The 57671-nt window shown below is 62.3% G+C and carries 49 protein-coding genes and 1 tRNA gene (2 of these 50 cut by a window edge); 14 read left to right on the top strand and 36 right to left on the bottom strand.

Annotated elements, in window-relative coordinates; all coding sequences use genetic code 11:
* The 4 genes from ABZN20_RS00800 to ABZN20_RS00785 form a co-directional block, all read left to right on the top strand.
* Positions 1 to 193: the 3' end of a cation-transporting ATPase gene (locus ABZN20_RS00800; RefSeq protein WP_367026475.1), read on the top strand. Its footprint begins 2168 nt before the window's first position; the window shows 193 of its 2361 coding nt (coding positions 2169–2361); its start codon lies off the left edge, out of view; it ends in the stop codon at positions 191 to 193.
* 59 nt (positions 194 to 252) lie between these two features.
* The gene (locus ABZN20_RS00795) at positions 253 to 1041 is read left to right on the top strand and encodes an EcsC family protein (RefSeq protein WP_367026474.1); all 789 of its coding nucleotides are present in this window, start codon (positions 253 to 255) and stop codon (positions 1039 to 1041) included.
* A gap of 66 nt (positions 1042 to 1107) precedes the next feature.
* Entirely contained in the window at positions 1108 to 1506 is a 399-nt protein-coding gene (locus ABZN20_RS00790) for a hypothetical protein (RefSeq protein ID WP_367026473.1), read from the top strand.
* 55 nt (positions 1507 to 1561) lie between these two features.
* On the top strand, positions 1562 to 2410 hold the full coding sequence (locus tag ABZN20_RS00785) for a 23S rRNA (adenine(2030)-N(6))-methyltransferase RlmJ (RefSeq protein WP_218806247.1): 849 nt from the start codon (positions 1562 to 1564) through the stop codon (positions 2408 to 2410).
* A 37-nt stretch (positions 2411 to 2447) separates the two neighbouring features.
* On the opposite strand, the gene ABZN20_RS00780 is transcribed toward ABZN20_RS00785, so the two are convergent.
* Positions 2448 to 3770, bottom strand: a complete 1323-nt coding sequence (locus ABZN20_RS00780; protein WP_218806246.1) for an NAD(P)/FAD-dependent oxidoreductase — start codon at positions 3768 to 3770, stop codon at positions 2448 to 2450.
* A gap of 37 nt (positions 3771 to 3807) precedes the next feature.
* Positions 3808 to 4803 (bottom strand): CHAD domain-containing protein, encoded by a 996-nt coding sequence (locus ABZN20_RS00775; RefSeq protein ID WP_218806245.1) that lies wholly within the window; start codon positions 4801 to 4803, stop codon positions 3808 to 3810.
* 174 nt (positions 4804 to 4977) lie between these two features.
* On the opposite strand from ABZN20_RS00775, the gene ABZN20_RS00770 reads away from it, so the two are divergent.
* Positions 4978 to 7140, top strand: a complete 2163-nt coding sequence (locus ABZN20_RS00770) for a RelA/SpoT family protein (RefSeq protein ID WP_218806244.1) — start codon at positions 4978 to 4980, stop codon at positions 7138 to 7140.
* Between the two features lie 40 nt (positions 7141 to 7180).
* On the opposite strand, the gene ABZN20_RS00765 is transcribed toward ABZN20_RS00770, so the two are convergent.
* The 4 genes from ABZN20_RS00765 to ABZN20_RS00750 all read right to left on the bottom strand — a co-directional run bounded on the left by ABZN20_RS00765 (position 7181) and on the right by ABZN20_RS00750 (position 14072).
* On the bottom strand, positions 7181 to 8920 hold the full coding sequence (locus tag ABZN20_RS00765) for a patatin-like phospholipase family protein (RefSeq protein ID WP_367026472.1): 1740 nt from the start codon (positions 8918 to 8920) through the stop codon (positions 7181 to 7183).
* Positions 8921 to 9013: 93 nt separating this feature from the next.
* Complete coding sequence (locus ABZN20_RS00760; protein ID WP_367026471.1) at positions 9014 to 11197, bottom strand: S8 family serine peptidase; 2184 nt, start codon at positions 11195 to 11197, stop codon at positions 9014 to 9016.
* Positions 11198 to 11741: 544 nt separating this feature from the next.
* Positions 11742 to 12998, bottom strand: a complete 1257-nt coding sequence (locus ABZN20_RS00755; RefSeq protein WP_255556344.1) for a glycerophosphodiester phosphodiesterase family protein — start codon at positions 12996 to 12998, stop codon at positions 11742 to 11744.
* A 258-nt stretch (positions 12999 to 13256) separates the two neighbouring features.
* Complete coding sequence (locus ABZN20_RS00750) at positions 13257 to 14072, bottom strand: carbohydrate ABC transporter permease (protein WP_367026470.1); 816 nt, start codon at positions 14070 to 14072, stop codon at positions 13257 to 13259.
* Between the two features lie 162 nt (positions 14073 to 14234).
* On the opposite strand from ABZN20_RS00750, the gene ABZN20_RS00745 reads away from it, so the two are divergent.
* Positions 14235 to 14963 (top strand): hypothetical protein, encoded by a 729-nt coding sequence (locus ABZN20_RS00745; RefSeq protein WP_367026469.1) that lies wholly within the window; start codon positions 14235 to 14237, stop codon positions 14961 to 14963.
* Positions 14964 to 15024: 61 nt separating this feature from the next.
* Here ABZN20_RS00745 and ABZN20_RS00740 read toward each other — a convergent pair whose 3' ends face one another.
* From ABZN20_RS00740 to ABZN20_RS00720, 5 genes are read right to left on the bottom strand one after another with little or no spacing between them, the layout of a single operon-like run.
* Entirely contained in the window at positions 15025 to 15492 is a 468-nt protein-coding gene (locus tag ABZN20_RS00740; RefSeq protein WP_367026468.1) for a low affinity iron permease family protein, read from the bottom strand.
* A gap of 17 nt (positions 15493 to 15509) precedes the next feature.
* The gene (locus tag ABZN20_RS00735; RefSeq protein ID WP_367026467.1) at positions 15510 to 16709 is read right to left on the bottom strand and encodes an MFS transporter; all 1200 of its coding nucleotides are present in this window, start codon (positions 16707 to 16709) and stop codon (positions 15510 to 15512) included.
* 11 nt (positions 16710 to 16720) lie between these two features.
* Positions 16721 to 17632 (bottom strand): carbohydrate ABC transporter permease, encoded by a 912-nt coding sequence (locus tag ABZN20_RS00730; RefSeq protein WP_255556342.1) that lies wholly within the window; start codon positions 17630 to 17632, stop codon positions 16721 to 16723.
* Positions 17629 to 18894, bottom strand: coding sequence for an extracellular solute-binding protein (locus ABZN20_RS00725; RefSeq protein WP_367026466.1), 1266 nt, complete (start codon positions 18892 to 18894; stop codon positions 17629 to 17631). The genes ABZN20_RS00730 and ABZN20_RS00725 overlap by 4 nt, the downstream gene beginning before the upstream one ends.
* Complete coding sequence (locus ABZN20_RS00720; RefSeq protein ID WP_367026465.1) at positions 18891 to 19637, bottom strand: response regulator; 747 nt, start codon at positions 19635 to 19637, stop codon at positions 18891 to 18893. The genes ABZN20_RS00725 and ABZN20_RS00720 overlap by 4 nt, the downstream gene beginning before the upstream one ends.
* Before the next feature lie 182 nt (positions 19638 to 19819).
* Between ABZN20_RS00720 and ABZN20_RS00715 the strand changes: the two genes are divergently transcribed.
* Complete coding sequence (locus ABZN20_RS00715) at positions 19820 to 20941, top strand: lactonase family protein (RefSeq protein WP_367026464.1); 1122 nt, start codon at positions 19820 to 19822, stop codon at positions 20939 to 20941.
* 210 nt (positions 20942 to 21151) lie between these two features.
* Here the strand turns inward: ABZN20_RS00715 and ABZN20_RS00710 are convergent, their stop codons facing one another.
* From ABZN20_RS00710 to ABZN20_RS00670, 9 genes are all read right to left on the bottom strand, one after another.
* Entirely contained in the window at positions 21152 to 24292 is a 3141-nt protein-coding gene (locus ABZN20_RS00710; protein WP_367026463.1) for an efflux RND transporter permease subunit, read from the bottom strand.
* Positions 24293 to 24333: 41 nt separating this feature from the next.
* Complete coding sequence (locus tag ABZN20_RS00705; protein WP_367026462.1) at positions 24334 to 24885, bottom strand: cation transporter; 552 nt, start codon at positions 24883 to 24885, stop codon at positions 24334 to 24336.
* 90 nt (positions 24886 to 24975) lie between these two features.
* Positions 24976 to 26211 (bottom strand): efflux RND transporter periplasmic adaptor subunit, encoded by a 1236-nt coding sequence (locus tag ABZN20_RS00700; protein WP_367026461.1) that lies wholly within the window; start codon positions 26209 to 26211, stop codon positions 24976 to 24978.
* The gene (locus ABZN20_RS00695) at positions 26208 to 26336 is read right to left on the bottom strand and encodes a hypothetical protein (protein WP_367026460.1); all 129 of its coding nucleotides are present in this window, start codon (positions 26334 to 26336) and stop codon (positions 26208 to 26210) included. Before ABZN20_RS00695 ends, ABZN20_RS00700 begins: the two co-directional genes overlap by 4 nt.
* Before the next feature lie 37 nt (positions 26337 to 26373).
* Positions 26374 to 27603, bottom strand: coding sequence for an ISAzo13 family transposase (locus ABZN20_RS00690; RefSeq protein WP_367025221.1), 1230 nt, complete (start codon positions 27601 to 27603; stop codon positions 26374 to 26376).
* Positions 27604 to 27648: 45 nt separating this feature from the next.
* On the bottom strand, positions 27649 to 28746 hold the full coding sequence (locus ABZN20_RS00685) for a TolC family protein (protein ID WP_367026459.1): 1098 nt from the start codon (positions 28744 to 28746) through the stop codon (positions 27649 to 27651).
* 108 nt (positions 28747 to 28854) lie between these two features.
* Complete coding sequence (locus ABZN20_RS00680) at positions 28855 to 29205, bottom strand: hypothetical protein (protein WP_367026458.1); 351 nt, start codon at positions 29203 to 29205, stop codon at positions 28855 to 28857.
* Between the two features lie 29 nt (positions 29206 to 29234).
* The gene (locus tag ABZN20_RS00675; protein WP_367025614.1) at positions 29235 to 29627 is read right to left on the bottom strand and encodes a transposase family protein; all 393 of its coding nucleotides are present in this window, start codon (positions 29625 to 29627) and stop codon (positions 29235 to 29237) included.
* Between the two features lie 26 nt (positions 29628 to 29653).
* Positions 29654 to 30169, bottom strand: a complete 516-nt coding sequence (locus tag ABZN20_RS00670; RefSeq protein ID WP_367025613.1) for a helix-turn-helix domain-containing protein — start codon at positions 30167 to 30169, stop codon at positions 29654 to 29656.
* Positions 30170 to 30635: 466 nt separating this feature from the next.
* On the opposite strand from ABZN20_RS00670, the gene ABZN20_RS00665 reads away from it, so the two are divergent.
* From ABZN20_RS00665 to ABZN20_RS00655, 3 genes are all read left to right on the top strand, one after another.
* Positions 30636 to 30941: a hypothetical protein gene (locus ABZN20_RS00665; RefSeq protein WP_367026457.1), complete on the top strand. Its 306-nt coding sequence runs from the start codon at positions 30636 to 30638 to the stop codon at positions 30939 to 30941.
* 234 nt (positions 30942 to 31175) lie between these two features.
* A complete protein-coding gene (locus ABZN20_RS00660; RefSeq protein WP_367026456.1) occupies positions 31176 to 32117 on the top strand; it encodes an FIST N-terminal domain-containing protein in 942 nt (313 codons plus the stop codon).
* Positions 32090 to 33160 (top strand): ABC transporter ATP-binding protein, encoded by a 1071-nt coding sequence (locus ABZN20_RS00655; RefSeq protein WP_367026455.1) that lies wholly within the window; start codon positions 32090 to 32092, stop codon positions 33158 to 33160. Before ABZN20_RS00660 ends, ABZN20_RS00655 begins: the two co-directional genes overlap by 28 nt.
* Here ABZN20_RS00655 and mobA read toward each other — a convergent pair.
* Positions 33145 to 33753: a molybdenum cofactor guanylyltransferase MobA gene (gene mobA, locus ABZN20_RS00650; RefSeq protein WP_367026454.1), complete on the bottom strand. Its 609-nt coding sequence runs from the start codon at positions 33751 to 33753 to the stop codon at positions 33145 to 33147. The genes ABZN20_RS00655 and mobA overlap by 16 nt on opposite strands.
* A 16-nt stretch (positions 33754 to 33769) precedes the next feature.
* On the opposite strand from mobA, the gene ABZN20_RS00645 reads away from it, so the two are divergent.
* Positions 33770 to 34234 (top strand): DUF302 domain-containing protein, encoded by a 465-nt coding sequence (locus tag ABZN20_RS00645; protein WP_423246423.1) that lies wholly within the window; start codon positions 33770 to 33772, stop codon positions 34232 to 34234.
* A gap of 246 nt (positions 34235 to 34480) precedes the next feature.
* Here ABZN20_RS00645 and ABZN20_RS00640 read toward each other — a convergent pair whose 3' ends face one another.
* The 6 genes from ABZN20_RS00640 to ABZN20_RS00615 form a co-directional block, all read right to left on the bottom strand.
* Positions 34481 to 36421, bottom strand: a complete 1941-nt coding sequence (locus ABZN20_RS00640; RefSeq protein WP_367026452.1) for a DUF6311 domain-containing protein — start codon at positions 36419 to 36421, stop codon at positions 34481 to 34483.
* A gap of 56 nt (positions 36422 to 36477) precedes the next feature.
* On the bottom strand, positions 36478 to 39051 hold the full coding sequence (locus ABZN20_RS00635; protein ID WP_367026451.1) for a CHASE2 domain-containing protein: 2574 nt from the start codon (positions 39049 to 39051) through the stop codon (positions 36478 to 36480).
* A 23-nt stretch (positions 39052 to 39074) separates the two neighbouring features.
* Positions 39075 to 39659 (bottom strand): OmpA family protein, encoded by a 585-nt coding sequence (locus ABZN20_RS00630; protein ID WP_367026450.1) that lies wholly within the window; start codon positions 39657 to 39659, stop codon positions 39075 to 39077.
* Positions 39660 to 39669: 10 nt separating this feature from the next.
* Positions 39670 to 40107 carry a FecR family protein gene (locus ABZN20_RS00625; RefSeq protein WP_367026449.1) on the bottom strand — a complete coding sequence of 146 codons (438 nt, stop codon included), beginning with the start codon at positions 40105 to 40107 and terminating at the stop codon, positions 39670 to 39672.
* A 76-nt stretch (positions 40108 to 40183) separates the two neighbouring features.
* Positions 40184 to 41467 carry a diguanylate cyclase domain-containing protein gene (locus tag ABZN20_RS00620; protein WP_367026448.1) on the bottom strand — a complete coding sequence of 428 codons (1284 nt, stop codon included), beginning with the start codon at positions 41465 to 41467 and terminating at the stop codon, positions 40184 to 40186.
* Positions 41464 to 42120, bottom strand: coding sequence for an Hpt domain-containing protein (locus ABZN20_RS00615; RefSeq protein WP_367026447.1), 657 nt, complete (start codon positions 42118 to 42120; stop codon positions 41464 to 41466). The genes ABZN20_RS00620 and ABZN20_RS00615 overlap by 4 nt, the downstream gene beginning before the upstream one ends.
* Positions 42121 to 42470: 350 nt before the next feature.
* On the opposite strand from ABZN20_RS00615, the gene ABZN20_RS00610 reads away from it, so the two are divergent.
* Entirely contained in the window at positions 42471 to 42872 is a 402-nt protein-coding gene (locus ABZN20_RS00610; protein ID WP_367026446.1) for a hypothetical protein, read from the top strand.
* A gap of 353 nt (positions 42873 to 43225) precedes the next feature.
* Here the strand turns inward: ABZN20_RS00610 and ABZN20_RS00605 are convergent, their stop codons facing one another.
* Entirely contained in the window at positions 43226 to 44296 is a 1071-nt protein-coding gene (locus ABZN20_RS00605) for an IS630 family transposase (protein WP_367026407.1), read from the bottom strand.
* A gap of 182 nt (positions 44297 to 44478) precedes the next feature.
* Between ABZN20_RS00605 and ABZN20_RS00600 the strand changes: the two genes are divergently transcribed.
* Entirely contained in the window at positions 44479 to 45831 is a 1353-nt protein-coding gene (locus ABZN20_RS00600) for an IS1182 family transposase (protein ID WP_218806980.1), read from the top strand.
* 682 nt (positions 45832 to 46513) lie between these two features.
* Here the strand turns inward: ABZN20_RS00600 and ABZN20_RS00595 are convergent.
* From ABZN20_RS00595 to ABZN20_RS00560, 8 genes are all read right to left on the bottom strand, one after another.
* Positions 46514 to 46723, bottom strand: a complete 210-nt coding sequence (locus ABZN20_RS00595; protein ID WP_218806224.1) for a type II toxin-antitoxin system HicB family antitoxin — start codon at positions 46721 to 46723, stop codon at positions 46514 to 46516.
* A gap of 36 nt (positions 46724 to 46759) precedes the next feature.
* Positions 46760 to 47020: a DUF2442 domain-containing protein gene (locus tag ABZN20_RS00590; RefSeq protein WP_367026445.1), complete on the bottom strand. Its 261-nt coding sequence runs from the start codon at positions 47018 to 47020 to the stop codon at positions 46760 to 46762.
* 476 nt (positions 47021 to 47496) lie between these two features.
* Positions 47497 to 47583 (bottom strand) — tRNA-Leu (locus ABZN20_RS00585).
* Positions 47584 to 47755: 172 nt separating this feature from the next.
* Positions 47756 to 50161 carry a PAS domain S-box protein gene (locus ABZN20_RS00580; protein WP_367026444.1) on the bottom strand — a complete coding sequence of 802 codons (2406 nt, stop codon included), beginning with the start codon at positions 50159 to 50161 and terminating at the stop codon, positions 47756 to 47758.
* 3 nt (positions 50162 to 50164) lie between these two features.
* The gene (locus ABZN20_RS00575; RefSeq protein WP_367026443.1) at positions 50165 to 50791 is read right to left on the bottom strand and encodes an MEDS domain-containing protein; all 627 of its coding nucleotides are present in this window, start codon (positions 50789 to 50791) and stop codon (positions 50165 to 50167) included.
* A 64-nt stretch (positions 50792 to 50855) separates the two neighbouring features.
* Entirely contained in the window at positions 50856 to 53090 is a 2235-nt protein-coding gene (locus ABZN20_RS00570; protein ID WP_367026442.1) for a heavy metal translocating P-type ATPase, read from the bottom strand.
* Between the two features lie 111 nt (positions 53091 to 53201).
* A complete protein-coding gene (locus ABZN20_RS00565; RefSeq protein WP_367026441.1) occupies positions 53202 to 54920 on the bottom strand; it encodes a DUF2207 domain-containing protein in 1719 nt (572 codons plus the stop codon).
* 8 nt (positions 54921 to 54928) lie between these two features.
* Positions 54929 to 55489 carry a LemA family protein gene (locus tag ABZN20_RS00560; protein ID WP_367026440.1) on the bottom strand — a complete coding sequence of 187 codons (561 nt, stop codon included), beginning with the start codon at positions 55487 to 55489 and terminating at the stop codon, positions 54929 to 54931.
* Between the two features lie 186 nt (positions 55490 to 55675).
* On the opposite strand from ABZN20_RS00560, the gene ABZN20_RS00555 reads away from it, so the two are divergent.
* Positions 55676 to 57671: the 5' portion of a TonB-dependent receptor gene (locus ABZN20_RS00555; protein WP_367026439.1), read on the top strand. The gene runs 356 nt beyond the window's last position; the window shows 1996 of its 2352 coding nt (coding positions 1–1996); its start codon is at positions 55676 to 55678; its stop codon lies beyond the right edge, outside the window.

Raw genomic sequence — 57671 nt, 5'->3', positions numbered from 1 at the left:
CGACGCCAACGTCGTTTCGGCCTGCCGCATGGCGGCGATCCCCAATCTGCTATGCATCGCCGGCGCCTTCGCCGGACTGCTCAACGGCATCACTTCCGGAATCCTCGCCAACATCGGCGTCATGAACGTCGACCGCCGCATACGGCGAGACCTGCAGGCGGCAAGGACCCGCCGCGTTCCGGTTCTGCGCTGACCCGTTTTCCGTCGGGGAGGAAGTAGCGGCCTCTTCCCCACTCAATCTCGCGGATACGCATGAAACCCCTCATTCCAGCCGCGCCGCCGAGCCGGTACGAGGCGGAACAGATCCGGGCCATCGCCGCCTGGAAACGGCGCAAGCCGCATCCGGCGAGCCCTCTCCTGAACCGCGCGCAGCGGCCTCTCATCCGGCTGAGCCGGAAGATCGTGCCCGCCCCGGCCTCGCGATTCGCATTCGATGCCCTCAACAGGGTGGCCGAACAACTGGTGCGGGACGACTGGATTCTGCGCCATAGCGGATTCCGCAGCCTGGAGGAAATCGGCGCGCAATCGCTGGAATTCAGCGACCGCCTGGCCGACAAGGTCATCGAAGAAGGACTCAAGCTCGCCACCGGGGTGGGAGCCGTGACCGGCACCGGCAGCCTGGGTACCGTCGTGGTGGGCGTGCCGGCCCTGCTGGGCGTGGCCCTGCGCCTGATCCACCGCGTGTCCCAGGCTTACGGTTATTCCGCCGAGCGCACGGGCGACCGCGGCTTCATGCTGCACATCCTGGCGCTGTCCACCGCCGGCACGCCCGAGGAACAATCGCGCGCCATGGAGAATTATCATCGGCAGTTGGAGCACCACCTCGTCGGCGACGCCGTGAACGAGGCGGCGCTGGCGGTGCTGCAGCGGATCGTGCTCGGCCGCAAACTGGCATCCTTCATTCCCGGCTTGTCCGTCGCCCTCAATGCCTACGCCAACCGCTCCTTCAGCCGGCGGGCCGGCCTTGCCGCCAAGCGCGTTTACCAGGAGCGCTGGCTGCTCGATCACGGCAGGATCGAAGGCTGGATCGCGCCTGCGTGAGTTCCGGTTGAGACGCACCGCCTGCTGGATGTAATATGCGCGGTCCAACCCTGAAGCAGCATGAACATGACCGAAAGTCCTCATTCCGGCCGCAAATCCCCAAGGCGGCGTGACAGGCCTGCCGCCGCCCCCGGCGGACAGGAAGCTGGCGAGGCGTCCCTCGAAAAAAGCCTCGAAACGCTGGACGCCCTGGCCATCGAACAGAAAACCGAACAGCGGATACGCCGCATGCCGCATGACGTCGCCTGGCTGCTGATCACCGCCGGCGTCGTCGGCCTGGTCACGCCCGGCGTGCTGGGCCTGCCTTTCCTTGCCATGGGGGGATTGGTATTGTGGCCCGGCAGCAGCGCGCGGCTCGAACATTGGCTGAACGGGCGACCGCCGCGGCTGCTGAAAGGCAGCATGAAACAGATCGGCCGTTTTCTCGACGACCTGGAACGGCGCTACCCGCCATCCACCCGCTAGCCTTCCCCGCCCCGGATTTTCCGGGTCCGGGTCCGGCTCCCCCTCGAATCGACCGATGCTGAGCTACCGTCACGGCTTCCATGCCGGCAATTTCGCCGACGTTCTCAAGCATGCCGTGCTGGCGCAGATCGTCCGCTCGCTGCTGCGCAAGCCGGCGCCGTTCTTTTACCTCGATACCCATGCCGGCGCCGGCCGTTACGACCTGGAGTCGGCCATGGCGAAGCAGAACCGGGAGCACCGGAGCGGAATCGAGCGCTTGTGGAAGCTGCCCTCGGTACCGCCCGAACTGGAGGACTACCTCGCCGCGGTGCGGGCGCTCAATCCTGGCGGCAGACTGCGGCTTTATCCGGGATCGCCGCTCATCGTCCGGCATTTTCTTCGCGGGGGGGACCGGATGGCCCTGTGCGAGCTGCACGGCACCGAAGTCCAGTCGCTGCGTTCCCTCTTCGGCGGCGAACGCCGGATCACGGTCAACCAGATCGACGGCTACCAGGGCCTCAAAGCCTTCCTGCCGCCCCCCGAGCGGCGCGGCCTGGTGCTTTGCGATCCGCCATTCGAGCTGCGCAACGAGCGCGAGCGGATGGTGGAAGCCGCGGCGGCGGCATGGAAACGCTGGCCCACCGGCATTTTCGCCTACTGGTACCCGATCCAGGACCGCCGCACCGCCGACTGGATGCGCCGGAAATTCCGCCAGACCGGCATCGACCGATTGCTTGCGATGGAGCTGTCGGTGCTGCCGGAGACCGGCGAAAAGGGGATGAGCGGCACCGGCATGATCGTAGTCAACCCACCGTGGCGCCTCGACGAGCACATGAAGACCCTCCTGCCCTGGCTGCACGCAACCCTGAGCCCCCAAGGGGAAGGCGGCTGGCGCCTGGACTGGCTGGCGGGCGAACCGGACTGAGATTCGATGGAAGCGGGCCTTCGGGCCCGCCTCTGACTCAGTGCAGCTTGATCTTCGGCCGCAGCTTCTGGCTGAAGAAATGGGCGACCATGATCAGGCCGACCCGGAACGGCCCGAACAGGGCGTTCTGGTGCATCTTGTAAAGGCTCAGGTAGACCAGGCGGGCGATCACCCCTTCGATCATCACGCTGCCCAGGAGATTCCCCATCAGATTGCCCACCGTGCTGTACTTGCCCAGGGAAACCAGGGAGCCGTAGTCGCGGTAGCGGTAATCCGCCAGCGCCTTGCCGGCCAGGAGCCGCAGAATGTTCTTGTAGGCGGTGCTGGCCTGCTGGTGGGCCGACTGGGCGCGCGGCGGCACCGTGGCGTTCTTTTCCGGCCAAGGACAGGCGCTGCAGTCGCCGATGGCGAAGATGCGGTCGTCCCGCGTCGTCTGCAGAGTCTGGCGCACCACGACCTGATTGATGCGGTTGGTTTCCAGATCGGTCTGCGCCAGGAAGTCCGGCGCCTTCACCCCGGCGGCCCAGACCTTCAGCGCGGCGGGTATGAATTTGCCGGTATGGGTCAGGACGCCGTCCGGCCGCGCCTCCACCACGCGCTCGCCGAGGTGCAGTTGCACGTCGAGCGCCAGGAGCTGCCTGACCGTGGACTCCGAAAGGCGCGGCGGCAGCTCGGGCAACAGCCGGGGCGCGGCCTCGATCAGATGAATCTTGATGTCCGACGGTTTGACGTTGTCGAGGCCGTACGCGGCCAGCAGCCGGGTGGCCTGATGCAACTGGGCCGAAAGTTCGATGCCGGTGGCGCCGCCGCCGACGATGGCCACGTCGAGCTGGCCGGCCTGCTTCGCCCCGCCCGTCGCATGGGCGCGCATGTAGGCTTCCAGCAGGCGGCGGTGAAACTGCTGGGCTTCTTCCGTGGTATCCAGGAAGATGCAGTTCTGCGCCACGCCTGGCACGCCGAAATCGTTGCACACGCTGCCGACCGCGATCACCAGGATATCGTAGGGATAGGAACAGGCGGGGATCACCTCCTCGCCCGCGGCATTGAGCGTCGGCGCGAGCTTCACCTGTTTGGCCGTACGGTCCAGGCCGTTCATGCGTCCCAGGACGAAACGGAAATGGCAGGCGTTGGCCTGCGCCAGGTAATCCAGCTCGTCGTCGTTCACGTCCATCGTGCCCGCCGCGACTTCATGCAGCAGCGGCTTCCAGATATGGGTGGGGTGGGCGTCGATGAGGGTCACCTGCGCCTTTCCTTTCTTGCCGAGGGTCTTGCCCAGTTTGGTTGCCAGCTCCAGGCCACCGGCGCCGCCGCCGATGATCAGAATGCGCGGTAGCGGTTCCTTGTTCTGTTTTTGTTGCATGAATCCCGTTCCATTCTTAGGTTGAGTCCGAAAAAGTTTAAACCCCGCGCCGGTCCCTGTCTCCTTCGCCGTGGCCGGGCCCGAACAGCTTGCGATAACGCCGGCGTGACGGCCTTCCGGCGAATGCCGCGAAGCCGTCCCCGAAAGCCTGGCGGCAGCGCGACTGACGCCGCTCCATGTGAGCTACCAGGATCCCCATCGCCAGCAGGGTTTCGACCGGCTGGCCGTCCTGTCTCAGGGTTTCCGCCAGGCGCAGGAGGCGGGCGCGCTGGACGGCGGTGTCCTGGAATTCGCCGAGGACGTCCTGGAGCTTCTTCAATTGGGCGATGAGATCCCGGAGTTTGCCGTCGTCCCGGAGCGAAGCCGAAAATTCCAGCAGATAACGCAGTTTCTTGCCGCGCTTGCGTAGGGCGTGGAACGCTTCCGAGGGACTGTCCGGCCCGAGCGAAGCGCCCTCCCGCAGCATCCGCCGGTAAAGCTTCCAGATGTGCCGGCCGCAGACCTCGCCGGCGGAAGCGCGGGCATTCGGCGCCGACGGCTGCTTCGGCGCGGGCCGTTCGAGGAACCGGCGCCAGCTTTCGATCGTGCGCCGGTAATCCTTACGCTGCAAACGATCCGCCAGGATCCGGTGAGCGGACGCCGTTTCCCGTTCGAGATACGACTGCAAAGGCGCCAAGGCCGGCCTCAGCGACTCGGGCAGCACCGAATGGTAGAGCGGCAGATCGGCGAGCATGACGTGGCAATCCCGCAGCGGTCCGGTCAATTCGCCCAGCCGACCGAGCCGGTCCAGCCAGCGGCGGGCATCCCGTTCGGGGAAAACGCCTTTCATCTGCCCCAGCAAGGTCCGGCTGCGGCGCAGGGCCACCCGGTAGTCGTGCAATGCCTCGGTGCCGCGGTTTTCCAGGATTCCGGTTTCGCTGGACTCCATGCGATCGAGACACTGCGACGCGAACCGGCGTACGACGGCATCGGCACGGCATTCGGCCACCGGCTGGGTACCTGCTTTCCCCGTTTCCTCCTCAATCTCCTGCATCACCCGCGCTCCTCGAGCAACATACGGTTTCGGCGCTGGCCCGCGGGCGGAAAGCATCAGTTCTGTTAAGATTGCGGGAGTGCCACACGCAGCCCGATTATGGAAGCGATCTCCCGCCCGCGGCAACCGGCCGCGCCCGCTCGCCCCAAGGCCCGCGTCTCCGCCCGAAACTGAATGAAGCACACGCACTACCAGTCCGACGCCTCGAAATTGGATGCCGAGCAACTTCACCGGCTGTTCGAGCAGGGCTATCCCGCCGCCCAGGCGGAAAGCATCCGCAAGGCTCTGAACCTCGCCATCGACGCGGCGGCCAAGGATTCCGAACCCCGGCCGCGCGGAGTCGACGTCGGACACATCCTGCTGAATCTGAAGGTCGATGCCTACAGCGTCCAGGCCGCGCTGCTGGCGGACCCTTATCTGCGGGAGACGCTACCGGCGGAATTCATCCGGGTCCATTTCGACGAAGAGACCGTCCGGCTACTGGAAAAGGTCAACTGGCTCAATACCTTCAACGAATATTCGCTGCAGGAGAATCCCGGTCCCGAACAGGCCGAACTGCTGCGGCGCATGCTGCTGTCCGTGGTCAACGACGTCCGCGCCGTGCTCATCCGGCTCGCCTACCGGGTGCAGCGCATGCGCATCCTGAAATACCAGGACGGCGGCGCCCGCGAGTCCATCGCCCGCGAGACCCTGGAACTCTACGCCCCCTTGGCGCACCGCCTGGGCGTCGGCCAGTTGAAATGGGAGCTGGAAGACCTGTCGTTCCGCTACCTGCATCCGGATGAATACCGCACGCTCGCCAAATCCCTGAGCACCAACCGCGCGGAACGCGAAGTCTATATCCAGAATTTCATGAGCCTCCTGAGGGACGAGCTCGAGAAACTCGGCGTCAATGCGCGGGTGTCGGGCCGCCCCAAGCATCTGTACAGCATCTGGAAGAAGATGGAGCGCAAGCACGCCCAACTGGCCGATCTGTACGATCTGCTGGCAGTGCGGGTCATGGTGGACACCATCCCGACCTGCTATACCGTGCTGGGGGCGGTTCACAGCTTGTGGCCGCACATTCCCAAGGAGTTCGACGACTACATCGCCAACCCCAAGGACAACGGCTATCAGTCGCTGCACACCGTCGTCATCGGTCCCGACGACCGTCCGGTGGAAGTCCAGATCCGCACCGCGGCGATGCACGAATTCGCCGAATACGGTGTCGCCGCTCACTGGCGCTACAAGGAAGGCGGCGGGCAGGACGCGGCTTTCGACCGCAGCATCGCCTCACTGCGCCGCCTGCTGGAGAGCGAGGAGGACAACGATTCGCTGTTGCAGGACTTCCGCGAAGAGCCTTTCGGCGATGCGATCTTCGTGCTCACGCCCCGCGCCCAGGTCATCCGCCTGGTCAAAGGCAGCACCCCGGTCGATTTCGCCTACGCCATCCACACGGAAGTGGGCCATCGCTGCCGGGGCGCCAAGGTCAACGGCGTCATGGTGCCGCTGACCCACCCGCTGAAATCGGGGGACAAGGTGGAAATCCTCACCGCCAAGCAGGGCGGCCCGACCCTCGGCTGGCTCGACCCGCGCCTGGGGTATGTGCGGACCGCGCACGCGCGCGGCAAGATCCGGCAGTGGTTCAAGCAGCAGGACCACGACAAGCACCTGCGTGCCGGCAAGGCCATACTCGACAAGGAAAAGCACAAGCTCCAGACCCGGGACTTCGACCTCGACGCCCTGGCGCGCCACTTCCACCTGGCCAGGCCCGACGACGTCCTGCTCGCCATCGGCCGCGGCGACATCGGCCCCGGCCAGTTGGCCGCGGCGCTCCAGGTGCCCGGATTCCAGCCGCCGGCACCCGCCCCGACGCGGAAGCCGGCGCCCGCAACCGTCCGCGGGACCGGCGAAGTGACCGTGCAGGGCGTCAGGAACCTGCTGACCCATTTCGCCCGCTGCTGTTCGCCGATTCCCGGAGATCCGATCATCGGCTACATCGGCGTCGGCCGCGGCGTCACCATCCACCGCCAGGACTGCCCCAACGTCGTCCAGCTTCCCCCAGGCAAACGAAACCGGTTGATCGACGTCGCCTGGGGAGAAGAAACACGGGTGTTCCCGGTCGACATCGAGGTCCGCGCATTCGACCGCAAGGGACTGCTCAAAGACGTCACCCAGGTGCTGGCGCACGAGCACATCAACATTCTGCGGACTTACACCGAGACCAATCCGCGGGACCAGGGCGTCGCCATGGACATCACGATCGAAGTCCACGACCTGGGTCAGCTCAGCACCGCATTGGAAAAGATCGGACAGATTCACAACGTACAGGAAGCGCGGCGCAAATTGCATGGCTAGACGAATCGGAGCTGAAAAAGCAGCGCATCTTGACGACCCGCTATAGCCTTCCGAGCTTCAGAAACAACCGATCGGAAATATTCACATGGACGTAGGAAATCAGCGACCCCACCGCCCCGAGAATCGCCAGCGGGAATACCAAGCCGCCCACGTTGCCGGTACGGAAACCGCGTATGGCATCGAGAACAAATCTTAGCCCTGATGTATGAGAGAGCTTTTTCAACAGCCATGACAGCAGACCGACCGCGATCACCACGACCAAGGAACCTGGGGATTTCAGAAGATCGCAGAATCCCCACATCGATTGATAGAAACCTGTATTGGACAGCACCCAGAGCAATGCCAGCAGTCCCGATACCAGCAGCACAGCCATAACCAATCCGACATATCCGAGCAAAAAGAAAACCTTGAACAGCATGTTCTTGCCAACGGCAAGGTGCCTGATGAATTTCGCCCGGTCGCGAAGCATCAAGTCGCGAACTCTCAGAAACCCCCATGGATTGGACGGCGCCGAAATTAGACCCTCGCCATTGTTGAGATGGCTGTCGCAAAGGCAATAGCCGTCATACATCAGCGCGCATGCCTCGATGTCCGAAAACGAATCCAGATCGGTACGCAGCGCAGACAACAGGAACACCTCGCCGTCGGTTTCATAGTCGCTACGGTCCACCGGTTCACTCGGGTTTGGAAACTGATCCGTTCCTGAAAACGTATTTCGCAGGTGAAAACAAGCGGCGGATTTGAGCAGCCCATGCTTCTTCCTGCTGCGCAACTCTTCCAGGGTCTCCTCACGCACCCGTTTCATCAATATTTCGTTGCTCCGCGCGCCCACCGACGAGGCGGAACTCTCCGGCGTACGGTCGCTTTGGGGTTGGCCGGCGGCGTCGCTGCAGATGATGTGAGTACACTCCTTGCGGAACAGCGTTTCCAACCCCTGATTGTCATAGACGCCCCCGTCGACCAGTTTGACGACGACCTCCTTTCCCTCCTCCCGATACAAGTCGTGAATGGCAAAAGGTGACAGAAGAACCGGCACGCACGCGGACGCCGCCACGGCATCGGCAAGGTTGATCGTATCGAGCTTGGCGCGTACCTTTGGTGGCAGGCTTGTGTCGTCAAAGCGGAGCCGCGAATACGGACGAAGGGGATCCTCGGATTCATCGCCGGCCAACCCGAGGTAAGAAGCCGTGAATAGCCATGACTCCCCCGTGTTCAGAAGAGTTGCGTTAATGGCTATGACAGGGATCTTATAATGATTCTGCTCATCCTCGTTGTATTGACGGACGTTGAACGCCGGCTGATATCCCGCCGGCGTTATTTTTATGTCTTTCAAACGAATATTTCCCTGATACCCCGGAAACATGTCTTGCCAGATTTTCCTATAAAAATATTCCTCGTAGAGCTCCGCCATGCGATCGCTTCGGGAGTAATCATCGCTGAGCATCATCCTGGCGTTCTTCAACGGATCCAATAGGGCACGCGTACGCAGATTGTTTTGCACACCGGTTACGAATTCACGTTCCATTTCCTGCACGATCGTGACGTAGGCCTGGGGCGAAGGCGTCAACCCGTCGAGTCTGCGGCCTTCCAAGAGCTGCTTGACCTTGAGGTAATAGAAAGCGCCTACGATGGAACCTCCGGATACCGTCGACAGCACTTCCACGTGTCGCAACAGGTCGAGTTCCGCGAGCCTGGCGAACACGCCGATGTGGAACAGCGACGCCCGGAATCCGCCCCCGGACAGCGCCAATCCAAGCTTGCTTTTTTTTCCAGTTTCCACGCATTGAGATCAGCAGACATGGCACTCTCCACATTTCGATACACGGCTCTTGGAAATGGCATCCCTATCTTGGGATGACTTCCGTTTTCCAATTCAAGCGCGCCTCCGGATTCGGAAAACCAGGTAAAGCAACGCCACGGCCAGAATCAAGACGGTCGCAACGGTAGCCCAGGGCGGGGAATAATAGCCGGCCCCGCCGCCGTAGCGGGCGCGCAAAGCCACGCCGCCGATATCCACGAAATCCTCGGTGCCGAAGGGCGCGGCCTGTGCGGTCACGAAGAATACGATGTCATCCTGCTTCGGCGGCGAAGCCGTCGGCGTCACGACGGCCTGGATGAGCCTGGCGCAGTCGTGCACATCCAATACGAACTTGTCTTCGCTCAGCTTGACGTTCCAGTCCGCGAACTGATTCTCGACCCGGAGCCGGATGGTGGCTTTTACAGGCAAGGTATTTTCGACGCGGAAATCGAACTTCGCCGGCGAGGATGTGTCATGGACGCGGACGTTTTTCTGAGCGACGTTGGAGCGGTTCCCGAATTGGGTATCGTAGCCATAGTCGATGGTGACGAGGATACATCCATGAAACTCGCCGGGAGGCAGGTCCGGCGGCGTCCATGCAATCGAGACTTCCCGCGTCTCCCCGTTTGCGATATCGACGATCTGGCTGCCAAGGTCGTAAAAGGTGGGGATGCCTGCGGTGAAGGGATAGAATCCAAAACTGATCCGGACCCGCTGGGCATTTCCGGGTCCGTTGTTGTGAACACGGGCATAGATGCGATCCGCTACCCCGGAACCGATGTTGCGCCCCCCGCGTTCGCTCTCGGTTTCCACGGCGTGAGAGTAGTACCAGGGGTCGCTGGGATTCGGGTGCGCGCTGCCGTCGAATCCCAGGAAGGTCAGATCGGCCACCCCTCCTTGGGAGCCGTTGGACAGGTTATGGAAAACCTGGTAGGCGTCGATCTCCCCAAAGCCCCAATGGTTGTCCCAGGTTGCGGCCGGCTGCGGATAGGCGACGGCGGTATCGGCGGTATCCCGGGCCTCGGCGCTGCGGATCAATAAGTCCTTGACGTTGGCTGCGGCAGCGTTGTCGAAATCCCTCAACTGGGGGTTATGGCCGAAGGCAAGCGCAGCGAGTCCCGCCGTGGCGGCGGTCGCAGCCGAATTGGAGGGACGCCACACGGAGCCGCCCATCGGAAAAACGACCTCGGGCTTGAGTTCGTCCAAGGGGTCGTCATCCAGATCGTTCGCGCGGGGTCCCTGAACCGTCGTGGCGGTGTCGTTGGCGCGATCGACCGTATTATGAATGTCCGCCGTGGCCACGGCGAGGGCCCGGGTCGCCGCGCCCGGCGTGAGGACCGGCGAGTCCGCGGCGTTGTCGCCCGAGCCGGCGACCACGAGAACCCCCATCCCCGAGACCAGATCGACGAGCTGGTTCCAGCTTTCGCGGCCGTCGGCCGCCCCGCTGAAAGCCGCCGAGATGGAGACGACATGGATCTGCCAGGCGCGATGCATCTCGTAGACCTTTTCGAGAGCACGGACGTACGCCGCGGGATCGGGTCCGGAACCGTCGCCGATCTTGATGTCGATGAGCCCGGCGCCGCGGGCGATGCCGTTGGCCGGATCGTAGATCAGTTGAGCCATGTGGCCGGCGTGATCCCCGCCGGCAGGTTCGGCGGACGGATTTTCGATGGCATCGGTCAAAGCGTTGTAACCGTGCCGGAACGACGCATCGTAGGCAACACCCACCCCGGTATCGAGAATCGCGACGTTGGCACCGCTTCCATTCAGAGTGGCAGGCCAGCCGAAGCCGCTTTCCAGGGTTTGGGCGTAGGTCGTGCTGGCGCGGACCTTGGCCGCCTGGTAAACGTCCCAGGTCCAGCGGCCCTTCTGGGCCAGTTCGACCATCGCGACTTCGGGCCGCGCTCCGATTTGCCTGGCTTCGTCGCGGTCGATACCCGTAACGACCACGAGGCTCAGGTATTTGCCGACATACGTGACGTCGCCCAGGGTCTTGAGGTAAGCGATGAAAGGACTCGAGGCAGGGTCTCCGACACACCCGTTCAAATCCACGATCACGGCCGTCGAATCGGTACGGGCTTCGATCAGGTCATCCACGAAGTTGTCGTTGGTGTCGCGAACCCAATGGCGCAGCTTGCCGTTGTCCTTCCATACCGTCGGAGTCCAGGGAGTCGCTGCCACGGGACCCGAGGCGGCGATAAGGAAAAACCCGGCTGCGCCAAGCGCGGCGAGGGCCCGAAAGATCAGCGGTCGATTCATGATGTGGCCTCCTTTGGTTCGACCGGAAATCGAACAAATTCAGCTCGCGCTGCACAGGGGCAGCGAAACCCACGCGCAGCTTGAAGAAATGAATTTCACTGGGCGGATATTCGCCCGGCTCAGGTTTAAAGATGGACCCAGAAAATCATGCTGTCAAACAGTGAAACCGAATATCTTTGGCTCCGCGCCATTAACGTGAAAGTCGCAGCACCTTTACTCCCTTCCCGCTCTGGGACAAATCTGCCGGGAGCAGATTTGCATTGACCCGAAGGGTGCCGGGCAGGATAGCCCGGTATGAAAGGGCCCGGGATGAGGGGAACGATCATGGCGAGTAGCCGCTTTCATCATCCGGGGCGGCTGGTCGCCATGATCGTTCGCATGAAATGAACGCACGCCGCCGCCGAGCGGCATTTCGGTCAGGGTTACCGTAACTCTACTATAAAAATTACAATCGATTACCTGAGTAGACAAAAAAAGCCGGGCACGAAGGCCCGGCCATATCGAAATCCTTATCCGAAATTCCCCATCCGTTGGGATAATAAACTTATCTCAGATTCATGCAGTTGGCGTAATACGTCACCGTCGCCGGCCAGTCGGAGAAAATACCCAGAATGCCGACCTCCTTGGCCAACACGTCGAGCACACGCATCATGTCGCCTTCGCGATGGACCGCCGAGTCGAAGGTCTGGTAATAAAAGCCGTTGTTGCCGTCCGCGAGGATGCCGGAACGCTCCAGCGTCCAGGTGATGATGTCCAGACCGGCACGCCTCGCGTTCCTGGCGTACTCCGACGGCACGATGTTCCCGGCGGCATCCACGTCCAGCAGGGCGAAGATCGGCGGCGCGACGATGTTGATGCCTTCGGCTTTGTACTGCGCCAGTTCGGCGGCACTGGGCAGGTCGGCCACCACGTCGGCGTCGTCCAGGTACACGGCCTGTCTGCCGAAGGCGGGCTCATGCCGGATCCAGTACAGCACGTCCGCCTTGTTGAAGGATTGGGCAAAAACCCTGCTGGCCGGAACCAGCGCTTCCTTGTACTCGTCGATCATCTTCTGCGCATAGTCTTCCTGGCTGAAGCCATCGAAAGGCATCGCCACGGCGGGACTCTTGAGCTCGGGCGTCATCTTCACGCCCAGCTTCTTGAACAACGCGATGCTTTCCTTGTGAGTCATCAGCGTGCCGCTGGTGGGACCGGCATAAAGATCGGTGCGCCAGTTGGCCGTGCCGCCCTGGAATTCCGCCGGGGTCTTCGCCCTGGGGTTGAAGGCGTCCATCTTGCCCCTGAGCGTCTTGAATTCGGCCAGGGTAATGTCGCTGGTGCGGCATTCCGCGCTCGCCGGCGTCAGCAGGTTGCCGCTGGCGTCGAAGGTGGCCGGGGTGAACGGCTTGGTGCATTTCGCAGCCAGCTCGGGGATGGTGAGGATGTTGGTGGTGGTGTGCAGATCGTTCTGCGCATGGCGGCAGACCAGTTCCTTGTCCTTGGTGAAGGTCACGTCGCATTCGACGATGCCGGCACCCATGCGTGCCGCCGCCTCGTAGGACTCCCGGGTATGCTCGGGAAACTGCATCGCCGCGCCGCGGTGGCCGATCGAGAACCCGGTCTTCCTGAACGGACCTGCGGAACACTTCAGCAGCTTGCTCTTCAGCTTGCCGTCCGTCATGTCATTGACCAGGAAGAACGGACGCGGCCCCAGTTGCACGTTGTCTCCGAGCACTGCCTTGCCGGCCATCACATCGCAAGAGGCCCCGACCAGGAATGACGAGCCCAGGAGCAAGCCGAGCACCCGACGTTTTTTCGACATGTTCATCTCTCCGATTACGCACTGATCAGCGGCCGACGCGGCTCGGGCCCGAATCCGGTAAAGCGGAAAGGAGGGGGAAACCGCATGTCGGCCATCGTTGGGTTGGCCGGAACGGTTCCGTCGATGGTGCTCTGCGGATGTCCGGCGCCATTCGGCCCGGCGGACCGGATCGAATCGGCCGCTACGGTAATCGGTGGAAATGACAGGCTTGTGACCGGCCGCCGGAAGGCGACATTGGCGGGCGTTGCGATCGCGCGGCTATCCCTTGACGCCGCCCTGCAGCAACCCGCCGAGGTAGTATCGCTGCACCGCCAGGAACAGGATGATCACCGGCAACACCGTAAGGGCCGCACCCGCCATCATCAGCTCCGTATCCACCGCATGCTCGCCCATCAGGTTGGCCAGCGCCACCGGGAGGGTATGGAGACGGCTGTCGGTCAGAACGATCAACGGCCAGAGAAAATCGTTCCAGCTTCCCAGAAAGGTGAAGACCGCGAGGGTCGCCAGGATCGGCCGGCACAGCGGCAGGACCAGCGACCAGAAGATGCGTAGCTCCCCCGCTCCGTCCAGCCTCGCCGAGTCGAGCAGGCTCTGAGGGATCGACAGCGCATACTGCCGTACCAGGAATATCCCGAAGATGCTGGCCAGCCCCGGAACGATCACTCCGGCGTAGGTATTGATCAGGCCGAGATGCTTCAGCAGCAGGAACAAGGGCAGCATGGCCACCTGGCCGGGAATGACCATGGCCGCCAGCAGCAGCCGGAACAACGCATCCCGCCTTGCGAACGGCAGGCGGGCGAAGGCATAGCCGGCCGCGGCGTTGATCAGCACCGACAGCACGGTGACCGCGGCGGCCAGCGCCAGGCTGTTCAGCGCATACCGTCCCACCGCGACCCGGTCGAACAAAGCCCGGTAATGCTCCAGCGTCGGAGCCTTGGGCCATAGCGGGGGCGGATAGCGCATGGCATCGGCCGCCGGCATCAACGACACCGAAACCATCCAGACCAGCGGAAACAGCGTCGCCGCGGTCGCCGTCAGCAGAGTCAGCCGGAAGGCCAGGGAGGACAAACGCATCAAACCCCTCATGGCGGATTTGGCCGGAATCACGATAGCCTTGGCCGTCGGAACCAGATTAGCCGATGCTCGAAAGGTACAATTCGGAAGTGGAGGAGCGTACGGAAGAAGCGCGCCTCTTCCAGTCGTACCCAGCCAATGCAACGAATCGGAGAAAACGCAATGCCAGTCGACATCATGCTGACGATCGTCGGCACGTCCATGATCCAATCCATCTTCGGCGCCGGCGTCTTGCTGTTCGGCACTCCCCTGCTATTGCTGATGGGGCACAGCTTCGTGGATGTGCTCGTGGTGCTGCTGCCTATCTCCATCACGATCAATCTCCTGCAAATATCCAAACACCATGCCCGGATCGATTTTCCCTTCTACCGCAGGGTGCTGTCGCTGACGCTGCCCCCCATCGCCCTGTTCCTGTTCCTCGTCACTCATGTGCGAATCAATATCGGCCTTCTGATCGGCGGCTTTCTCCTGTTCATTGCGGCCAAGGAGTTTTCGCCGGCAGTGGCACGCATCGTCGACAACCTGATGAAATATGAGAAGGCCTATTTCATCACCATGGGTGCCGTACACGGACTGAGCAACCTGGGAGGATCTCTCCTGACAGCCTTGGCCCACCACAAGGGTTACGAGAAAGACGTCACCCGCGTGACCGTCGCAGCTTCCTACGCTACGTTCGCGCTGGTGCAGATCGCCACCCTGTGGCTCTTCAGTCGAGAGCGGATCGAGGTGCCGTACGCTGAAAACGGGATCTACGTCGTCGTCGCCACGCTGGTTTTTTTGCTGACGGATGAAGTGATTTTCCTCAACATCGACCAAGCCAAATACCGGCGCTTGTTCGGGATGTTTCTGGCCGTCGCAGGGATGATGCTCATCGGACGGGCAATGGCCTGAACAGGCCGGACATCCCGGCTCGCCGCATCTGGAAATTTTCCCGAATCTCCTTACGCTAATCTTACGCGGCTTTTCCGCTTGCCCGCTCTTTGCGGGCATCACGGGCCAAACTCACGTACTTGCTGCGCATCAGCGCCAGTTCCTCCTCCTCCAGCTCTTCCAAGTCCAGCAAGGTATTGTCGGCACGCTCCACCGCCCGGATCAGTTCGTCCAGCTTCACCTGCAAGGCCTCCGTGTCCCGGTTCTGGGTGTGCTGGATCAGGAAGACCATCAGGAAGGTGACGATGGTGGTCGCCGTGTTGATCACCAGTTGCCAGGTGTCGCTGAAGCCGAAAATCGGCCCCGTGATCACCCAGGCCAGAATCACGAACAATGCGATGTTGAAAGCCAGCGGCCGGCCGGAAAGGCGCGAAAACAACCTGGCGAAGCGATCGAACCTGGCGTTCCAGTACGCGATGTCGCCCCTGCTTTCGGACAGCTTGGCGGCCCAGGACCGAACCAGATCGTAAATATTCGGCTTTGATGACATCGGGGTCTCCTCCTGATTCATGTCGTTTTGGGGGGGGTGTTGCCCGATATTCGGAAGTCTCTCACCCAGAGCTTCAGCAGCAATGCGGCCGTCAGCGCGCAAGCGGCGGCGAAACCGAAGGCGGTTTCCGGGCTGGCGTATTGCCACAACATTCCGAATACCATGGACGCCGGCAATAACAGGATGCCGGTGGTGAGGTTGAACCAGCCGTAAGCCGTCCCTAACAGGGCGGGCGGCGCGATATCGGCAACCAGCGCTTTTTCCGCGCCTTCGGTCGCGGCCAGAAACAAGCCGTACAAGGCGAACAGCGGCCACAGCAGCGCAAGATCGGCCCCGTTCAACCCGATGCACAGATAAAACACGGCATAAACGATCCACCCCGCGAAAATCACCGGAACCCGGCCGACACGGTCGGACAGCCCCGAAAGCGGCGTGGAAAACAGCATGGCGACCAGCGAGGTCGCGCCCCATAACAAAGGGACCTGGTATTCCGGCAAACCCAACTCGCGTGCGCGCAGCAGCAGGAACATATTGGACGAATTGCCGAGCGTGAACAAAGCCAGCACCCCGAGATAGCGCCTGAAGACCCGGGGAAGCTTCCGCAGATCCCAATCGAGCGGCTTGCCGTCGTACCGGATGTCCCTCACCGGCTCCTTGACCGAAACGGCCAGGAGAACCGCCACAGTGCCGGGGAGCGAAGCCCAGAGGAAGATTTCCTTGATGGGCATTTCCGCCGCCAGCATGACGGCCGCGGCCAGCGGCCCGATCACCGCCCCGGCGTTGTCCATGGCGCGCTGCAATCCGAACGCCAGACCGCGCTGTTCGGAGGATACGCTGGCGGCGATCATGGCATCGCGGGGCGACGAGCGCAGCCCCTTGCCCAGTCGGTCGGCGAAGCGGATGGCCAGGACGACCGGCCAGGCGGACGCCAGCGCCAGCAAAGGACGCGATATCGCCGCCAAGCCGTAGCCGCCCACGACCATCGACTTGGCCCGGCGCACCCGGTCGGCGATGATGCCGGAAAACAGCTTGAGCAGGCTGCTAACCATTTCCGCGATGCCCTCGATGATCCCCAACGCCCTGGGGCCAGCCATCAACACGGAGGCGAGGTAGAGCGGGACGAGGGGATACACCAGCTCACTCGCGGAATCGTTGAACAGGCTCACCAGTCCGAACAGCCAGACGGTGGAAGGCAGGGCTGCGAGCTGTCGGAACATTCGGCATCCTCCTAGGGTTTGGGCAGGGATCGGCTTTCGGAGTCCTCTTCGGCCGCGCCCCGCGGCTTCCTCAGCCCCGCCGCCAGCACCGTCAGACCCAGCACCAGGCCGAACAGCACGAAAGCGATCGCGGAAGCATAACCCAGATTCCACCAGCGGAATCCCTGCTGGTACATCAGGAGGGCGAGACTGAGCGTGCTGCCGGCGGGACCGCCCTGGGTCATCACATAAGGTTCGGCGAACAATTGAAAATGGCCGATCATGGTGATCACGGCGACGAACAGGAAGGTCGGCGCGAGCAGCGGCAGGGTGATGTGGAAGAACCGCTGGCGGGCGCCAGCACCGTCGATGCTGGCCGCCTCGTACAGCGATTCGGGGATGCTCTGGAGACCGGCGACGAACACGATCATGTTGAAGCCGAAATTCTTCCACACCGCCATGAGGATGATCGCCGGCATCGCCCAGTCCGGATCGCCCAGCCAGTCGACCGGTCCGACGCCGAAACCGCTCAGCAGGTAGTTGAGTACGCCGTAGCGCGGCTGGTACAGGTAGCGCCAGACCACCGCCACGGCCACCAGGGTCGTCACCACCGGGAGGAACAGCAGGGAGCGGAACAGCCCCTTGAACGGGGTCAGGCGGTGATTGACCAGCAAGGCAGCCGCCAGCGATACCAGTACGGACAACGGACCTCCCACGGCCACGAAATACAGGGTGTTCCGCAACGCCGTCCAGAATTCCGCATCGCCCGCCAGCCGGCGGTAATTGTCCAACCCCACGAACCGGAGCCGGCGGATGTCGGCGAGGGCGTAGATGTCGAAATCGGTGAAGCTGAGGCCCAGCGCCGCCGCGGCCGGCAGGAAGAAGAACACGGCGAGCAGTGCCAGCGCCGGCGCTACGAACCAGAAGGCCGGACTGAGCCTCACAGCCCCCGCTCCAGCAGCCAGCGGCGTTTTTCCAGAATCCGGTCCACTTCGTCATTCAAGGCCTCCAGAGCAGCGTGCGGGGCCATGTCTCCCCGCACGGCCTTCTCGGCGCAGGCCGCGATCCGGCTGGCAATCCGCTCCCACTCGGGGACTTTCGGGGGCGAAAGCAGACGGTCCATCTGGCTACGGAAGGACTGGGCCTTGCGGTCCCCGGCCAGGACCGGATCGCGCCAAGCCGTCCGTCCCGACGGCAGGTCGCCGGTGAGCCGGTACAGGCGGACCTGCTGCGGCGGCGCGGCCAGGAACTCGACCAACTTCCAGGCCGCTTCCTTGCGCTTGGAAGCGGCGGCAAGCGCGAGACTGGCCCCGCCGGCCAGGGAGATACCGGGATAGGAACCGTCGAAAGACGGCAAGGGCGCGGTGTCCCACACGGCGTCGATATTCGGCAGCCGCCGCCGGAACTCGCCGAGGTTCCAGGGACCGGTGATCAGAGCCGCGAAATAGCCGCGTCCGAATTCCCGATAAAGGTTGGCCATCTGACCGGAGGTTTCCGCAGGCGCCAGTTTTTCCCGGAACCAGCGCAGGTAAGAGTCGAACGCCGCCCGGAAATCGGGATGGAGAAAACCGCCATAACGGTTCCCGTCCTTCAACAGAGCCGCCCCCTGCTGCATGGCGAAAATCACGGGGACCTCCCATGCGTCGATGGGAAGGAACAGCCCGAAATCGCCGGTGTGCTCACGGATCCGGGACATGGCGTCGAACCAGTCCTCCCAGCTCCGGGGCGGTGATGCGATCCCTGCGGCTTCCAGCAAGTCGCGCCGGTAGAACAGAATGCGCGTGTCGACATACCAGGGGACCGCCCACATCCTGCCGTCGACGACGGCCGCATCCAGCGCCCCTTCGAAGTAATCGTCCTTCCGTCCGGTGTTCCCGAAACGGACGGCGACGTCGTCCAGCGCCCGGAGCGCGGCGAATTCCGCTATCCAGGTATTGCCGAGCTGGAACACGTCGGGCAGGTTGCCGCCCGCGTAAGCCGTCAGCAGCTTTTCGTGGGCGGCGCTCCAGGGAATTTGCTGGACCTCCACGCGAATCTCAGGATTCAGCCGCTCGAATTCCCCGGCGAGCTGGCGGGCCACTTCGCCCTCGCTGCCGAACGCCCAGAATTCCACCACCTCGGCGTTTTCCGCCGGCTGGCAGCCGTTCAGAAGCACGGCGCAGGCCAGGAGAATCGAAGAGGCACGGAGCTGGCCGGTCCGGCTCATCGAAAATGACGGGCCCACCGGTTTGGCAAGCCGGCGCGGGCAGGCTGAACGTGAAGACCGCTCCGCGGCCGTCCCCGCTCGATGCTTCGTTCGGCCATGTGTGAAAACGACGCCGCCAGCCGGCCGACCTCATCGGGGCTGTTTTGCAACGCGCCGTCGAGCTGCAAATTGCCGGCAAAGCTCGCGTCGTCGAAAGCGGCGATCGTCCGTGTCAGCGCGTCCAGACGCCGGATGAATTCGGGCCGCGCGGGATCGCGTTCGATCTTCGCACGCAGGCGATTGATGTGGGAATTCACGGTGTGCTCGTAGCCGACGGGGTCGATGGTCAACGGCCCGCGAACGATGACGCCGGCCTTTGCCTGCGACTCCCGTTGCATCGCTTCGACGCGCCGGAACAAGGCCCGAATCCGCGCGACGAGTTCCGGGACCGGAAACGGTCTGGTCAAGTAATCGTCGGCCCCCAGTTCAAGACCCAATACGCGCTGCGTTTCCGTGGATTTTGCGCTGATGATCACGATCGGCCGGTAATGCGGTATACGCCGCACCTCACGGCGGATTTCCAGGCCATCGATGCCGGGAAGCATCAGGTCCAGAATCAGGAGGTCGTAACGGCCCGTCTTCAGACGCGCCAGGCCCGCGGTACCTTCGTTCGCGATCTCCACGGCGTAGCCTTCATCCCACAGGTTGATGCAGAGCATCTCTCCGATGTCCGGATCGTCTTCGATGACCAGAATGCGCTTCATTGGCGGACTCCCGCCGACCGGAAGGGGGCCTCAATTATCGGCAAGCGGCAAGGCTCCGGCCAGTCACATTATATTTGAGCACTCCGTGAGGAATTCGTGATTCTTGGCCGCGCACAATGGCTGCGCCCGGGAAGCCTCGGCTTCCGGGCTGGAACCTTGTCCAACCTGAAGAGAGGCCTGTCATGAAGAACCCAGTCAAACTCAGCTTTACCGCATTCGCGTTCATATCGTTGATTCCGGGCGTCGGCCTGGCGGAGCCGGACCGACGCTTCGGCGTCGGCGAAAATCCGGCGGCCGAGACGGTATACACCCTTTCCAACGACCCCGCCGGGAACGAGGTGCTCGCATTCCACCGCTACGGCGACGGCCAAATGGCGCCGGCGGGCCGCTTCGCCACCGGCGGAACCGGTACCGGCTCCGGCCTCGGCAACCAGGGCGCTCTGGCACTGAGCGAAAATGCGCGGTACCTCTTCGCGGTCAATGCGGGCAGCAACGATCTGTCCGTGTTCCGGATCGGCCGGGACGGCCTGGAACTCACCGACCGCACCGCCGAGGAAGGCGCAACCCCGGTCAGCGTGGCGGTCAGCCGGAATCGGGTCTACGTCGTCAATTCGGGAGACGATTCCGTCTTCGGCTTCCGGTTCGACTACCGCACCGGCAAGCTGCGCTCCCTGCCCCAGTCCCACCTGAAGCTCAGCGGGGACGGCACGGCACCGGCCCAGATCAGCTTCGACCGCACGGGCGACACCCTGGTCGTCACCGAAAAAGCGACCAACAAAATCACGACATTTTCTCTGAAAGAGAACGGCAGCCCCGAGGCCAGGCATTCGATCGATTCCGCCGGATCGACGCCCTTCGGCTTTGCCTTCGGCAAGCGCGACCAGTTCTTCGTATCCGAAGCCCAGGGCGGTGCTCCCAATGGCGCGACCGTGTCGTCATACCAATTGCTGGAAGACGGAACCGTGCAACTGATAGACGGAGCGGTCGCCGCCGGGCAAACGGCCGCCTGCTGGCTGGCCACGACGCCCACGGGCCGCATTGCCTTCACCGCCGACACCCCCGCCAACGCCATTTCCGCATTCTCGATCGATGCCGCCGGCCATCTGTCGCTGCTGCACACCCGTGCCGCCGAGGAGAACCGGCCCACCGACCTCGCCGTTTCCACCGACGGCCGCATGCTCTACGCACTGAGCGGTGGCGACCATAGCGTCGGCGTGTACCGCATCCTGAAGGGAGGCGCGCTGCAAAAGCTTCGGACTCTGGACGGCCTGCCGGCGGGCGTCACCGGCCTCGTTGTCCGCTAGCAGGTAAATCGTTCGCAGTACGCGAACCAACAAGGGCGGGACCTGAAGCCCCGCCCTTGTCGTTGCCTTGGCGTAGCGCCGTGACTGCCAAGCGGGGCGGCTTTTTTCGCGTTAGCGCAGTCCCGAGTTGAGGCACCACCCCGCCGATACCAAGAGGAATTCCATGCCGGCGCCAACCCGATCGGGTACCGCTCCCCTGTGCTGCTCACCTCAATCCCTTGCGTCTTCCTCGTCCAACTTGACGTCGCCGTGCCACCGCCAGATGACGTAAATCGCCGGAATGACCACCAAAGTCAGCAACATGGCCGAACCGATGCCGCCGATCATGGGAGCCGCCAAGCGCTTCATCACATCCGCACCGGTCCCCGTCGCCAGCATGGTCGGGAATAGGCCAACGATATTGGCCAGGCCTGTCATCATCACCGGCCTGACGCGCTCCCTGGCGCCCGTATGGACCGCTTCCGTCAGATCCGCGAGCGAATGCAGCCGGCCGGCGTCCCGACGCCGCCGGACAGCTTCGTCGAGGTAGGCCAGCATGACCGCGCTGGTTTCGGCGGCGACACCGGCCAGCGCGATCAGTCCCACCCACACGGCGATACTCAAGTTGTAACCGAGCCCGTACAACGCCCAGACGCCGCCCACGAGAGCCAGCGGCACACCCAGCATGACCATGAGGGTTTGCGCCACCGAACGGAAGGTGAAGTAGTACAGTACGAAGATGATGGCCAGCGTCAGTGGCACGAAAATCGTAAGCCTTTCCCGGACCCGCTCCATGAATTCGTATTGTCCGGACCAGGTCAGGATATAACCCGCGGGTAATTCGATTTTCTCTTTCACTACGCGTTTCAAATCTTCCACGTAACCGCCCACGTCCCGGTCGGCCATGTCCACGTAGACATAACCGGAGAGCATGCCATCCTCGTCACGTATCATTGCCGGCCCGCTGACCATCCGTAAATCGGCGAGCTGGGCGAGGGGCACCTGGGCACCGCTGGGCGTACTCACGGTCAGGCGGCCCAGTTTGTCCAGATCATCGCGCAGTTCCCGCAGATAGCGAAGATTGACGGGATAGCGCTCGCGGCCCTCGACCGTCGTGGTAATGCTTTCTCCGCCGATGGCGGATTCGATGATTCTGCCCACATCCATGACGGTCAGCCCAAAGCGGGCGATCTCGTCGCGCTTGATCGCGAAGTCCAGGAAATACCCCCCCGAAACCCGTTCCGCGTAAACGCTGCGGGTGCCGGGGACAGCTTTGGCGATCATCTCGATGGCTTTTCCGATCTCCTCTATCTTCTCGATATCCGGACCGAAGATCTTGATGCCTACGGGGGTGCGCACACCGGTGGTGAGCATGTCGATGCGAGCCTTGATCGGCATGGTCCAGGCATTGGTCACCCCGGGGAATTGCAGCGTGCGATCCAGTTCGGCGATCAGGTCTTCGTAGGTCAGGCCATCCCGCCACTGCTCCTTCGGTTTGAGCTCCACCACCACCTCCATCATGCTGAACGGGGCCGGGTCGGTGGAGGTCTCGGCACGGCCGGATTTGCCGAACACATGCTCGACTTCGGGGAACGCCATGAGTTTGCGGTCCATCTCTTGCAAAAGCCGCCCGGCCTCGGTCACCGAGATGCCGGGCAATGTGGTCGGCATGTAGAGAATGGTGCCTTCGTACAGTGGCGGCATGAATTCCGAACCCATGCGCTGGAACGGTACGGCGATGCTGGCCATCAACAGGAGGGCGAGTACGACCACCAGTGCCCGATAGCGCAGCGCCAGCCTCAGTATCGGGACATAAAGCGCTTGCAGGATTCGGCTAACCGGATTGCGCCGCTCCGGAATGATCCGGCCCCGAATAAAAAGGGACAGAAGAGCCGGGATCAGCGTGACGGCCAGCACCGCGCTCATGGCGATGGACAGGTTCTTGGTCAGCGCCAGGGGTTTGAACAATCGGCCTTCCTGGGCCTCCAGGGTGAACACCGGCATGAAGGCGACGGCGATCACCAGGAGTGAGGCGAAAATCGGCGGACCGACCTCCTTGGCGGAATCGATGAGGACCCGATTGCGTTTCGCCACCCGCCCGCCTTGTTCCCATTCCTCCAGCCGACGGTGGGCGTTGTCCACCATGACGATGGACGCGTCCACCATGTCGCCCACGGCGACGATGATGCCGCCGATGGACATGATGTTCAGGCCGACACCGAGCCAGTACATCGGGATGAACGCAATAAGGATGGCGAGAGGCAGAGTGATGATGGGGATCAAGGCGGAGCGGATATGGAGCAGAAAGCCAATGATCAGCAGGCTGACGACGAGCAGCTCTTCGGCCAGATTCTCGGCGGCCGTTGCCACCGATTCCTTGATCAGGTCGCTGCGGTCGTAGGCGGTGACGATCCTGACACCCTTGGGGAGAGAGGGCTCGATTTCCTTGAGCTTGGCCTTGACGCGGTCGATCACCTCCAAGGCATCTTGGCCGTAGCGCATGATGACGACGCCGCCTACCGCCTCGCCCCGGCCGTTCCATTCCGCCAGCCCACGCCGCATATCCGGACCCAGGGTAACCGTGGCGACCTCGCGCAACAGGACGGGTGTTCCGTTCGGATTCACGCCTACCGCAATCTGCTCGATATCGGCGGTCGATTTGATATAACCGCGACCCCGGATCATGTATTCCACCCCGGAGAACTCCACGACACGCCCCCCCACATCGAGATTGCTCATCCGCACTTTCTCGATGATCTCATTGAGGTTGAGCCGGTACGCCAGTACCTTGGTGGGATCGAGATTGATCTGGTACTGGCGCACGAAGCCCCCCACACTGGCGACCTCGGCCACGCCGTCGACGCTCCGCAGCCAATAGCGCAGATACCAGTCCTGAAAGGAACGCAACGAACCCAGGTCTTGCTGGCCGGTTTCATCCACGAGGGCATACTGGAATACCCAACCCACCGCCGTAGCATCCGGGCCAAGCTGAGGTGTCACCCCTTCCGGCAGACGTCCCGAGAGCTGGTTGAGATATTCCAGTACACGGGAGCGCGCCCAATAGATGTCGGTGCGGTCCTTGAACAGGATGTAGACATAGGAGTAACCGAAGTCCGAAAATCCCCGCACGACCGTCACATTGGGTGCGGACAGCAACGCGGTGATGATGGGATAGGTGATCTGGTCTTCCACCAGGTCCGGCGAGCGCCCCATCCATGGGGTATAGACGATCACCTGAGTGTCGGATAGATCCGGCAGGGCGTCGATGGGGGTGTTCCTCATGGCCCAAAAGCCGCCGGCGGCCAAGCCAAAGACCAACAGAAAAACGATAAAGCGGTTCTTGGCGCAGAACTCGATGAGTTTTTCTACCACACGGTTACCTCATGGTTCCGATCCGAAGGTTCGCGTCAGCGTTAGCTTGCCGCTCTCATCTCCGCCTTTGCTGCGGTCATGACGCCAAGGGCGGAACGCATCAAGAGCAGCACGAGACAGGACGCGACGACGATATCGGGCCAGCCCGATCCGCTGAACCAAACCGCGCCGGCCGCGATAAAAACGGACAGATTCGATGCAATGTCGTTTCGTGAACACTCCCACACCGAACTCATATTCACGTCGTCACGGCGATGGCGCCATAGAAGGAACAGGCAAAGGGAGTTGGCGGCAAGGCCTAGAAGGCTAAAGCCGCCCATAACCTCGAACAGGGGGATGGTGGGGGCACTCAGTTTGAAAGCTATTTGAACGGCCACGGTGCAGGCGGCCAGAAAAATGAGCCCGCCTTTGAACAAGGCTACTTTGGCCTTGACGACACGCTCCCTTGAAACGGCATGAAGGCTAAGGCCATAGGTCAGCGCGTCTCCGAGATTATCGAGACTGTCGGACAACAGGGCGGATGACTTTCCATAGAAGGCAGCGGCGACGATGACCAGGAACATCGCGGCGTTGATGCCGAGAACGATCTGCAACGTTCCTCGCTGTCGTTCGCGCAGCCGATCCAAAGAACAGCCGTCATCGCAACAACCACTCATGAGAAAAAACCCCGATCGATAAAAAAGTTAATGTTTCATGCCAGGCATGCCACCGACCGCCGATTTCAACCGACTTTCGGAGTCGATGAGGAAATTCGCCGAGGTCACGACGTGTTCGCCCTCCCGAGTACCCTCCAGGACTTCCACCCAGTCTCCGCTGCGAAGCCCGATCCTGGCGTTACGCCATTCGAGCCGACCGCCGCCGAGATGGATAAAAATGATCTGCCGCTCCCCGGATTCCAGGACCGCATCCTTGGGCACGACCAATCGCATACCGAGTGGAATCTTCAGTTCCAGATTGGCGTACATGCCGGGTTTGAGCCGTTCGCCCGGATTGTCCAACTCGAAGCGAACCTTGGCGGTGCGGGTCTGCGGGTCTACCGTGGGATAGATGAAGCCGATGCGCGCCTGGAGAGAGACTTCCGGCACGTAGGACAGACTCACGCTGGCGACTTGACCGACGGAAACGAGGGGCATTTCGTACTCGTAAATGTCGCCCATGATCCAGATGCGGGACAGATCGGCGATCGTGTACAACTCATCCCCCGGCTTTGTCTGCAAGCCCTCCACCGCCATCTTGTTGATGACCGTGCCGCTGCGTGGCGCGTGGATCGGCAAGGTCGTCCATACCTTCCCCGTACGCTCCAGGTCACGGATATGGCTTTCCTGGATGTCCCAAAGCAACAGCCTGCGGCGTGACGCTTCCAACAAGGCGCTTGCACCGGCCGCAACTTCCGGGAACTCGCTTTCGCCCAAGGTTTCGATGCTGCGAAGAGCAATCAGGTACTCCTCTTGGGTAGCCACCAGTTCCGGACTGTAAAGCGTGAACAAGACTTGGCCCCGCCTGACCGACGCTCCGGTGGTATTGACCAACAGCCGATCGATCCAGCCTTCCAGCTTGACGGTGACACGGGAGAGCTGCCGCTCGTCGACGTCCACCCTGCCCACCGTGCGGATCGTCCGCTCCAGGAGGCGCCGCGCCGCGGGCTCGAACTTGACGCCGATGGATTGCAGCCGCTCCGGGTTGATGACCAGGGAGTTTTCAGGTGCCATCGAGGTTTGTACATGGCCTGCATGATCTTCCCCTGTCGCGGGAAGCTCCACCGCCGTTCCACGATCACCCTGAGCCGGTTTTTCCGTTCCATCGGCGGGCGATGCCTGCCGTAGGTTCGGGTGATCCGCGCGGAAGAGCAGGACCATGGCCAAGGTGACGACCGACCCCAGGACCGCACCGACAAGCACGTCCCGATAGCGAAAGGTCACGGCGTTTCTCCGATGATGCCTTCCAGACGCGCCAGTGCCTTCTCGTGCTCGGTTATCTCGCCGTGAAACTCCAGTTCGTTTTCCTGAAGCGTCAGCAGGCTGTTGAGAAGGGTGAGGAAATCCACTTTGTAACCTAGCAGAAATAACTTGAACAATAGCCTTTTAGCCGCCGAGATCGCGAGGCTTGAGCCGATAGTTCCACTCGCCATGGAACTCGTCGCGTTCAATGGCCAGTTCCGCGAGTTCCTGGTCGGAGACTTTAACTCCTGCCGGATAATCCCGGTCGTCGAGTTGTGCCTGGATGCGCAGCCCTTCGGTGGTCGTCGTGTTGCCAATCAGGTTCACGACAACCTCCCGACTGACCAAAGGACGACCACGCCAGTTCTGGGTGATGTGACAGAACATCCGGTGCTCGATTTTGTTCCACTTGCTAGTGCCGGGCGGAAAGTGACAGACCTGGATCACCATCCCCAGTTCGTCGGCCAGTTGCTGCAGCTCAACCTTCCAGAGCCGCACACGATAGCCGTTACTGCCGCCGCAGTCGGCGGTGATCAGCAGGCGACGCGCGGCCGGATAGAGTGGCTGGCCCATCTCGCGCCACCACCGGCGGATACTCTCAACCGCAAATGCCGCCGTGTCGTGGGTGATCCCAACACTGACCCAGCCCTGGTTGGCGCCCACGTCATACACGCCATAGGGCGCGACTTTACCCAGTTGCGGATCGATGAAGTCGTAGACGCGTACGCCCTCCGGACGACCTTTCGGCTGCCATTCGCGCCCGCCATTCTTGAAGTCCCCGACCAGTTCTTTCTTTTTGGTATCAACCGAGACCACCGGATCGCCCGCCGCCTGATACTGCGCCGCCGTCGCGGCAATGTGGCTGAACTGCGCATCACGATCGGCCTGCTGACCCCCTTCGTGAATCTTCCGGGTCGCTTGCAGACTGTAGTCCAACTGCGCCAGCAAATCACACACGGTGCGCTGGCTCACCTGATGACCTTGGGCCACCAATTCCTTGGCCAAACGCGGCGTACTCTTGCAGGTCCAACGCAACGGCGACTGCGGGTCCCCACGCGTCGTCGGTTCGACCAACGCATCCAGGTCGCGCAACAGCGTTGGGTCTTTGGCCGTCAGCTTCTTGCGCCCACCACCCTTGGCCCGAACACGGCCCATCCTCGCCGTGACTGGCTCGCCACCGGATGGCGCCATAGCGAGCTCGCGCAGACCGGCATAGATCGTCGTGCGCGACAAACCCACCGCGCTCGCTACGGTACTGACGCCCCCATGGCCGAGGGTAAGCGCCTCAACCGCTGCCCACAACCGCAGCGTTGCTTCGTCCAGACGGCCGGAAAGCGCCAGAAATTTTTCCTCAATCACCTTGGTGGCGTCCATGCACAAAGCGTAGGCACAGACCGCTCACTGTTCAAGTTATTTCTGCTAGGCTCCTTTGCCGACCGCATAGCTGGCCTGGGCGGAGGCCAGCGTAAGCCGGGACTGGGGAATGATGCCGTCTCTCAACAGCCTGACGAGTTGCTCCGCCCGCTCGGCCTGCGCCACGTTGTCTTTGATCCGGGCCAACAAGTCCTGACGCAGCGCTTGCAGATCCTGAAGAACAGCCTCGCGGCTGGCGACAGCCTCGCGCACGCCTTGCCGCTGTTTGGTGGCGAAATAAAGCGGAACCTGAACGCGCAACATGACCTGGTAGCCTTCCGCATGCATGGCGGTATCGTGTTGTCCCCGTGCGTCCAGTTCAAAGTCCGGATAATACTGCCGGTTCGCCAGCGCGACGGCCTGATTGCCGCGTTCGAGACCCTTCTGTTGGCCGCGCAGCAGCGGGGAGCCCTGCTCCAGCAAGGTGTTCAACTCCGTGAGCGCATGCCTCATCGGCGTGATCCGAATTTCCCGCGGGGCGCCCAAAGGATCGCTGGGCAAGCGGTTCAGGATGCGGTTGATTTCGGCATGCAGAGACTGCCTGCGCTGCTCGAGTATGGCCAAGCGGGCCAATAGACGAGATATTTCGGTCTGCGCCCGCAAGATGTCCTGCTGGGCGGCCTGTCCGACCGAATAACGTGCCTCCGCGGTTTTCGCGAAACCCTCCAGCAGAGACTTGTTCTTGGTGATGACCTGGTTGGATTTATGGATGAAACAAAGTTCGTAAAACAGCTCTTTCAAGCGCGCGATGACAGTCAACTGGGTCGCCAGATAATCCTGTTCGGTACGCTCAGCTTCGCGAGAGGCAATTTCACCCTTGAGAGCCAGTTTGCCGGGAAATGGGATTTCCTGGCTTATCCCGTACATCGGGCCCTTCATCGGGGCTATATCGGTGTACCCGACGGCAATCTTGGGGTCCGGCAAAGTTTGCACCTGCGGAACCACCGCTCTGGCGGACTCCCATCGCTGGCGCATGGCGTGAATCTCCGGGTTATGGTCCCGCGCCTCCTGGATCAATTGCTCCAGTGACACCTGCGGGAGGTTCTCCCGAGTGGCAGCGAAAACGGGCCACATCAGCCCCAACCAGAGTAATGCGGATTTCACGGCGCCTGTCCTCCGCGCTATATGCCATATCTCATCAATGAAATAACCACCTGGAGTGACGCGACAGACCTGAAAGCCCGCTTCTGCCGCGCCCCTTGGTCTTACCGATCAATTCGCACTTTCGGCCAACTGCCGGTGCGTTTTTGCCATCTCCGAGTTGGCATTCGCAATCTGCTGATAAGATCGAATAATCGCTTCACAATGAGATTGTAAGTTCAAGGCTTGTTTTCCATAAAGATAGCCCCGCGTTTTATATTGCTCGAGCAGCTTCTTGTGCTCGTCAATCTTGCTCACCGCTTCCTGGGCGGCTTGCTCATAATGCGCCGCCAGCGCTTCGTGATCGGCTCTGGTCTTGGCGCTCTGTACCGCCGCGGTCATGTCCATGGGATGAAGATTCGGTTGGGCACAACTCGCCAGCATCCCAAGGACTATAGCAACTGGCACTAATGTTTTGATCATTAGAGTTGTTTCCGATGATAACCGCATGATTACAAAGAAATTTTTAGATTCCAAAGGCCAGCGCCAAGCCCGAAAAAGCTATCTATGAATAGACTGAGTCGGTTTCTAATGCGATGCATCAAGCAATGAAAGGTCTTCATTCCTCCAATGGAGTGTTCGACGGAGATGCGAGTTCGCGCTTGCTTTTTGTTCTCGCGCCTTTGTTGATCTGCCAACGCGGGATGAGGATTGTTCTTGGAGGCTCTGGGTTTCTTATGAGGCAGGTGAATTCTGGCTTTATTCCCATAATCGGAAGCGGCCCCCAAGAACCCCAAATCCAACCAGACATCGGCACCGTCAAACCATGATAAGGCAGGATCGAACCATCGCTTCATCAGCGCATAATCATGAACACTGCCGGCCACGATACTTCCAACGAACAAAATTTGCCGTGCCAGGGTCGAAATGACTAGGGTTTTAACCGTATGGCGTTTTTTTTACCGCTATAGTGGGCTTTCTGCTGATCGTCATCCTGCGGCCTGACGCAACTGCATTCCACCCCGTCAATGATGATATCTCCATGTTTTTCAATCAGCTTCATCATCTCTCCCGGGGTCGTCAGCTCCCGCTCGGGCAGCAGATCAAGTTTCGCCAGGCTGCGCCGTAACACGGGCAGAAGTTGCGCCACATGGCGATGCGCGTGTCCCGAGCTGAAGCCAAAATGAAAGCCCAGGACATCGAAGGTACAGTAGGTCTTGAGGTAATGCAAAATGAAGAACAGCTTCTTATCTATCCGATCGAGATAGCCCACATGGCCACCTTTGGGTACCCGTTTTATTTCGCCTTGCTGAACGCGTTCTTGCTGAATCTCCGCATGAGCCTCCTCAAAGATAGGGCAAAGCTTGGCGAATTGCGCCTTACTCATTCCGATCAGGGCTCTGACGGTACGCTCACTGGTTTCTTCCATGAACTTTTCAAAAATCATTGGCTGACATCATTCGATTGTTGTTAATTGTTTTATACCACAACAAATCCATTTATTTCAACGGAAGCAACTCTATTTTGTTCATGGCATACCTCATTGACCTATTTTAGATTGATCACCGGATTATTTATTCAAACACAACATATTATTAACTGTCCGCCTAATGTTACCTCCTTGATTTCTGCGTGATGTTCGGAAAACGGACCTGCGACCTCTGATGGCATCCGTTCAGCCCCCGGTTTTTTGCGGGCGAACGCGTTCCTCGGATAAGCCCCGATGACATAAAGCGCCACAATGAACGAATTTGAGTTTGCCGGGTAAATCCGGCGTAACAAAGACATAGCCACTCCTCGTCGTAAAAAACCTTATATCTCGAGGCTTTTAGACGGGAAGGGGGCTAGTTGAGCAGACTGCAGAATCGATAGATAAGGGGGATTTCGCGCTCTCGCAGCCGGAAATCGCGTGAATGACGCGGGTAACTGCAAATCTCAAGAAGCGCGACGGATATCAGCGTCTGAAGGATAGCCATGGCTATCCAGATAACCAACTCAGGCTGGTTTTCTTTTTTCAGGACGGCATCGTCGTCGCTGCCGGAAAAGGCGTTTATACACGGATGGGCCGCACAATCCAGCAATACCGGGACACGATGACCACCACCCTCATGCACATGGGAAGATTGGCCCGTACAATCCAGCGAGACAGGATGTTCCTCGGGTGTCACAGGCCCGATGCAGCTCACCCGCAGCAAGGACGACACCTGCAAGGCGATTAACGTCAACGCCAGAAAGCCTATCCAGCATCGACGTCTTCTGTATCTGAACAAGTTCAGCACGATTGGACAATCCCCCAGGCCCGCTTGCATGCTGATCCAGACAGCCAGATATGTCAAGTCGTATACAATTGTAAGGTCACCGCGGTGTCACTTGCATTTATGGATTTTCGCTGTCGGGATAACGCTCATGTCAGCCAGCTCAATCGACGGAATGGCTAGGATATCTGGCCCCCCATGCTCATGAAAAACCGGGATGTCCGCTCAGGCACGGGAGAGGCGGGTTCCTCCTCCATCCGAATCGCACAATCCTGCGCCGAAGACCCCCGCGAAGCCGTGCGTGAATTCCATGCGGGCGTCGCGTCCCAACAGCCGGCACTCGTGACGTTCTTTTGCTCCAGCGAATACGATCTCGATGCGATCGCCGCTGAAATGCGCCGCCTGTTCGCCGGAATCCCCGTCGTCGGCTGCACCACGGCGGGAGAAATCGGACCGGCCGGCTACCGCGACCACAGCCTGGCGGGCGCGAGCTTCCAGGCCGGCGGCTTCCAAGCGGTGGCGGACATCCTGACCGGTCTGCGGCAATTCGACGGGGCCAGAGCTTATGCCCTGGCGCAAGCACTCCTGCAACGGCTCGAGGTTTCGGCCCCAGGGGCGCGTCCGGAGAACGGTTTCGCCCTCTTGATGATCGATGGCCTGTCGGTTCGCGGGGAAGAGGTCGCCCATGTGTTGCAGGACGCTCTGGGCAAACTTCCGCTGATCGGCGGGTCGGCCGGCGACGGCATGAAGTTCGCGAAGACCCAGGTCTATTTCGACGGCCATTTCCACACCGACGCCGCGGTTCTGACGCTTTTCAGCACGCCCTTGCCTTTCCAAGCGTTCATGACCGAACACTTCGCCGTCGCCGACGAACGGGTGGTGGTCACCGAAGCCGACACCGCCCACCGCATCGTCCGGGAAATCAACGGACGGCCGGCGCTCCAGGAATATGCGCGGCTGATCGGCGGCACCGACGGCGTCGCGGCATTTCCGGGCCATGGCGACACCGGCGACCTCCTGATGCGCTCCGCCGACCGGGCGCTGTACGCTGCCAAGCATGCCGGCCGCAATCAGGTGAAGTGCTATGTCGGCAACGGATCAGGCGACTCCGCATGGGCAGCATCGCATTCGAAGGCTTGAGCAAAACCTACCCGGGCGGCTTCCCCGCGCTGTCGGACCTGAGCCTCGACATCGCCGGCGGCGAACTCCTCGTCGTCGTCGGGCCCTCGGGCTGCGGCAAATCCACGCTGCTGCGGCTCATCGCCGGGCTGGACCGCCCCACCGCCGGTTCGATCCGGATCGGCGGCACGAACGTGAACACGCTCTCCCCGGCGGCGCGCAACGTCGCCATGGTGTTCCAGGATTACGCGCTCTATCCCAACATGACGGTACGCGGCAACCTCGAATTTCCGCTGAAGATGCGCCGCATGGGCCGCGCCGAACGCCGGCGCCGGATCGAGCAGGTGGCCGCGATGCTCGAACTCGCGCCGCTCCTCGACCGCAGCCCCGCCCAGCTCTCCGGCGGCCAGCGCCAGCGCGTGGCCATGGGACGGGCGCTGGTCCGCGAGCCCGCGGTGTTCCTGCTCGACGAGCCCCTCGCCAACCTGGACGCCCGCCTGCGCGTGCAGGTTCGCGCCGAAATCGCCGAACTGCAGCGGCGGACCGGGACGACCATGATCTATGTCACCCACGACCAGGTCGAAGCCATGACGCTGGGCCGGCGCATCGCGGTCCTGGACCGCGGCCGGCTGCAACAGGCCGCCTCGCCCCGCGATCTCTATGCGCACCCCGCCAACACTTTCGTCGCCGGCTTCATCGGCAGCCCACCCATGAACCTCCTGCCGGTCCGGCTCGAGCACTCCGGCCGGATCGTCCTCCCCACATTCGGCGCCTGCCTGCTGCCGGGAAGAACGGAGGCGCCGAAACAGACGGCCGTCGCCGGCATCCGGCCGGAAGCTGTCCGTCTGGCGGAACAATCGTCCGAGGGGATCGCAGCCCGGGTCCAGGAGGTGGAATATCTCGGCCATGAAACATTGCTGCATTTCGCCCCTGAAGCGGGACCGGCCTGCCTCATCGCCCGCCTCCCCGGCCTGCAGCCCTTTGCCCGGGGCGATGCCGTCCGCCTCAGGATGGCGCCGGAAGACTGGCATTTTTTCGACGGGGACGGTCAGGCGTTGGACTGATTCCCGCGCGCTTCCAGTACCTTAAGCTCCTCGAGGGAATTCGCATTCGCGAACAACTCCGGCACGTCGCTGTAGTCGGTCCGGTGGGTCCGGTGCCGGGCCAGCCAGGCTTCGACCTTGCGCTCCCCCGAAGCCAGGAATGCCTGGAGATCGGCCAGCAGGGACCGCCGCGCGATGAGGAATACCGGGTGCAGCCGCTCGCCATCGTGCGCCACCGCGATGTCGCAGTCCGACGCCGCCTGTTCCTCGGCCAGGCGTTTCAACATGCAGCCGGTGACCAGCGGCGTATCACAAGGCACGGTCAGAACGAATTCCGTGTCGGCCCAGGCCATTGCGCTCAAGAGTCCCGTCAGCGGCCCCTCGAATTCCCCGCTCGCGTCGGCGATCACCGGGCAGCCGAAGCCGGCGTAAATTTCCCGGCTACGGTTGGCGCTGACCACCACCTGCCCTGCCACCGCCCGCAAGGCATCCAGCGCATAAACCACCAGCGGCCTGCCCCGGAACGGCACCAGGCCCTTGTCGCGGCCGCCCATGCGGCTTCCTCTTCCGCCGGCCAGCACGCATCCGGTAATCTTGGGGGAAGGGTATTTCACGGCGCAAATCCTGACGATGATCGAAAAACCAATGCGGCACCTGCCCCTCCTGGCGGTAGCGGTCTTGTCCGCCTGCGCCTCGAAGCCGGCGGACTGGCGCGCGGACTATTACGAAGTGGAAACCACCAAACCGTACGCCGACGTGATGGCCGAGCTGGAGCTGGCGATCACCGAGCAGAATTTCCGGATCACCGGCCACAACAAGATCGGCAGTGTGATACGCCAGCGAGATCAGATAGACTTTCCCGATTATGACACGCTGCAATTCTGTAACCTGACCCTGGCCCGGCAGATGCTCGAAATCGAGCCGGCGGCGGTGGCCTGGATGCCCTGCAACGTCGCCGTCCGCTTCGAGGGCGGCCGCACACGGATCACGGCGCATCTCTTGCCCGAAACCACCCGAAACCCGCCCCTCGACGATTTCGCCAGGGGCATGAACGAAAAACTCAAGAAAATCGTCGACTTTGCCGCCGAGAATTAGTTTCCTCTCCTCTCACCGATCCGACACGACCATGAAGAAAACCTTCCCTGCCAGAACGACCCGGCCCGTTGCACTGACCCTGCTGCTGGCGGGTCTGGCTGCCTGTGATCCCCAACCGGTGCAGCCGACGGTCCAGACCTCCGCCGCTTCCGAGCAGCCCGCCGCCTCCCAGGGCACCGGAGATTTCCCGACGCTGACGCGGGTCGAATACGTTCTGCAGTGCATGCAGGAACACGGCGGTCAAAACTACGACAACATGTACCACTGCGCCTGCGCCGTCGACGTCGTCGCCAAGGCGATGACCCCCGACGAATACGACCAGGCCGTGACCTTCACCAACCTGTTCGGGATGGGGGGCGAACGCGGCGCCGTCTTCCGCGACCCGCCGCAATCCGAAGAACTGCGCAAGAAGCTCAAGGACGCCAAGGCAGCCGCGAACGACACCTGTTTCCCGAAGACGCCGGGGAGCGCCGGGGGCCAGGAAGGACAATAGCCGCGAGGACGTGCCCGGTAGTGCATCTCAGGCATCGAGGTGCACTGCCGGGCAAGCCTCATCTGAAATCTGGGGCAATGATGCGCAGACCATCTATCTCTCCGACCAAGTCCGCCTTGGAGACGCGCCCAGAGGCCAGCGTCCACAAGGGGGTCGTCTTCAAATACGTATAGGGCATCGCGAGACAGCTCGTTGCGGGACAAGGACAAAGCCAGATCGCGTCCGACACGGTCGATCTTGGCGTTATCGGCTCTGCCAAAGTAAGCCGCGTTCACCGTCATTCCGTTACTGGCAGCGAGGTGTACCAAAGGCACCCAATTGGCCGGCTCGTTTTTCGGCGGAACGAACACAATGTGTTTATATCTGGCAGCGATTTCGGTCCACACCGGCGAAGTCAAGGGGGACGACCAGGTATATCGGCTGGTAAACATCTCGCGCAGCCGGGCCAAGGCCTGAGACATATCCACCACCTGCACGAGAAGCATCAGCACACATAAGATTCTGGCCGTTTTTATGTCCAGCTTTTTCAGGACAACATAAAAGGCGGCCGTGTACATGATGTAAAAAACTGGCCAGAACATTCTTCCTGCCGCTCTGAAAATCCGTGCAAAAGGTTCTACCGGCACCGGAATACCATAGGCAACGATTTCGTTGTCTCCAATTGCAATATGGTTCGAAATCGCGAGCAGATACAGACATAGCGACAACAGGACGAGCGGCGTGAGTCGCCTGGCGTTCCATTCAAGGCCACGGGACTTCAGGGTTTCATACAAACCCACGGACATGAGACCCAACATTCCCAGGCCGAGATAGCTGAATCCACCATAATCTCCCGGACCTTGCCTCTGATCACGCAGCAATATCGACCAGTCCGAGTCGGGATCGATCGGCGCCAGAAGATTCATCCGATAATATCCGAAGCCCCCGATCTCGACACCGGCACCCACCATGAAATATCCGACGGCCCACATCACCAACACGGTGAGGGCGGTTCCGGCAGCGAACACGGTGACGGTGCGCGCCGTACTCGTCTGCCCTAGCCAACGACGCTGCAGCAGATCGGCTACGAATAGCCCTGCGACCATGAAGAGCAGATAAGCGTGGATGAGCGCGGTCACCGCCAGCAGCAAATACCACGACGGACCGCTGAACGAGCGCCTGACATAAAGGTACAGTCCGGCCAACAACACCCATTGAGCGAACAGAGCATAATGAGCGGTCAACCGCCAAAGCGCGGGCGGAGCCAGCGCAAAAAATACACAGCCCGTCAGCGCCAGGATTCTGTCATTGCCAATAGCGAACAGAATCTTCCAGGCGAACACAGCCTGCAGGCAAAATGACGTCAGTATCCAGAATCCGGAATACTGAAAAGGCTCGGGCAGAATTCCATCGAACGGCTTCAGCAGCAGGGCCAACAAAGGTATCGAGTCGGTAAATACGATCGAGCTGCTGATCTCGCTGCCGTAGGCAGGATTGGCGCCGAGCGGGAACTGCAAGACCGGCGAGTGCCGAAAGAACTCCCAGCCGAGGTAGTGCATGGCGCGATCGACCATGATGGGATCCTGCCCTATCAGCCAGTCGACATAGCCGGGATCGAGAACCCGTCCGCCGGTCAGCGCAAAGAATACCACCAGTCCCACGAAGGACGCGGACACCGGATTTATCGCCTCACGGCGCGGGGCTGCATGATTCACCACTTCCGCCTCCCAAAGAAATCTCCCGGCTCAGAACGCATCATCCAGCCTCCGTCTCATATTCGGGCGGGCAGCCGGCTTTCCAGCATCTGGCCGAGCAATTCGATGTCCACCGGCTTGGCCAGATAACCGTCCATACCGGCGAGTATGCATTTCTCCTGGTCGCCGGCGACCGCACTGGCCGTAAGAGCGATGACCGGTATTGCGGGATCGGGCGCACCGGACTTCCCCGCCCGGATCAGCCGGGTGGCTTCGTAGCCGTCCATTTCGGGCATCAGGCAGTCCATGAGCACCAGATCGTACCGGCGTTCCCCCAGAACCCTGAGACAGACCCGCCCGTCGCCCACTGCGTCGGCGGCGTACCCCAGCCTCTCCAGAATGGCGAGCAGCAGCTTGCGGTTGACGGGACTATCGTCGGCCACGAGGATCCTGTAAGGGCGCCTCGGTGTGGGAGAAATCCCACTCGTGGCCGGACCCGGCTTCGGGGCGAGTCCCCGCGCGCCGGCCAAATGTCCGCCCTGGCCGGCTGGAACGGCGGCGCCGGTCGACCCGCTCGGAGCCTGGCCATTCCCGCGAATCCCGTGCGTCTTGCCGAAAACCGCGGTGAACCAGAAGCGCGAACCCTCCCCGTCCGTGCTGTCGACGCCGCATTCGCCCCCCATGAGCGTCGCTAGCTTCCTACTGATGGCAAGTCCCAGGCCCGTCCCGCCATATTTCCGTGTCGTCGAGCCGTCCGCCTGTTCGAACGGCGAGAATATCCGGTCCCGGCAGTCCGCCGGAATACCGATGCCGGTATCCGAAACGGTGAAACGCAGCGTCGTGGCCTCCGGCGTCTCCTGGTCCAGCGAGACCTCGAGCGCCACTTCTCCCCGCGCGGTGAACTTGACCGCGTTCCCGATCAGATTGGCGAGGACTTGGCGCAGTGCGCCGGGATCACCCTTCACCCGGTACGGCACGCCGGGTTCCACATCGCAGCGAAGAGCGAGGTTTCGGCTCAACGCCTGCGCCCGGAACAATCCGACCGCCGCGTCGACGACCTCCCGCAGTTCGAATTCGGTCGATCCGAGCTCGAGCTTTCCCGCTTCGATCTTGGACAGGTCGAGGATGTCGTCGAGCATCGCCAGCAAGGTCCGGCCGCTGCCGCGGATGATCTCCGCATACTCTCTCTGCCCGGCGTCCAGCCCGCCGTGGAGCAGGAGTTCCACCGCGCTCAACATGCCGTGCAAGGGCGTGCGGATCTCGTGGCTCATGCGGGCCAAAAATTCGCTCTTGGCCCGGGAGGCGGCCTCGGCCGCCTCCCGGGCGCGGCGCGAGACGGCAGCGATCCGTTCCTGCCGGCGGTATAGCAGGAAGGACAGCACGCCCGCCTCCACGACGACCGTCAGAACGGGCGAGGCGAAATCGAGGGCCACACCGGCGCCGGTGAACATTCCCACGCCGAGCCCCACGAGCGCCGAGACGAGCGCCACGACTCCATACGTCGCCTGCAGTGCCGGCAGACGGGCGAACAGGAGAGCGGTCGCCAAGCCCGAGGCCAGAATCGTGCCCGAGACGAAAACCTCCTGCCACGGAGGCTCGCGGTAGTTAACTCCGCCCAGGGCACCGTCAATGAGCACGGCGTGCGCCTCGGCACCGGACAGATCCGGGGCAACAGCGGTACGGTGGAGATCGCCCAGCCCGACGGCGGACGAGCCGACCAGCACGATCCGTCCCGCCAAGTCCTGCGGGGAGTAGTCTTCCCGCAAAATGTCGAGGGCGGAGACCCGCCTCTGGGCATGGCCTGCAACCCGAAAGCGCAGCAGCGCCACGCCTTGCCTGTCCACCGGAACGGCCAGGCGGCCGAGCTTCAGTACCGGTCCGAAGGCATCGGTCCCCACCTCGACGGCATCGGCACCGGTGATGCGCATCAGCAAGGCCAGCGACAGGCTCGGGTACCACCCCCCTTCGTAGGCGTACAACATGGGCTGGCGCCGCAGGCGTCCGTCGGGATCGGTCACGGCATTGATGAATCCGTGCCCGGCAAGCCCGCTGTGCACCGGGAAGGTATTGCAAAGCACGCTCTTCCCTTCGGGCGGGACGATGGCAGGACGCGCGCCGCTTATCGCGAGGGGAGCCAGAGGACAGCGCGGTCCGGTGTCGCGCAGATCGGGGGGGAAGTAGATCGAACCGATGGTCCCGCTGGCGGCGAGGACGGCGCCCAGGTAGCCGTCGTTGTCCTCCATTCCCGGAGGCACGCCGCTGAAACCCAGTTCGAGCCCGAACTCGCGCCGGAAGCTCTCCCGCAGCGTGGAAAGCGAGGTGCGGTCCGGTTCCGGGAACAGGATGTCGAGACCGATGGCCCGCGGCTTGGCGGAAGCGATCGCCTTGACCAGGGCCGCCACTCGATAGCGAGGCCACGGCCACTGCCCCGCTGCCGACAGGGTGTTCTCGTCGATGTCCACGACCACGACTTGGGACTCTGCCCGCGCCGCGAGGCGCATACGGACCAGCTGGTCGAAAATGGCGCCGTCGAATCCGGCCCAGGGCGCCCAGCCCGCCAGCCGCAGCAGCAGCGCCAGCCCGGTCAGCAGACACCCCGCGGCCAGCACGGCGCGGGACGGCGTCTCGCCGGTTCGGCCCGCGGCGCTCATGGAGCGCCCGCCTCTCCGCCGCCTCAGCGCAGAAAGACCTCGACCCGCCGGTTCCTGGGCTCCTCCACACCCTCCGCGGCCGGAAACAACGGCGCGCGGAAACCGTAACTCTCCACCCGCACGATCTTCGGGTCGATGCCCTCTTGCAGCAGCAGCGAACGGACGGCCTCCGCCCGTGCGGCCGACAGCCGCTCGTTGTGGTCGACGTTGCCGACCTGGTCGCTGTGGCCGATCAGGGTCACTTCCGGCAGGGTGCGCGCCTTGATAACCCGCGCGATCTCCGGAACTTCCGCTTTGGAATCGGGCTTGGGTTCAGCCGAATCCTTGCCGAAATACAACAAGTAGCTCAGCGGCTTGGCCGGGGCGGCCGCCAGCGCGGCACCGAACAGCGCCTGCACCTTCGCCTCGTCCATGCGCCTGGGCTCGGAAATCTGGTCGGTCACGTCCACATAAGCCGACGCCTCGGCGATCGTGCGGCTGGCGCCGCCGCCGCTCACTTCCACCCGGCCCAGTTTGCCGTCGTCGTCGGGAACGAGGACCACGGTGGTCGCCGGCGCGCATGCCGCCAGCAACAGGCAGAGCAGCGAGATAAAACCGATACGCTTCATCGCGACCTCCCTACTCCGCCCTGACCAGAAACTTGGTGCCGCGAATCCCGATGCTGGCCTGCGGCGTATTGACCTTTACCGCTTCCGGCGCGAGCTTCCCGAACTTGCCGGTGGAGAAAACCGCCGAACCCTTGCGCAGATAAACGTCGAACGCGTAGTCCTGGTTGATGGGGACGAACCGGTATCGGTCGATCTTGAGCTCGGAACCGGGCCCCATGCTCATCCGGGTGCCATCCTGGAAACTGACGCCCGCGGAACTCGCATCGGCGGTCTTGAGAACATCGCCGGTGAACAACGGCGCCCCCGCGGAGAGCGCGATGACCCGATCGTTGCGCGAAACTTCGACCTTGCCGCTGGCGGTTTTCAGGCTCGCCACGGGGTCGTCGGCCACGGCGGCGGCCGAAACGAGCGCGGTTGCCAGCGCCATTGTGGAACGAACGTATTTCATGCCAAATTTCCTGCGGTTTCGTAAGGAAAGCAGGCATTTTCGGCTGCGGACTCCCGGGTAGCAAGTGAAAAAGCCGTCAATACACGGTGCCGTCCCACCCGACATCGAAAATCCTGTAGCGATGCCTGCCCGCTGCCTTGGCACGGTACATCGCCCGGTCCGCCCGCCGCAGCAGCAATTCCGGCTCCGATCCATCGGCCGGACAAAACGCCACGCCGATGCTGGCGGTAACGACGATGTCTTCCTCAAAGAGAGACAGGGGCTCGGCAATGGCCTCCAGGATTCTGGCGAACACGGTTTCGATGTCGCTCGCAATCTCCAAGTCCGGCAGGATCAGGACGAATTCATCGCCGCCGAACCGCCCGACGGTGTCGCTCATCCGCAATACTCCGCTCAGCCGCTCGGCGATCCGTGCCAGGACGGCGTCACCGGCATGGTGGCCCAGACGGTCGTTCACCGGCTTGAAGCCGTCCAGGTCCAGCACCGCGACCGCCAGCGGCGTCCGATGCTGCAGACTCAGGGCAATAGCGTGCTGCAGACGGTCCATCAGCAGGCGGCGGTTGGGCAGGCCGGTCAGTGCGTCGTGATAGGCGAGGCGTTCGAGCTGGCGAGCCTGGTCCAGCAGGAAGCGGATGTCGGAATGAAGGGCGACGAAGTGGCTGATCCCCCCTCCGGCATTCTCGACCCGCGAAAGGTTGAGCAACTGGGGATGGCTCTCCCCGTTCTTCATGCGGCTCCAGATTTCACCGGCCCAGTGGCCGTTGCGCCGCACCGCGTCCCACATGTCATCGTAGAAGTAAGCCTCGTGCCGGTCGGACTGCAGCATGGTCATGCTCAGCCCCAGGAGGTCGTCGGGCCGGTAACCGGTCATGCCGCAGAAAGCCTCGTTCACCTTGATGATGATCCTGTCGGCATCGGCCACGAGGATGCCTTCCATCGTGTTGAGAAACACGCTGGCAGCCAGCCGCAATTCGGCGAACGCCCTGTGGAGTGCGAGCTGGTTACGGATGCGGGTGCGGAGGACGGGGATGTTGATCGGCTTGCTGATGTAGTCGGCGGCACCCGCTTCGAAGCCGTGCACCTCGTTCTCTTCGCCGCAGGCCGAAGTAATGAAAATGATGGGGATGTCGCGGGTGGCCGGATCGGCCTTGAGTCGTCTGCACACCTGATAACCGTCCATCGCCGGCATGACGACGTCGAGCAGGACGAGGTCGGGGGAAAGCCGGCCGGCGAGCCGCAGAGCCTCGTCGCCCGAAGTGGCGAACCGAACTTCGTAATCGTCGCCCAATGCGCCGCCCAGCAAGCGGATGTTGGAAGGCGAATCATCGACGATGAGCAGGGTCGGCCGGTGTCGGCTCACGGCGCGCCCTCCCTCGGCCAGACCCGGAGCGCCGCTTCCGCACGGAGGCTCTGCAAGGCTTCCGCGAATCGAAGCCGGACCATGAGGGCGCGCAGGCCGGCGAGGAATGGCCGATGTTCGGGGCCGGCAAGCAGCGCTTCCAGCCGGTCCAGCGTGTCGTTCGCACGGAGACTGCGGTCGGCCAATTGGCCTTCCAGCGCCGCGAGAACGGCGGCGAGAGCGGGCGCGCCGGCAGCGGCGCTCCGGGGCCCGGCCACCGCAGCCGCCTGAGGTGGAAGGCTGGCCTGGAGTTCCCGGACGCTCCGGGCCACAGCATCCGCCAACATTTCGGCCGAGGCTGCGATCTCCGGCTCGGAACACGCCCGGAGCGCGGCATCCAGTTGGCCGGCCGCGGTCCGGACCGCGGTGATGCCGAGGTTCCCGGCCTCGCCCTTCAGGGTATGAGCCAGGAGACGCAGGGCTTCGGCGTCCGGATCGAGGCCAAGCCGGCGGAGGCGCTCCGGCGTGTCCTGGTGGACGTCGGCGAAGGCGCGCAGGCTGTCCAAATAGAGTCCCCGATCCTGCCCCAGGCGCCTCAGCGCCGAGGCGGTCTCGACTCCCGGCAACTGCGGACATCCGCAGCGATGGGATTCTGGGGTGAAGCTGTCGTTCATGTCTTCTCAGGACTCCAGACGGCGAAGCCGTTGCGGCGCCGGCCAATACGGCGCCCGGCGAGAGAAAAAACATTTTTTGATCAGTCCTCTATGCGTCGCAAGGCACGGCCCAATGCCATCAATCATGGAGCATAAGAACGTAATCCGAAAAGCCATTGTATTCAAGCGTCAAGCACAAACCCATTTGACGTAAGAATCACCGCCACCTTGTTCATTTTCCCGACGAAACGCCCGCCCGCGATGTCAGACGTTTCCTCTCAACTCCCCATCCCCTTGTCCGGGCGCCTCGGCCGTTCAGCGGGTTACCGGGCCCATGCTAAACTGCGGCTTCCGAATTCCCTGGCACGACCATGAGCGTAGCGCTAAGACTTTACGAACAACTGACCGAGGCGGGCGAGGATAAGACGCGCGCCAAACTGATCGCGGAAGCCTTCGAGCATCTGGAGGACCGCTATCCCCAGTTGAAGGACGTGGCGACCCAGGGACAGGTGCGCGAGACCGAATTGCGGCTGCAGAAGGAGATCAAGGAGGTCGAAGCAAGATTGCAGATAGAGATCAGGGAGGTCGAGTCACGATTGCAGATGGAGATCAAGCAAGTCGAGGCGAAGCTGCAGAAGGAGATCAAGGAGGTCGAGGTACGACTGACACAGGCCATCCATCGCCAGACGCTCTGGGTGGTCGGCTCGGTCGGCGCGGTGGTGGGCCTGATCCGGCTGCTGGAATGGTTCCTCACCCATATGCCAAACCCGTAGGGATAACGCCTCACCTACCTTGGCGGTTGGATCGTTCCCACGCTCCAGCGTGGGAACGCATCCCAGGGTGCTCCAGCGCCCCGTACCGTTCAGCACCATCAATCCATGCCGACCACAGAACCGATGTTCCCGATCAGGCTTGTGTACCTTCTTCGCAAAGCGCAGCCGCTCCAATAGGCGCTCCGCCTTGTGCGCTTCCCGCAACTCGATGAGCCTGGCGGCGGTGTACGACTTGAAACCGCTCGGGCATTTAGCCACGCTCGGCGCCTGGGCGATGGAAATGCAGAGAGTTTTCCCGCATCACATCACAAAAAAGCCGCCAGCCATCGTGCAGGCGCTGATGTGTCTAGTGTTTAATTGCGTAAATTAGCGATAGTATTGCGCAGCTGGGAGCCTTTGACTTCCCGCTTGCGCCAGACGAATGGGGCGGCCTTGTCGTTGTAGGCGGCGATGAAATCGTTGATCGCCTGCGCCAGTTGGTCGATGCTGTTGAAACTGGCCCCACGTAAGGCCTTGCGGGTCATGATGCCAAACCAGATTTCCACTTGGTTCAACCAACTGGCTGAAGTGGGCGTGAAGTGAAAGTGCACGTTGGGATGGGCGGCCAACCAGTCATCGTTCTTCTTGTGAGTGCAATAGTTGTCGAGAATCACATGAATTTCCCGATCAGCCGGAACATCGGCGACCACCTCATCGAGAAAGGCCTGAAAGTCAGGACGCTTCTTGGTCGTGGTGGTTTTGGACTGAATGGTACCGGTCGCCACATTCAAGGCCGCAAAAAGATTGATCGTGCCATGGCGCTTATAGGTGCTTTTCAATCCACGAACCAGCTTGCCGCTGCTGGTAAAGACGAAACCGCTGGCCCTTTCCAGCGCCTGAATGGAAGGCTTTTCATCAACGGAAATGACCAACGCATTTTGCGGCGGATTCAGGTACAGCCCGATAATGTCGGCCGACTTGATGGCAAACTGAGGGTCCGTGCTGACGCACCACGAGCGATGCCGCTGGAGTTGGATGCCTTCTTTGCGCAACAGACGCCAGACGGCATCATCGGAAACCCCCAAGGCTTTCGACAACGACCCGCCATCCCACGTCGCCTGTCCGGCCGGCGGCGGCTGTTCAATCTGCGCAAGCAATCGATTGCGCAACTCGGACGGCGGGTACCGCGGAGGCTTGCCCGGTCTTTTTCGATCACCCAGCCCTTTCAATCCTTCAGCCGCAAAGCGCCTGCGCCAGACACCGACCGTGCCGGGCCGGATACCGAGTTCAGCAGCAATTTCGTCATTGCGCTTGCCCGCCAGACAGCCCATGACAATCTTGGCGCGCTCGACCAGACGAGCCTCCTCGGTGCGGCTATTGCTCAAACGCTCCAACTCACGCCGGTCTTGGTCCGTACAACTCACCGATATGGCAACTCGCGCCATCCTTCCCTCCGTTCCTGTGGGTAACGGAGACATGATATTACAGTCGCTTAATAATGCAATTAGACACTAGGAGTCTGTCGGACTTTCCGGTTCTGGTTCGAACCGGATTGGAGGGGCGGAAGTCCGCTGTTTCCGTTAACATAGCGGCCTATTCCGGATAGATCGCGACAAGGTGAGACCCGATGAGCCGCTTCATCCCCGTCAATCGCCACCAGCAGTATCTGCTACCGCCCTCGGTTGACGAATGGCTGCCAGCCAACCACCTGGCACGGTTCCTCGTCGAGGTCATCGATCAGCTGGATTTAAGTCGACTGACGAGCCGCTACTCGGGGCGCGGGTCGGCGGCGCACCATCCGTCGGTACTACTGGCCCTGCTGGTTTATGGTTATGCCACCGGGGTGTTCTCCAGCCGCAAGATTGAGCGGGCCACCTACGATTCGGTGGCCTTCCGCTTTCTGTCGGCGGAAACCCATCCCGATCATGACACCCTGGCCCACTTTCGCAAGACCTTTCTGGGGGAGCTGGAGGACCTGTTCGTTCAGGTCTTGAGCCTGGCGCAGGCGATGAAGCTGGTGAGGCTCGGGCAGATTTCCCTGGACGGGACCAAGATTAAGGCCAACGCCTCCAAGCACAAGGCCTTGTCTCATGGCCACATCGAGAAGTTGGAAGCGCAGTTGCGGGAGGAGGTGCAGGCCTTGTTGCAGAAGGCGGCGGAGGCCGACGGGGCGGAGGAGCCGGACGGCATCGACCTGCCAGAGGAGTTGGCGCGGCGGCAGGATCGGCTGAAGGCCCTGGCGGAGGCGAAGGCCAAGATCGTGGAGCGGGTCGCGGAGCGCGATGCCCGGGCGCAGCAGGACTATGAAGCCAAGGTAGCCCGTCGCGAAGGCCAGCGGCAGGCGGGCAAGAAGCCACGTGGGCAGGAGCCGAAGCCGCCGGAAACCGGGCCGAAGGCCAGCGACCAGATCAATCTGACCGACGAGGAATCCCGCATCATGCCGAGCCACGCGGGTTTCCTCCAGGGCTATAACAGCCAGGCTGCGGTGGATGTGGAGACGATGTTGATCGTCGCCACCACCGTCAGTCAGCAGACCAACGACAAGCAGCAGGTCGAACCGATGCTGGCCGAGATCGAGAAGCTGCCGGAAGCCTGGGGGAAGCCCGAAGCCCTGCTGGCCGACACGGGCTACTTCAGCGCCGGCAACGTGCACGCCTGCTGCGAACAGCAGATCGAACCGCTGATCGCGATGGGACGGGACAGCCATCACGTGCCGCTGGCGGAACGCCTGGCTCCGGATGCCCCGGAACCGGAAACCACCGATCCCGTGGAGAAGATGGCCTGGAAACTCAAAACGAAGGCAGGGAAGGCCCGCTACGCCAAGCGCAAATCCACGGTGGAGCCGGTGTTCGGCATCATCAAACAGGTCTTGGGATTCCGCCAGTTCTCTCTGCGCGGCTTGGAGGCAGTGGCCGGAGAATGGAAGCTGGTGGCGATGGCGTTCAATCTGAGGCGGATGCACGTGTTGGCGGCAGCGTGACAGGCTTCACGTAAAAACCAAGCGTTACACACCAATAGCGCCGCCATGGGGGAGGCGGGGCACATCTTGGTCTAGTTATCGACGCGAAACGCTGGTGACTACCCCGCCAATGCCCCCGAAAAATTCTCGATTCCAAGAATCCCGACCCGAGTAAATCCATAGTCCGACAGACTCCTAGGTATCGAGGAGGCTTTGCACCGCCTCCGGGCGGGTAGACACCGGCAACCATTCAACCACCGTGCAGGTCAGAGAATGCGGCGGGTCCGGATTGGGGATGACGGCTTCGGCTCACGGTCTTGCTCGGAGTCGGGACGCTGGACTGGAGCCGGAAAAGCCCTTCCGCGGCGCGATCTCCTTCAAAGACTCCACCATGTCCACCGGAATTCGCAACGTGATCGAAGTCATCGGCCGGTCTTTGGCCAGGCGTTTCTTTAAGTGTTCACGAATCATAGCGTTAGCGATGCTACGCAGGCTAAAGGTCCTCCGGCTCCAGTCCCGTATGCTTCGCGATCCGTGCCAGCATGCGCGGTCCAATGTCGTCCGCGTCATGAAACGCAAAGACGTAGTCCGGAAAATCGTTGTGCTCTAACGTCTTGTGCGACCCTGTTTTGCCGCTTGATCCTCCACCCGGACCGAAGCAGTGCAGCGAGAATTTGTTTCGCCTTCTTTGACGGCCATTGCGTCATGCCGCGTTCGGCACCGAAATATTGATTGAAACCGGCTGGCTCTCGTTATTCTCCAGGCGCTCCGCGATCACCCTAAGCGCCAGGACTTCCGCCTTGACTGTCGCCTCTTCCCAGCTCAACCCATAGGCCATGACTCCCGGCAACTCGGGAACCTCTGCGATCCAGCGGCCGTCCGATTCCTGCTCCTGTTCGATGCTGTAGTTCATCGGATTACCTTCGCTTCATTCGTAAAAGACACTTGGTCAAGACCCAACCCCCGAAACCAAAGGAAACCGCTCCGGATGGCGGATCGAATCCACGTGCAAATCAACGTCCAAATCCGGCCAGTAAAGGTGGTGCGGCTGCGGCCGCTCGACATGAAACAACTGCTCCACCGGCGCCTTGGAAAACCACGGAAAATCTGCGAACGCCACGAACAGCTCCTCCTCGTCGTCAAGGAGTAGCCAAAAGCCGTGCTTTGAAACGCCGGAAACCTCAACCGGCGAAATGTCTGTGCCAAGCATTCCGAATCTCCTGCTCATGTGACCGCGCCAAGCGTTCCGCTTCGCGCAAATCCTGGGATGACAACCAGCGTTGTCAACGATCCTCCTTGTACAGCCTCCCGAACTTCCGGTTCAAGTAAGCCACATGCTCCACATCCGTCCTCTTCGAGATCGCCAACCGCTGGCATTCCAGACGGCCTACGCACTGCTCCACCTGCGATTGCGAAAGCCGCTCCCGGCTATGACGGACGAAGAAAGCAGTCAAGTCAACATCCCGAGACTCCGTACCCGCTGCCATACATCTCGCGAGAGATGTATTCCGCGCTGTCCGGCATGGACTGGCGATGACAAGGCGGTACGCTTACCTCTCGCCGGATCACCTGGAACAAGCGGTCCGTTTCAACCCGCTTTCGGGTGTGCGTGGACAGTTTGTGGACGCTCCCGAGATCGGAGCAGATCAAAGTAGCGCGCGAGAAGTTTTAAGGAATTGATTTTCCTGGTGCCTCGGGCCGGAATCGAACCGGCATGGCCTTGCAGCCGAGAGATTTTAAGTCTCTTGTGTCTACCAGTTTCACCACCGAGGCGTGGGTCGTGCAGTAGCGGCTCGCATCTTACCATTTCACGTCGGGCCCTGGCAGCGCGCACCGCCTCCCGCTCAGGTGAGGCATGATTCCGTGCGCTCCCCGATCGACACCTGGCTCCGGCTTACCGCTTCCGACATCTCAAGCCGTGCCTCTCGCCTATCCGCAAGGGGCGTCACTGCAGCGGGTAGCCTTCGTCCCGGAAAAGGGCCGTGCAGGCATCGACGACCCGCGCGTCATACCAGCTTCCGCGGCGCGCCTCCAGTTCCGCCAGCGCCGCTTCGTTGCCGAGACCAGGCCGGTAGGGGCGATGTGACGACATGGCCTCCATGACGTCCGCGACCGCGATGATCTTCGCGCCGAGGAGGATGGCGTCACCGGCGAGTCCTTGCGGATACCCCGACCCGTCCAGCTTCTCATGGTGCTGCAGGACCATGTCTGCGATCGGCCAGGGGAACGCGACGTCCTTGAGTATGTCGTATCCGACCTGGGAGTGGGTTTTGATGAAATCGAATTCCAAGGGGGTCAGCCGGCCCGGCTTGGTCAGGATTTCGGCGGGGATGCGAATCTTGCCGAGATCGTGGACCATGCCGGCCAGCCGGATGCCGTGCACCTCGTCTTCGGACAAATTCAGTTTTTTCGCGATGGCCGCGGCGAGATCGGCCACCCGCCGCTGGTGGCCAGCGGTATAGGAGTCCCGCATTTCAAGGGTGGTGGCGACGGCTTGAATCGTCTGCTCCAGGCTTCGCGTGATCCGATCGGCATTCTTCAGGCGTTCGGCCTGATCCCGCAGATGAGCGATGCCGTACGCCATATCCCCCGCCAGCTTTTCCAGCAGCGCCATTTCGTCGCCATCGAAGGCTTCTAGAGTCTCCGCACAGAGCCCCAGCATGCCGGCGACATCCGAGCCATTCCGTATCGGAATCAGCGCGAAGGCATCGCAGCCTTGCTCGATGGCACAGTGCCGCAAAGGGAACAGCGGCGACGCTTCGTCAACCTCCCGCAACACCCGCCTGACACCGGAATGGCCCACGCTGCGCAAGATGGAATCGAACACTTCGCGCTCCCGCAGCCGTGAAACGAAGTCCGCGATTCCCGGCGTTTCGCTGTGATAGACCTCAGGCGGCACATGTGCGTTCGGACCCTCTGGAAGCACGCCCACCCAAGCCTTGCCATACCCGCCGGCGTCGGCGATGACGCGGCACATCTCGCCGAGCAGTTCGGCTTCGCTCCGCGCCCGGACCAGGATGCTGTCGCAACCGGTGACGGTCTTGAGGACCCGGTTGAGCCGCCGCAACGCTTGTTCCGATCGCCTGAATTCGGTGATGTCGCGTCCGATCGCGGAAGCTCCCACGACCTTCCCCTCTTCGCCGCGCACCGGGGAAATCGTCAGCGAAACGTCGATTGGCTCTCCGCTCCTGGTCATGCGCCGGGTCTCGAGATTCCGCACGGCCCTGCCGTCGGCGACTTCCGCCAGGCACCGGCGGATCTCGCCGTGCAGCTCCGGGGGCGCCAAACGGGTGACGGGCTGGCCGATGATTTCCTCGGCACGGTAACCGAACATCCTCTCGGCGGCGGCGTTCCAGCTCGTGATGATGCCGTCGAGGGTCTTGGCCAGGATGGCGTCCTCCGACGACTCCACGATGGCGGCCAGCCTGGCCTTGAGGGCATCCGCATGTTTCCGCTCGGTGATGTCCCGGATGACGCCGATGGCAGTCCATTCTCCGCGGATCTTCACCGAAGATACCGAAAGCTCGATTGGAAATTCACTGCCATCCTTGCGCATCGCGTACATTTCCCGCGTCAGGCCGATCGCCGCGCCCGTGCCGCTCCGCCGGAACTCGGCGATTCCCGCGCGGTAAGGCCCGAGGTAGCGTTCCGGCGCCAGCACTTCGTGGAGATCGCGTCCGACGATTTCATCGCTCGAGTAGCCGAACATGGCCTCCGCCGCCGGGTTCCAATAAGTCACCCGGCCGCGGCCGTCGATGATCGCGATGGCGTCCAGCGCCGCCGTGCTGATCTGGCGGAACTTCTCCTCGCTCTCGGCCAGATCGTCCTGGATGGCGCGGCGGATTTCGCATTCGCGCTGAAGCTCGACGGTCTTCTCGGACAACGCGCGGGTACGCTCGTCCACACGCTGTTCGAGCAGGCGGTTGGAACGGGCCAGTTCCGCCACGAACGCGCGATTCTCCAGCGTCCGTGCCACCACGTTGGCGATATTGCCCAGGAAGTCCCGGTAATTCCGGAACTCCGCCGGGTCCGACAGACGCAGCAGCAGTACGCCGTAGAAGCGGGACGCGATCCGCAAGGGGTAGACGAAAAGCCGCTGGCCTTCACCCATGGGGCCGGCCGCAATCCGCGCATGATTCGGTTCCATGCCGGCGCAAAGGGGGGCGAGGTCGGGAGAAGCCGGCACCAGCTTGCCGTCGACGCAAAGATGGGCGCCCGCCACCCCGGGCACCTCGGCCAAAGCGGCATCCAGAAACTCCCCGATGCCAGCCGGATCGGGGAGTATGTCCAGCGTTTCCTGAATCACGAGGAGGCGCCCGAGGACGGTCGCCTCCAACTCCAGCCGGGTCATCGCTCAGGCATTTGGCGCCGGATAACGGGCGAAATATTCCTGGGGAGGGAGATAGTACGGATTGTGGACGACCTGTCCCCGCACGATCATCATGGGATGGGCGTTGAGCACCTTGAACAGGGTGGCGCCGTCGAAGTGATTGGCGTCGTACTGGCAGATCACGGTGAGCGGGCAATCGACCACCAGGAGGTTGATGCGGGACTCGTATTCGGCCAGCCGCTCCGAACCCGGCAGCCCCCGCAGCGCCCAATGCATTTCACCGGTCAGCCGGACACCGCCGAACCCGTCCCTGATACCGTCCTCATAGGCCGAACGTAGGCGGCCCAACATCCTGTCGGGCGAGAAGCGGCCATCCGGGCAATACACCTCGACGGACGGATCGATGTCCAACTGCGCTTCTTCCGCGGGCACGATGCCAAGGTCCGCGAAGTAGTCGCGCAGCGCCTGAGGGCTCATCTCCTCGACGAAATACGCGATCTTTTCCCCGGCTTCGATACCGCTGCGCACGAACGCGGACATGATTTCCAGGCGTTCCTGTTCGTCGTTGTAGAGGTAGCACATATGGGTGCCGGGCGGAAAAAGCTCCGCGGTGAAACCCAGCGAAACCATGGGCCGTGCGAATTCCGTCATACGCTCCTCCTTGTTTTGGGTTATCTCGACCGCAGCGGAAAAGGATAGGCTTTTTTCCGCCGATTCATAGCCAGCGCAAACGATTGGCGTTGGTCACCACGGTGACCGAAGAAAGTGCCATGGCGGCACCTGCGATCATCGGGTTCAGCAGCACGCCGGCGAACGGGTACAGGATACCCGCCGCGACCGGTATGCTCAGGGTGTTGTAAATGAACGCCCCCAGCAGATTCTGCTTGATGTTGCGCACCGTCAGCCGCGACAAATGAACGGTTTCGGAGACTTTCAGCGGCGAACCCGCCATGATCACGACGTCGCCGCTTTCGATCGCGATGTCGGTGCCGGTGCCGATGGCGAAGCCCACATCGGCTTGCGCAAGGGCCGGCGCATCGTTGATGCCGTCGCCGACCATGCCGACGATCTCGCCGCGCGACTGGAGATCCTTCACCACCGTCGCCTTGTCCTGCGGCAACACCTGGGCGCGGACCTCGTCGATGCCGGCCGCGCGGCCGATCGCCTGGGCGGTGGCTTCATGATCGCCGGTCACCATCAATACCCGGACGCCGAGTTCCTTCAGGCGCTGCACCGCCTCGCGGGCGTCCGGCTTGATCGGGTCGGCGACCCGCAGCAGGCCGACCACCTGGCCGTCGGCCGCAAGCAGGAGCGGCGTCAGCGCCTCCTCGAAGCAGCTCGCCAGTTGGGTTTCGAAAGCCCGCAAATCCACGCCGTACTTTTCCAGCATGACCACGTTGCCGAGCAGCAACCGAACGCCGTCGACGCTCCCGGCGACGCCGTGACCGGGCTCCGCGACGAAACCGTCCACCGTAGACGTCGCTATCCCGCCCGCCTCCGCGGCGCGCAGCACAGCCGAAGCGAGCGGATGTTCGGACCCTGCCTCGAGGCTCGCGGCCAGACCCAGCACGCGTTTCTCCGACCAGCCCTTGGCCGTATCGATGCCCATCACGCTGGGCCGGCCTTCGGTGATCGTCCCCGTCTTGTCCAGCACCACGGCGGTGAGCCGGCCCGCGCTCTGCAACGCCTCGCCGCGGCGGATGAGGATGCCGTGCTGCGCGGCACGCCCGACCGCGACCATGATCGAAATCGGCGTCGCCAGCCCCAAAGCGCAGGGACAGGCGATGACCAGCACCGTCATCGCGGTGACGAAGGCATAGCCGAACGAAGGCGCCGGCCCGAAGATCCACCAGACCAGGAAGGTGAAGGCCGAGATACCGACCACCGCCGGCACGAACACCGCGGAGACTTTGTCCACCAGACGGGCGATCTCGGGCTTGGTGGCCTGGGCCTGCCGCACGCTGGCGATGATCTGGGCCAGGACGGTATCGCGGCCGATGCGGGTGGCGCGGAACAGGAAGGTGCCGGACTGGTTCAGGGTACCCGCCACCACCGTATCGCCCTCGCCTTTTTCCACCGGAATCGGCTCGCCGGTCAGCATGGACTCGTCGACCGTCGACCGGCCCTCGACCAGGGTACCGTCCACCGGAATCTTTTCGCCCGGCCGCACCCTCAGGACCTCGTCCAGACCGACCTCGGAAATCGGCACGTCGAGTTCCTGGCCATCGCGGATCACCCGCGCGGTACGGGGCTGCAGGCCGATCAGTGCGCGGATCGCGGATGAGGTCTTGCCGCGGGCGCGCGTCTCCAACGCCGAGCCGAAATTGATGAAGGCGATGATGATCGCCGCCGCCTCGAAATAGGCGTGCTGCCCTTGCGCCGGCAGCAGATCGGCGGAATCGATGGCCACCGTCGAATAGAACCAAGCCGCGCCGGTGCCCAGCGCGATCAGCGTGTCCATGTTGGCCTGGCGATGCTGGAACGACTTGACCGCGCCGCGGAAGAAATGCCCACCGGAGCAATACAGCACCGCCAGCGTGAGCAGCGAAACGAGGGTCCAGAACGTCGTTCCGGCCGACGTCCCGATCATCGGAAACCAGTCCAGGTGCGCGCCCAGCATCAGCGGCACGCCGAGGGAGCCGGCCCAGGCGGCTTTTTTCAGCAGTTCGCGGTAGCGCTCCTCTTCGGCCCGCTCCTGTACCGAAGGGTCTTCGAGGGCTTCCATCACCGCGCCGTCGTAGCCCGCCTCCTTGAGCGCGGCCTTCAAGGTTTCCGGATCGGCCTTGCCCTTCACCAGCGCGGAATGATCGCCGAAGTTGACGCTGACGGCCTCCACTCCCGGCACATCCTTCAATGCGGTTTCGACGGCCTCGACGCAACCTGCGCAGCGCATCCCTAAGATGGACAGGCGCAGGCCTTGGTCGTCGCTCGAATCGTTACGGTCATTCATGACTTGGGAATCCTCGGTGGTCGATTACGGATGCCGGTACAACCGGCAGATACGGCTTCTCTGTATTGGGAAAACATATCACGGACGGCGGAGCGCCCGCAGCAGGCTAGGTTAAAATCCGCCGCCGCCCCCGCCGCCGAAACCGCCGCCGGAACTTCCCCCACTGAAGCCTGACCCGCCGGAGCTGCGCGGCGCCGAGCTCATGGCCGACGCGGCCTGCGCGGACATGCGGCCGAGATCGCGGGAGAAACCGCCGGCATCGAAATCCATGGCGCTCCCGCCCCGATACCATGCCGGCGGCTGGGTGCAGATGCCGGCGAAAGCGGCCGCCCAGCGTTTTTCCAGCCCCAGCGCCATGGCGTAGGGAAGCAGCTTCTCGAACGTCTCGGGAGTACGGATCATCCGGTCCATGCGGTCGGCTTCCACTTTTTCCAGAAAGTCCTCGAATCCCAGCGCGGCTTCCAGCACCCGCGTCCCCGCCGGCGTCCGGGCCGGCATGAAATATCCGAAAAGGGCGACGATCGCCGCCGAAACCAGACCGGGCAGGACCAGGGTGCCGGGCGCCATGCCCCAGTGCAGGCTGGCGTAATTGGCGCCGAGAATCGCGCCGAAGAACCAGACCACGCCGAGCACCAGAGCGCCCAGCATGTAGTTCCTCCGCACCCGGTCGGGGCGGGCGGCGAAATAGCGCTGCGCCATCAGGGCGTCGAAGATCTTGTCGCGGATGCCGGGCAAATGGACATGGAACTTCCGCTCCAGTTCGGAAAGCCGGACGCTTTCCTTCCCTCCTGAAAACACACCGCTCAGGAGCGCACGCTCATGCGGACGGAGCACACTCCAGGCGGAAGGCGGCTGGCGCGACCGGAACAGGTAATCGGTGTCCTTGAAGACGCCCAGCAGCCGGTCGGTTTCCTCTTTTTCGATCAGGACATAGCCTTTGACCGCGAGATCGACCAGGGTGGCGGTGATGTCCCGCATGTCCGCGGAATTGTCGATCAAGGTTCCCAATTCGGCCGGCGTCAGTCCCTCCGGCGGGCGGTATTGCGGGGCGATGGGGCGAAGGCGCGGGTCGCGGCCGCGGACGGACCAGTGCCGGTACATCGCGGCCAGCACGACCAGGGGCAGACCCAACGGCCAGTTGGCGCGCAGGAAATCCGCGGTCCGCGCCATGGCCGCAGGCCGCTGCACCACGCCTTTGTTCCAGCCGACGACCGCGGTCAGCCCCTCGTGGAAAGCCAGGGGACGCTGCATGCGGAAATCGATTTCGCGGCCGCGCACCTGCACCTCGGCGGCCTCTTCCCGCGAACCGTAGCTGCCGGTGAAGGCCAGCGTGCGGACACCTTCGGCGCCGGACGGCAGCACGATGCGGGCGCTGGCGGCTTCGATGGGAACCTCCCATTCGTCGCCGGTGATGTTCCAGTACAGCTCGTCGTGATCGTCGAAAAACTTGAGGCCGTTGCGCACCCGGTAATGCAATATCACAGTCTTCGCGACATCCTCCGCACCCGGGATCCAGATCTTGAACTTGCGGTAATGGCGTTCACTGCCATCCTCCACCTTCAACGACGCCCCCTGCGAATCGGTCGCGCCGAGCAGGTCGAGGAACAGGTGATAGTTGAACCCTTGCGGCGTACGGTACTCGACTGGAATCGAGCGGTAGATGCCGTTCCAACTGCCCTCGAAGCGAGGACGGATGGTTTCGGTGACGTCCAGCCCACCGTCGGCTCCCACCACGATGTCGGCGTGGAAACTCTGGATCACCAGAGACCGTGCCTGGACCTGAAAGCTGCAAACCAGCCAGACGAACAAGAGGACTGGCCACCGCATCATCGCCCCCTTCAGCGGGCACCGGTATCGAAACGCACGGCCGGCGCCTCGCGCTGGGCGGTTTCGCTGAGCTCGAAGAAAGTGCGGGAGGTGAAACCGAAGCCGTTCGCAATGAGATTGGAGGGGAACTGGGCGATCCGGGTGTTGAGATCGCGCACCGCGGCGTTGTAGTAGCGCCTGGCGTTCTGCACCGTGTCTTCGATTTCGGTAAGGGTGCCCTGCAGCTGGTTGAAACTTTCGACCGCCTTTAGCTGGGGATACTGTTCGGCCAATGCGAAGAGCTGCCGCAGCGCGCCGCTCAGGGCATCCTCCACCTCGGCCCGCCCCGCGGCACCCTGAACCGACATGGCCCGGTTGCGCGCATCGACGACGGCCTCCAGCGTGCCCTTCTCATGCGCTGCGTATCCCTTGACGGTTTCCACCAGGTTCGGGATCAGGTCGTAGCGGCGCTTGAGCTGCACGTCGACGTCGGCCCAAGCGTTGTCGCACTGCACCCTGAGGCGCACCAGGGCGTTGTAGATGAACACGATCAGCAGAGCGATCAGGATGAGAACCAGGACTGCATACTGCATGGCTGTCATTACTCCTTATTGATTGATTCAAAGGGACGCGATCGGGCTCCGAAACGTCGCGGCAGTCTCTTGGCGCAGGGTGGTTTTGTCAAACCCGAAAGACTTCCGAACGGCGGGATTTTTTTCCCTATCGGTATCGGGCGGCCATTCCCTATCATTGCGCGATTTTTTGAGAGTGACATCGACATGCGCAAGATCACCGTTTGCGGCATCGCCGCCTTGAGTTTCGCCCAATGCGCCGGCGCCGCGGAGGAAACCGCCAAGACCGCCGAATCCCAAAAAACGGCGGACAAGACGGTGCAGCTGGAGACCGTCAAGGTCATCGCCGACTCGCCGGTCGGAGATTCGGGCGTGGAGGAGTACAAGCTCCCGTCCCGTGTCCAGACCGTCGACGCCAAGGAGCTGGACCAGGCGGAAAGCGTCACCCTGCCGGACTACATGAACCGATTCTTCGGCAGCGTCAACGTCAACGACGCCCAGAACAACCCGTTCCAGCCGGACGTGCAGTACCGCGGTTTCGTCGCCTCACCCTTGCTGGGGTTGCCGCAGGGCCTTTCGGTGTACGTCAACGGCATCCGCTTCAACGAGCCCTTCGGCGACACGGTGAACTGGGACCTCATCCCCGAAGGCGCCATCGACAGGATGAGCCTGGAATCCGGCTCCAACCCGGTGTTCGGCCAGAACACCCTGGGCGGCGCGATCAGCGTCCGCACCAAGAACGGTTTCACGGCGCCGGGCTACCGGGCCGAACTGTTCGGCGGCTCCTGGGGCCGCAACTCGGAGGAGGTCGAGACCGGCTGGAACAACGGCGAATTCGGGGCCTATTTCCATTTCCGCAATTTCCACGAGGACGGCTGGCGCGAATACTCTCCTACCGGCGTGATGCAGTGGTTCTCCACCCTGAGCTGGAAGAACGACGACCGCTCCAATCTCAACATGAACTTCGCGGCGACCGACGACAACATGGTCGGCAACGGCGCGGTTCCGATCCAGCTCTACAACCAGCAGCCCAACGCCGTCTTCACCTATCCGGACCAGACCAAGACCAACCTGTTCCTGGCCTCGCTGGACGGCAACCACTGGCTGACCGACGACATCGAACTGTCCGGCAACGCCTTCTTCCGCCAGAACCTGATCAGCACCTTCAACGGCGACGGTTCGGACTACGAACCCTGTGAAGACGACCCCACCTACATGTGCGACGACGGCGGGGAAGGCGAGGAAGTACTGGACATACTGGACATATACGGACGCCCCGTGGTGTCCACCCCCAAGGTCGAGGGCGCCACCAACAATTTCACCCAGACCAACCAGCGCAACTACGGCGGCAGCCTGCAGGCTGCGTTCAACCAGACGCTGGGCGGTTACGGCAACCGCTTCCTCGTTGGCGGCGTCTACAACCAGGGACAGGTCGATTACGGCGCCGACACCGAACTCGCCGAACTGTTGCCCAGCCGCGGCACTCTCGGGAGCGGCGTCATCCTCGAAGAGCCGCGGGTGCGGCTGCATACCAGCGTCTACAACTACGGGATCTATCTGAGCGACTCGTTTTCGCTCACGGACGAACTCACTTTCACCGTGTCGGGCCGCTACAACCTGACCCAGATCGAACTCGTCGACCAGATCGGCACCGAGTTGAACGGCAATCACAGCTACGACCGGATCAATCCTTCCGCCGGCCTCACCTATAACTGGCGGCCGGAACTCAACTTCTTCGGCAACTTCAGCCAATCCAACCGCGCTCCGACGCCCCTCGAACTCAGTTGCGCCGATCCCGCCCGGCCCTGCAAGCTGCCCAACGCCTTCCTGTCCGACCCACCGCTCAAGCAGGTGGTCGCGACCACCGGCGAAATCGGCGCGCGCGGCGGATTTGCGGACATCGATTTCGGAGGAGGGGTAGAGGGCGACATCAGCTGGAACGCGACGCTGTTCCAGACCGAAAACAGCAACGACATCCTCTTCATCGCGGCCAGCGGCGTGTACAACAACGAGGGCTATTTCGACAACGTCGGCCAGACCCTGCGCAGGGGCTTCGAGCTTGGCGTCAACGCCGAGTTCGAACGATTCCGGCTGGGGCTGAACTACACACTGCTCGACGCCACTTTCCAGACGCCGTTCGTCGAAAACAGCCCGAACAACCCCTACGCCCAGGACGGCCTGATCTACGTGCAAAAGGGAGACC

Source organism: Methylococcus sp. ANG (assembly GCF_040730495.1).
Taxonomy (GTDB): Bacteria; Pseudomonadota; Gammaproteobacteria; order Methylococcales; family Methylococcaceae; genus Methylococcus.
The sequence above is the reverse complement of the archived record's forward strand: the minus strand, read 5'-3'. Positions and strand labels throughout refer to the sequence as shown.

What these genes read in the sequence shown, in the direction of transcription:
- ABZN20_RS00795 (WP_367026474.1), top strand. Translation starts at nt 253, where the DNA reads ATGAAACCCCTCATTCCAGCCGCGCCGCCGAGCCGGTACGAGGCGGAA.
- ABZN20_RS00790 (WP_367026473.1), top strand. Translation starts at nt 1,108, where the DNA reads ATGACCGAAAGTCCTCATTCCGGCCGCAAATCCCCAAGGCGGCGTGAC.
- ABZN20_RS00785 (WP_218806247.1), top strand. Translation starts at nt 1,562, where the DNA reads ATGCTGAGCTACCGTCACGGCTTCCATGCCGGCAATTTCGCCGACGTT.
- ABZN20_RS00780 (WP_218806246.1), bottom strand. Translation starts at nt 3,770, where the DNA reads ATGCAACAAAAACAGAACAAGGAACCGCTACCGCGCATTCTGATCATC.
- ABZN20_RS00775 (WP_218806245.1), bottom strand. Translation starts at nt 4,803, where the DNA reads ATGCAGGAGATTGAGGAGGAAACGGGGAAAGCAGGTACCCAGCCGGTG.
- ABZN20_RS00770 (WP_218806244.1), top strand. Translation starts at nt 4,978, where the DNA reads ATGAAGCACACGCACTACCAGTCCGACGCCTCGAAATTGGATGCCGAG.
- ABZN20_RS00760 (WP_367026471.1), bottom strand. Translation starts at nt 11,197, where the DNA reads ATGAATCGACCGCTGATCTTTCGGGCCCTCGCCGCGCTTGGCGCAGCC.
- ABZN20_RS00755 (WP_255556344.1), bottom strand. Translation starts at nt 12,998, where the DNA reads ATGTCGAAAAAACGTCGGGTGCTCGGCTTGCTCCTGGGCTCGTCATTC.
- ABZN20_RS00750 (WP_367026470.1), bottom strand. Translation starts at nt 14,072, where the DNA reads ATGCGTTTGTCCTCCCTGGCCTTCCGGCTGACTCTGCTGACGGCGACC.
- ABZN20_RS00745 (WP_367026469.1), top strand. Translation starts at nt 14,235, where the DNA reads ATGCCAGTCGACATCATGCTGACGATCGTCGGCACGTCCATGATCCAA.
- ABZN20_RS00740 (WP_367026468.1), bottom strand. Translation starts at nt 15,492, where the DNA reads ATGTCATCAAAGCCGAATATTTACGATCTGGTTCGGTCCTGGGCCGCC.
- ABZN20_RS00735 (WP_367026467.1), bottom strand. Translation starts at nt 16,709, where the DNA reads ATGTTCCGACAGCTCGCAGCCCTGCCTTCCACCGTCTGGCTGTTCGGA.
- ABZN20_RS00725 (WP_367026466.1), bottom strand. Translation starts at nt 18,894, where the DNA reads ATGAGCCGGACCGGCCAGCTCCGTGCCTCTTCGATTCTCCTGGCCTGC.
- ABZN20_RS00720 (WP_367026465.1), bottom strand. Translation starts at nt 19,637, where the DNA reads ATGAAGCGCATTCTGGTCATCGAAGACGATCCGGACATCGGAGAGATG.
- ABZN20_RS00715 (WP_367026464.1), top strand. Translation starts at nt 19,820, where the DNA reads ATGAAGAACCCAGTCAAACTCAGCTTTACCGCATTCGCGTTCATATCG.
- ABZN20_RS00690 (WP_367025221.1), bottom strand. Translation starts at nt 27,603, where the DNA reads ATGGACGCCACCAAGGTGATTGAGGAAAAATTTCTGGCGCTTTCCGGC.
- ABZN20_RS00680 (WP_367026458.1), bottom strand. Translation starts at nt 29,205, where the DNA reads ATGATCAAAACATTAGTGCCAGTTGCTATAGTCCTTGGGATGCTGGCG.
- ABZN20_RS00670 (WP_367025613.1), bottom strand. Translation starts at nt 30,169, where the DNA reads ATGATTTTTGAAAAGTTCATGGAAGAAACCAGTGAGCGTACCGTCAGA.
- ABZN20_RS00665 (WP_367026457.1), top strand. Translation starts at nt 30,636, where the DNA reads ATGACGCGGGTAACTGCAAATCTCAAGAAGCGCGACGGATATCAGCGT.
- ABZN20_RS00660 (WP_367026456.1), top strand. Translation starts at nt 31,176, where the DNA reads ATGCTCATGAAAAACCGGGATGTCCGCTCAGGCACGGGAGAGGCGGGT.
- ABZN20_RS00655 (WP_367026455.1), top strand. Translation starts at nt 32,090, where the DNA reads ATGGGCAGCATCGCATTCGAAGGCTTGAGCAAAACCTACCCGGGCGGC.
- ABZN20_RS00645 (WP_423246423.1), top strand. Translation starts at nt 33,770, where the DNA reads ATGATCGAAAAACCAATGCGGCACCTGCCCCTCCTGGCGGTAGCGGTC.
- ABZN20_RS00635 (WP_367026451.1), bottom strand. Translation starts at nt 39,051, where the DNA reads ATGAGCGCCGCGGGCCGAACCGGCGAGACGCCGTCCCGCGCCGTGCTG.
- ABZN20_RS00630 (WP_367026450.1), bottom strand. Translation starts at nt 39,659, where the DNA reads ATGAAGCGTATCGGTTTTATCTCGCTGCTCTGCCTGTTGCTGGCGGCA.
- ABZN20_RS00625 (WP_367026449.1), bottom strand. Translation starts at nt 40,107, where the DNA reads ATGAAATACGTTCGTTCCACAATGGCGCTGGCAACCGCGCTCGTTTCG.
- ABZN20_RS00615 (WP_367026447.1), bottom strand. Translation starts at nt 42,120, where the DNA reads ATGAACGACAGCTTCACCCCAGAATCCCATCGCTGCGGATGTCCGCAG.
- ABZN20_RS00610 (WP_367026446.1), top strand. Translation starts at nt 42,471, where the DNA reads ATGAGCGTAGCGCTAAGACTTTACGAACAACTGACCGAGGCGGGCGAG.
- ABZN20_RS00605 (WP_367026407.1), bottom strand. Translation starts at nt 44,296, where the DNA reads ATGGCGCGAGTTGCCATATCGGTGAGTTGTACGGACCAAGACCGGCGT.
- ABZN20_RS00600 (WP_218806980.1), top strand. Translation starts at nt 44,479, where the DNA reads ATGAGCCGCTTCATCCCCGTCAATCGCCACCAGCAGTATCTGCTACCG.
- ABZN20_RS00595 (WP_218806224.1), bottom strand. Translation starts at nt 46,723, where the DNA reads ATGAACTACAGCATCGAACAGGAGCAGGAATCGGACGGCCGCTGGATC.
- ABZN20_RS00590 (WP_367026445.1), bottom strand. Translation starts at nt 47,020, where the DNA reads ATGCTTGGCACAGACATTTCGCCGGTTGAGGTTTCCGGCGTTTCAAAG.
- ABZN20_RS00580 (WP_367026444.1), bottom strand. Translation starts at nt 50,161, where the DNA reads ATGACCCGGCTGGAGTTGGAGGCGACCGTCCTCGGGCGCCTCCTCGTG.
- ABZN20_RS00575 (WP_367026443.1), bottom strand. Translation starts at nt 50,791, where the DNA reads ATGACGGAATTCGCACGGCCCATGGTTTCGCTGGGTTTCACCGCGGAG.
- ABZN20_RS00570 (WP_367026442.1), bottom strand. Translation starts at nt 53,090, where the DNA reads ATGAATGACCGTAACGATTCGAGCGACGACCAAGGCCTGCGCCTGTCC.
- ABZN20_RS00565 (WP_367026441.1), bottom strand. Translation starts at nt 54,920, where the DNA reads ATGATGCGGTGGCCAGTCCTCTTGTTCGTCTGGCTGGTTTGCAGCTTT.
- ABZN20_RS00560 (WP_367026440.1), bottom strand. Translation starts at nt 55,489, where the DNA reads ATGCAGTATGCAGTCCTGGTTCTCATCCTGATCGCTCTGCTGATCGTG.